This is a genomic window from Micromonospora rhizosphaerae (genome assembly GCF_900091465.1).
GTDB classification, from domain to species: domain Bacteria; phylum Actinomycetota; class Actinomycetes; order Mycobacteriales; family Micromonosporaceae; genus Micromonospora; species Micromonospora rhizosphaerae.
The window spans coordinates 673,798-728,482 of record NZ_FMHV01000002.1 but is presented as its reverse complement, the minus strand read 5'-3'; the positions used below and the strand labels follow the sequence as shown (position 1 = coordinate 728,482).

Below are 54,685 nucleotides of genomic sequence, written 5' to 3'. Positions count from 1 at the left end.
CCCGTCGATGCGTACGCTGCCGGTCTCGGCCAGCCCCCAGGGCTTGCCGAGCGCCTTCGACTTGGTGATCATCGGCCCGAAGACCTGCGCCGGATCGGTGTAGCGGTTGTACTTGCCGCCGCTGTTGTAGCAGTCCCAGCCGAGCACGTCGACCACGTCGGCGCCGGGGTAGTAGTCGTTGAAGTTCCGCCGTGAGTTCGGGTTCAACGTCCAGCACATCAGGATCAGGGTGGCCCGCAACTGCGGGTTGCGGGCGCGGTCGGCGAGGCCGGCGACCCGGCGCCAGGCCGCGCGGAACTGGGCGGTGGTGTAGTTGCCGGACTCGACGTCGTTCTCCGGCTCATGGAAGTACGACCAGTAGACGTCCTGGTCGCGCGGGATCGAGGCGAACCACTTCGCCAGCCGGTCGTCGTGCTTGCCCGCGGCCACTTCGGCCGGTGGTGCCTTGAAGGAGACCACCACCGTCCGGTTCACCACGTCGGCCCGACTGCCCGACCAGGCGGGCGGCAGCCCGGGGTAGAACACCCGGACCATCCGGAGCGGTCCGTACGTGCGATCGGAGCGGGCCAGTCCGTCGGCGAAGCTCTCACCGCTGAGCAGGTGGATGCTCGCCCCCGGCAGGGTGGTGCGCGGTGCTGGGAACGGCCGGAAGTCGGCGTCGGGTGCGGCGGACGGGGATCTGGTCGTACCGAGGCTCGGGTTCGTGCCAAAACCCGCCACGCCGTCCGGCCCGCCGATCGCGTCGGAGGTGGCCGGGCCGGGCGCCTGGGCGGGGGTCCCCGGGCCGGCGACCTCCGGCGCGGCGTTCCCGGCCGGGCTCTCGTTCCCGATGATCACGACAGCGGCCGTCGCGCCGAGCAGGACCAGGACCAGGGCGACGGCGAGGAGCCAGCGGCGCCGGCGTCGGCGGGCCGGCCCCGGGCCGGACGGCGGGGCGGGGGCCGGACGGGGGTCGAGAACGGGGGCGATTGACGGGCCGGGTCCCATGACCCTCCTCTGGATCGGCGTGTCAGTTGCTGCAGGGCGCAGTGCCGGCGTCACCTCGTCCTGCAACGAATGGGCGGCCGGTGCGGGCACGCGGGACGCCTCACCGGCACCCCTCGATGGCTTTCAGCAGCTGTTCGGCGTGCTCGGGACGGCAGACGAGCAGGTCGGGCAGGCGCGGGTTCGCGGCGTTGTACCGCAGTGGCGAGCCGTCGATGCGAGAGGCGTGCATCCCCGCTCCCAGCGCCACGGCCACCGGCGCGGCGGAGTCCCACTCGTACTGCCCGCCGGCGTGCACGTACCCGTCGGCCTGACCCGTCACCACCGCGCAGACCTTGACGCCGGCCGAGCCCATGGGCACCGCCTCCGCGCCCAACCGCTCGATCAGCTCGGGGACGAAAGCCGGCGGCCGACTGCGGCTGACCGCGATCCTCAGCGGACCGTCGGCCGCCGCGGCGGTGGGCTCGCTTGTGCCGAGCACCAGTGGCCCGTCGTCCGCACCGGTCCGGGCCGGCATCCCGACGGCACCGGCGGTCAGCCCGCCCTCCGGGCCGGCCGAGCGTTCCCAGAGGGCCACGTGGACGGCCCAGTCGGTGCGGCCCTCCTCCGAGAACTCCCGGGTGCCGTCCAGCGGGTCGATGATCCAGACCCGGTCGGCGTCGAGGCGGGCCGGCCGGTCTCCCGAGGAGAAGTCCCGCCGGGAGTCCGTCTGCTCCTCGGAGAGCACCGCGTCGGCCGGCCGGTATCGGGTCAGCGCCGCCAGCATCAGCTCGTGCGAGGCACGGTCGCCGGCGTCCTTGAGCGCCCTCGGCTCGGCGAAGCCCCGGCTGGCGCGCAACGCGGTCAGGGCTTCTCCGGCCCGGCCGGCCAACCACTGCGCGAAGGCCTGGTCGTCGAGCCGGTCGATGTCGTCGTCGGGCACCTGGCGGTCACCACCTTGTCTGCGTCGGCGCACGGTCGCCGGACCCGCCGCCCGGACCGCACCATATTGGCCGGTCCGACGAGCGGACAACAAGCGCGGCGGCCGGAAACCGGTACGCCCGGCCCACCCAGCTGTGCCCGCATGTTGAACTTCGCGTGTATGGCGGTCGGACCCGCCGGACCAGGCCCTAGGCTCGTGCGCATGACCGCCGAGCAGCTGATCTCCTTCGCCCGTGGCGCTCCCTCCCTGGACATCGTCGATGTAGAGGGGCTCAAGGCCGCCGCCGTCCGCGCCTTCGACGCCGACCCCGCCGGGATCACGGCGTACGGCACCTCCGTCGGTTACCCGCCCCTGCGGAAGTGGATCGCGGAGAAGCACGGCGTCGAGGCCGATCAGGTGCTGATCACCAACGGCTCGTTGCAGGCCGACGCCTTCCTCTTCGATCACCTCGTCCGTCGCGGCGACGCGGTGGTGGTCGAGCGCCCGACGTACGACCGGACGCTGCTCAACCTCCAGAACATGGGCGGGGAGATCCACGGTGTGTCGATCCAGCCGGACGGCCTGGACACCGCCGAGCTGCGCAAGCTGCTGGAGTCGGGGGTGCGGCCGCGGCTGGCGCACATCATCCCGAACTACCAGAACCCGGCCGGCGTGACCCTCTCCCTCGAGAAGCGCCGGGAGCTGCTCGACCTGGCCGCCGAGTACGGGTTCACGATCTTCGAGGACGACCCGTACGCGGACATCAGGTTCCGGGGCGAGCCGCTGCCGTCGATGCTCTCGATGGACACCCGCGGCGTGGTGGTGCACGCCTCCAGCTTCACCAAGACCGTCTGCCCGGGCGTCCGGGTCGGCTACCTGGTCGGCCCGGCCGAGCTGATCGCCGCCATCGCCAAGAAGGCCACCAACCTCTACATCTCGCCCGGCATGGTCTCCGAGGCGATCGTGCACCAGTTCTGCGTCTCCGGGGACATCCAGCGCTCGATCGAGACCGTGTCGACCGCCCTCGGCGAGCGGGCCCGGGTGCTCGCCGACTCGCTGCGCCGGCACATCCCCGAGGCCCGGTTCGTCGAGCCGAACGGCGGCTACTTCCTCTGGGTGGAGCTGCCGGAGGACGTCGAGGTGGACCGGCTCGCCCCGGCGGCGGCCGAGCGGGGGGTGGCGGTGGTCAAGGGGAGCGACTTCATGCTCGACGGCGGTCGGCACGCGCTGCGGCTGGCCTTCTCCGCGGTGACCGCGGACCGGATCGACGAGGGGGTCCGGCGGCTGGCCGAGGCGATGGAAGCCGTCCGGGGCTGATTTTCTGTCGGGTTTCTGACACTAGAGCGATCTCGGTCGGCCCGGGGCTCCCCCTGGGCCGGCCGGCGGCCCACAATGCTGCGAGCGCCGTTCACATCCGTGGTGACGGATCCGGCGGTCCGGGTGCGACACCTCCGCCCCCGGTCCGGGCCACCGGCGCTTGAAGCACAACCCCCGCCCCCAAGGTGCCGGGTGGGCCGTGTCGCCCCTCACCCCCCTGACGCGGCCGGCCCGCCCGGCTCCCATCACCGGCCGCCGGCTGGTGATCCGCGTCGCATTCCCGCGTCCCGCCTCCACCCGGCCGGGTGTCGTCGTGCTGCGGTTCGCCGCCACCGGCGTAACCTGCAAGCCGCAGCACCAGGGGGAGGAGGGGAGCCATGACGGATCGGGTGGAGCGGGACCGACCCGCCGCGCAGAGCGGCGGCCGGGTGGTCAGGCCACGCGCCTGGGCGGCCCCGGTACGCGCCATGACCCGGATCCTCAACGCCGACGGCTCCCCGCGTACGCCCACGCCGGCCGGCCCCGACCGCAGCGGGATCGTGGACTGTGGTCTGTACGTCGACGGCCAGCGCCAGCCCGGCGAGTGGAACTACGCCGAGGCGCTGGAGGCGGCCCGCCGGGAGCGGCACGGATTCGTCTGGCTCGGGCTGCACGAGCCGGAGCTGGCCGAGATGAGCGCTATCGCCGCCACCTACGGGCTGCACGAGCTGGCGGTCGAGGACGCGGTCAAGGCCCAGCAGCGGCCCAAGCTGGAGCGCTTCGGCGAGGTGAGCTTCCTGGTGCTGCGTACCGCCCGGTACTGCGAGCACACGGAGCTGACCGAGAACTCCGAGGTGGTGGAGACCGGTCAGGTGATGCTCTTCATCGGGCCGAACTTCCTGATCAGCGTCCGGCACGGCGACGCCTGCCGGCTCGCCCCGGTGCGGGCGGACCTGGAGGCGAAGCGGGAGCTGCTGCTCCACGGCCCGTGGGCGGTCGCGTACGCGATCACCGACCGGGTGGTGGACCTCTATCTGGAGGTCGCCGACCAGCTCGAGGACGACCTCGACGTGCTGGAGGCGGACGTCTTCGACCGGCAGGGCACCGGGCGGATCCAGCGCATCTACCAGATGAAGCGGGAGCTGGTGGAGTTCAAGCGGGCGGTGATGCCGTTGCAGCGTCCGCTGATGACCCTCACCTCTCAGGTCAACCGGGACGTGCCGGAGGAGGTGCGGCGCTACTTCCGGGACGTCCAGGACCACCTCACCCGCACGGTCGAGCAGGTCAACTCCTACGACGACCTGCTCAACTCGATCCTCCAGGCGCGGCTGGCCCAGGTGACCGTCGATCAGAACAACGACATGCGCAAGATCGCCGCGTGGGCCGCGATCGCCGCGGTCTGGACCGCGATCGCCGGGATCTACGGCATGAACTTCAAGTACATGCCCGAGTTGGAGTGGAAGTACGGCTATCCGGTCGTCTGGGCCCTGACGCTGGCGTCATCGTTCGCGCTGTACCGCTGGTTCCGCCGCAACGGCTGGCTGTAAGTCCACCGGCCCGCGGCGGAATCCGACCGGCGAGGACACACGGAAGCGCCGGCGGCGCGGGGCTGCCCCCGCGCGCCGGCGCTTTTCCGTGACCGCCCGGGTCAGCGGGGACCGCTGGCCTTCGCGGCGTTCTTCTCCTTGCTCATCGCCCTGGTCAGGTCGTCGGTCGGCCGACCGGAGACGTCCCGGGCGCCCTCGGCCACCGAGGGGACCTTGCCGGTCGGCTGGATCACCGGCTGCTTGCCGGGGGTGGTGCTGGAGGCGCGGTCGCCCCCGCCCACCGAGCTGCCGGTCGACACGTCGGTCACCTTCGCGCTCGGATCCGGGGTCTCCACCACGATGGTGTCCACGTCCTCCCGCAGCGGGTCCAGCTTGCCGGTCGGGTCGTACTCGGCCCACTCCTGCTGCTCGCGGCGCCGGCGCATGGCCATCGCCCCGGCCAGGCCCGCCACCGTGCCGGCGGCCAGCAGGCCGGCCATCATCCCGCCGCTGCGCGACTTCTTCTGCTTCTTCTTCGCGGCTTTCATGTTCTTCGCCTTCATCTTCTTGTTCACCGCGGCCTGCTTGGCGACGGCGGCCTTCCTGCCGGCCACGGCCTTACCCGCCGCCCCGGCCTGCGCGTTGCGGACGGCCAGGGCCAGCGGCGCGAGCGCCGCTACCGTCGACGCCAGGCCGCTCGACGCCCGGTCCCGCACCATGACGGCGGTCGGCGCGACGGCACCCCGGGCTGCCTGGACCCGCGGGCCGGCCGTGGCGCCCGCACCCTTCGCCGCGTGCGTCGCGGCCTGCCTGAGGTGACCGATGCCCTGGGTCAGCTCGGCCTTGGCCAGCTGCCCCTGGGTCTTACGCCGCCCGATTCCAAACACGGTCCCACCTCCTGGGAGTTGTTCCTTCGTCATCCTCCACCTTTGGATGCCTCCGCACTGGCAGATCGGGCACATGGGAGGATCCGCATGGAAGTGACCAACAAGTGAGGAGTACCCGTGGCCGAGACTGTCTACGCCACCTTGCACACCAACGCTGGCCCGATCCGGCTGGAGCTCTTCCCGAACCACGCGCCGAAGACCGTCCGCAACTTCGTCGACCTGGCCGAGGGGAACCGGGAGTACATCGACCCGCGCACCGGCCAGCCGGGCGGCGGGCCGTACTACGACGGCACCATCTCGCACCGCGTCATCAGCGGCTTCATGATCCAGATGGGTGACCCGACGGGTACCGGTCGCGGCGGGCCGGGTTACAAGTTTGCCGACGAGTTCCACCCGGAGTTGCGCTTCGACCGGCCGTACCTGCTGGCGATGGCGAATGCCGGGCCGGGCACCAACGGCTCGCAGTTCTTCATCACCGTCGCGCCGACGCCGCACCTGAACAACCGGCACACCATCTTCGGTCAGGTGGCCGACGAGCAGTCGGCGAAGGTCGTGGACTCGATCGCGAACACCCCGACCGGCCCGAGCGACCGGCCGCTGCAGGACGTGGTCATCGAGCGCGTCGAGATCGAGCGCAAGCCGGCCTGACCGTCCCGCGAGGTACTTTTGCTCGCATGACAGAGCGCTCCGGGCAGGCAGGTGACGGCACCGGTGGGTCGCCGCCGGCCACTCCGGTCTGCTACCGCCACCCCGGCCGGGAGACGTACGTCCGCTGCACCCGGTGCGACCGGCCGATCTGCCCGGAGTGCATGCGGGAGGCCTCGGTCGGACACCAGTGCCCGGAGTGCGTGAACGAGGGACGCCGTAGCGTGCGGCCGGCGCGTACCGCCTTCGGTGGCGGTGCCGTCGGCCGCCGAGGCCTCGTCACCCGGACGCTGATCGCGCTGAACGTGTTGATGATGCTGCTCTCCGTGCTGAGCGACCGTGGCGGCGACTCGATGGTCGGCGGCTCCGGCCTGGGCGGGCTGCTCGGCGGCGGCACCCCGCTGACCCACTGGGGTGCCGTGCTCGCGCAGTGGCCGCCGCAGTTCCCGGTCGAGGGTGTCGCGACCGGCGAGTGGTACCGGCTGGTCACCGCCATGTTCCTGCACTACGGCGTGGTGCACCTGCTGCTGAACATGTGGGCGTTGTGGGTGCTCGGCCGGGATCTGGAGGCCCTGCTCGGGCCGCTGCGATTCCTCGCGCTCTACCTGGTCGCTGGGCTCGGCGGCAACGTCGCGGCCTATCTCTTCAGCGACCCGAACGCGGCGTCCGCCGGCGCGTCCACGGCGATCTTCGGGCTCTTCGCGGCCGTCTTCGTGCTGATGCGCCGGCTGGGTCGGGACACCTCGGCGATCGTGCCGATCCTGGTGATCAACCTGATCTTCACCTTCACCGTGCCGAGTATCTCCATCCCGGGGCACCTCGGCGGACTGATCACCGGTGCCGCGATGGGCTGGGTGTTGGCGTACGCCCCGCGGATGCGGCGGTCCGTGTTCCAGACCGCCGGGACCGCGATCCTCCTGGTGGCGCTCCTCGGCCTGGTCCTGGTCCGGACTGCGATGCTCACGGGCTGACCCGCCGCTCAGCCGAGCCGACCCGGCCCGGCGCGACTCAGCGCGCCGCAGGGCGGGCGGCGCGCAGCGCGTCGGCGACCTCCTCCGGCGGCGCGCCCAGGTCGGACCGGCCGAAGAGGTGCAGCGACTCCCCCGCGTCGATCTCCAGCGTCTCGGCGGTGAGCCCGCGCCGGGTACGGCGGTCGACGGTGATCGCCTCGACGGCCGGCCAGGGCAGCCGCCGCCGACCGGCGAAGCCCCGGATCACCGTGATCCCGTCCGGGTCCACGGCCAGCCGGACCGGCGCCACCAGGTCGCGCAGCCCCCAGCCGGCCAGTACCGCGGCGGCCAGCCCGGCCAGCACCAGTTGGACCCGGTCGCCGTCGGCGAAGAGCAGTCCGAGCCCGACCAGGACAACCGCGCCGACCAGCTTGACCACCGGCAGGATGACCGGCACCCGCCACTGCCGGGCCGGGGAGGAAGATTGTGGAGGCACGGCTCCAGCTTGCCAGCCGGGCCGGCCGGCGACCGCCTCGTGGCCGGCGGTCGTCGGATCCCCCGACCCGGGGGCGGACGGCCGGGCCGGTGAGGACGTAGGATCGGGGCAGCGCAAGTTACCGGGGAGTAGACATGAGTGACGCAGTCATCGTCGGTGCGGTACGGACCCCGGTCGGGCGGCGCAAGGGCAGCCTGGCCGGCGTGCACCCGGTCGATCTCTCGGCGCACGTGCTTCGTGCCCTAGCCGAGCGGACCGGCATCGACCCGGGGCAGGTCGACGACGTGGTCTGGGGTTGCGTCTCCCAGATCGGCGAGCAGTCGTGGAACGTCGCCCGCAACGCCGTGCTCGCCGCCGGCTGGCCCGAGTCGGTCCCCGGCACCACCATCGACCGGCAGTGCGGGTCCAGCCAACAGGCGCTGCATTTCGCCGCCGCGACCGTCCTCTCCGGTCAGGCCGACCTGGTGGTCGCCGGTGGCGTCGAGTCGATGACCCGGGTGCCGATGGGTTCCAGCGTGGCCGGCGGCATGCCGTTCAGCGAGCAGATCCTGGAGCGCTACCGGGGCGTCGAGGGGGTTGCTCAGGACTCCCCCCTCCCGTTCAACCAGGGCGTCGGGGCCGAGCTGATCGCCGAGCGCTGGCGCTTCTCCCGGGCCCAGCTGGACGAGTTCGCGCTGGCCAGCCACGAGAAGGCGGCGGCCGCCCAGGACGCCGGGGCGTTCGACCCGGAGCTGGCCCCGGTGGCGCTCGCCGACGGCGGCAAGTTCGCCGCCGACGAGGGCATCCGCCGGGACACCTCGCTGGCCAAGCTCGGTGAGCTGGCCACCCCGTTCCGGGCCGACGGCGTGGTCACCGCCGGATCCGCGTCCCAGATCTCCGACGGCGCCGCCGCGCTCGCCGTCACCACCAGCGAGTGGGCCAGTCGGCACGGCCTGCGCCCGCTGGCCCGGGTGCATACCGCCGTCGTCGCCGCCGACGACCCCGTCACCATGCTCACCGCCCCCATCCCGGCCACCGCGAAGGCGCTGCGCCGCGCGGGGCTGGGCATCGAGGAGATCGGGGTGTACGAGGTGAACGAGGCGTTCGCCCCGGTCCCACTGGCCTGGCTGGCCGAGACCGAGGCGGACCCGGAGCGGCTCAACCCGCGCGGCGGCGCGATCGCCCTCGGCCACCCGCTCGGCGGGTCCGGCGCCCGGATCATGACCACGATGCTGCAGCACATGCGGGACAACGGGATCCGGTACGGCCTGCAGACCATGTGCGAGGGCGGCGGCATGGCCAACGCCACCATCGTCGAGCTGCTCTGACCTGCGCCGCCCGCGCCGACCCCGGGCTGACCCGCGGGTGGTGCCGGAAATGGCGTCGCACGGCCAGTCCCTCCGCTGGCTCTGACCCGTCATCCGTTCCGAGCCGGGGCGGAATGCCGGACACCCGGTGCGACGCGCGGCCTGCAAGTTCCGCGAATCGGGAGTGACCCATATCACTCGTGCTTCGTGCTCGTTGCATCTTGCATGGACGTGTTCTCGCGTACGTTCCTTCCGGCCGCCGCCGAGACCGGCCTGGCGACCCAGACGGTCAGCCGTCACCTGCCGATCTTCCGCCGGTGCGTGGGCTCCGGCGACGCCACCATCCTGGTCACCCGGTGCAGCCGCCCGGATCACCCGGTCGGTGGCGAGTACCTGATGCTCCTGACCCACCGGCGGCTCGTGGTCACCCAGGAGACCCGGGTGCTGCACCGGCTGCGCCTGCACCTCAACACCGAACTGCGCGAGCTGACCAACGTCACCTGGAGCCCGGACCCGCGCTCGCAGAGCGTCGAACTGGCCGCCACCGCGATCGACGGGGCGCGTGAGCGGTTCCTCATCCGTACCCACCACCCGAAGCAGGTCTGGCAGCTCGACACGCTGCTCAACCACGCCTTCCGGACCCGGCTGCGGACGCCCCGGGAGCGGCTGGTCGCCACCATCGGCGAGCCGCCCGCCGCCGCCCGCCCCGCCGCGTTCCGCCCGGCGGCGGTGCGCTGACCGGGTCCTTACCGAACCCGAACATTCCCCGGACCTCTCCGCCGCCCACCGGTCGGTAATCATGGGCCGGTGAACGCCGACGCCGCGCAGCGCGGGCTCGTCCTCGTGGTCGAGGACGAGCCGGCCATCGCCGACCTGGTCCGGCTCTACCTGACCCGGGACGGGTTCGGCGTACACCTGGAACGGGACGGCGCGGCCGGCCTGGCCGCCGCGCGGCGGCTGCGCCCGGTGGCCTGCGTGCTGGACATCGCGCTGCCCGGCCTGGCCGGGACGGAGATCTGCCGGCGGCTCCGCGAGGCCGGCGACTGGACGCCGGTCATCTTCCTCACCGCCCGGGACGACGAGGTCGACCGGATCGTCGGGCTGGAGCTGGGTGCGGACGACTACGTGACCAAGCCGTTCAGCCCGCGCGAGCTGGTGGCCCGGGTCCGGGCGGTGCTGCGCCGCACGGCCGGCGCGCCGGCCGGGGCCGAGCAGCCCCGGGTGGTCGGCCCGGTCACCCTCGACCCGGCCCGCCGGACCGTGACCGCCGCGGGCGCCCCGGTCCAGCTCACCTCCACCGAGTTCGACCTGCTCGCCCACCTGATGGCCCGGCCCGGCCGGGTCTTCACCCGGGAGGAGCTGCTGGCCGGCGTCTGGGGCTACGCCGCGCACGCCGGAACCCGCACGGTGGACGTGCACGTCGCGCAGGTCCGCGCCAAGCTCGGCCCGGCCAGCGTGATCCGCACCCATCGCGGCGTCGGGTACGCGGCCGATGCCTGAGTCCATCCATCAGCAGCCGCCCGCCGGCCCTTGGCCGCAGGCCCGTCCACAGTCGCCCGCCGACCCGTCCCGACCGCACCAGCCGACCGTCGCGCTGCCGGTGATCGGGCCGCGCCCGGCGCCGACGCCCCCGCGGCGTCGGTTCGCCGGCACGCTGACCGCCCGCGCGGTGCTGGTCACCTGCGCGGTGGCGCTGGTCTCGGTGCTGGTCACCGCGCTGGTCGCGGTGCCGCTGGCGGTACGTGGCGCCGAGCGGCGCGACCAGGAGGCGCTCGCCGCCCAGGCCCGGCTGGCCGCGGACGTGCTCCGGGTCCGCGCCGTCCGGCAGCGGGACAACGCCGGGGAGCGGCTGATCCGCCAGCTCCGCCAGCAGGACATCGACGTGTACGTCATCCGTGCCGGCACGGTGGACCGCCCGGGTCTGCCCCGGCAGGTGGTGACCCGGGTCGCCGGGGGGCGGGACGTCTCCGGCCGCCGTCTGGTCGACGGCGAGCGTGCCCTGGTCGAGGGGCGGGCGCTGCCCGGCGGGGACGGGGTGGTGCTGACCCGGGCCACCACCAGCGGGCCGTGGCGGCAGGTGCTCCGGGGCCTCTGGCTCCCGCTGCTGGCCGGGCTCACCGCCGGGGTGGCGGCCGGGCTGCTGCTCGCCCGCCGGCTGGCCCGGCCGATCCGCACCGCGGCCACCGCCGCCGCCCGGCTGCGCGCCGGGGACCGTGCGGTCCGGGTGCCGGTCGAGCCGCCCGACGAGGTCGCCGACCTGGCGTACGCGCTGAACGGGCTGGCCGCCGCGCTGGCCACCAGCGAGGGACGGCAGCGGGAGTTCCTGCTCTCGGTCTCCCACGAGCTGCGCACCCCGTTGACCGCGATCCGGGGGTACGCGGAGGCGCTCGCCGACGGGGTGATCGGTGCGGACGAGACGCCCGGCACCGGCCGGACCATGCTCGCCGAGGCGGAGCATCTGGACCGGCTGGTCAGCGACCTGCTCGCGCTGGCCCGGCTGGAGGCCGCCGACTTCCCGCTCGAACCGGTGCCGGTCGACCTGTCCCGGCTGGCCGCCGAGGCGGAACGGACCTGGTCCGACCGGTGCGCGGCGGTCGGCGTCCCGTTCCGGGTTGAGGCGCCGGACCGACCGGTCCCGACGTACACCGACCCGGGGAGGATCCGGCAGGTGGTCGACGGGCTGCTGGAGAACGCGCTGCGGGTCGTACCTCCGGGGGCGCCGGTGGTGCTCGCGGTCCGGCCGGCCGGGGTGGACCCGGCCGCCGGCGGCGTCGTGGAGGTCCGCGACGGCGGGCCCGGTTTCACCGACGACGACCTGGCGGTGGCCTTCGAGCGCGGCGCGCTGCACCAGCGCTACCGTGGCGTGCGCAAGGTGGGCAGCGGGCTCGGGCTGGCGCTCGCTGCCGGGCTGGTCCGCCGGCTCGGCGGTGACATCGCGGCCGGACACGCTCCGGAGGGCGGGGCGGCGTTCGCCGTCCGGCTGCCCGGAGATCCTTACCTGACCCGAACACAGGGCTGACGATCCGATCGCGCCCGCGCGGGACGCTGGTGCTCCACGGACGAGAGGAAGACTGATGGCACGTCAGGGAATCGCCACCGCCGTCACCGCGCTGCTCGCGGCGGCCGCGCTCGGCGTCAGCGGCTGCGGCCCCGCCCAGGTCGCGCAGGACACGGCCAGGGAGACGGCGGTCGAGGTCGCCGCGGCCATGGGCGCGGACGGCCAGGCGCTCGCCGCGATGGGCTTCGACGCCGCCGACCTGGACGTGGATCCGGTCGCCGCGCCCGCGCCGTCGGGCTCCGCCGAGCCGGGATCCACTGAGGCCGGTCCCAGGGACAGGCGCGGTGAGCGGGCCCAGGAGTGGCGCAACCGGCACCGGGCCCGCGTGCTGCTGCGCAGGAACATCCTGCACGGCGAGGTCGTGGTGCAGACCCGGGACGGCGGTACGAAGACCGTCGCGGTGCAGCGCGGCGAGGTGACCGCCATCGACGGCGACTCGATGACCGTCAAGTCCACCGACGGCTTCACCATGACCTGGACCTTCGGCGACAACCTGCGGGTGATCGAGCGCAGGAGCACCGTCCAGTCGAGCGACATCAAGGTCGGCACCACCGTTGGCGTGGCCGGTGCCAAGGACGGCGACGGCGGCGTGGCCCGGCTCATCGTCGTCCCGTTCAAGCAGCGCTGAAGGGAGGGGCCCCCGGTCAACGGATTCCGTTGTGAAGGGGGCCCCTGCTAGCAGGCGGGTCAGTAGACCCGGGAGCCGATGAAGTCGTCGTGGCCGCAGCCGAGCCGCGGCGACGAGCGGCCGTCGACGAGCGGCCGGCGGCTCCGCCGCCGCTCCCGACAAAGGTCATCGAGGTCCAAGTCGATCTCGGGCAGCCAAGCCGGGAGGTGGCGGGCTGCACGACGAGGAAGGGCCAGGCTACGCTAGGGCCGATTTGCTGTCGCCCCCGTGGAGATCCCCGTGAAGCTCTCGATCCTCATGCCGGTCTACAACGAGGAAGAACGCATCGCGGATGCCCTTAAGCAGGCATTGGCGGTCGATTACCCGTGCGAGATCGAGCTGGTCGTCGTCGACGACGGCAGCCGGGACGGCACCGGCGAGATCCTCGGCCGGACGGACGACGCGCGGCTGCGGGTGATCACCCACCAGCGCAACGCCGGCAAGGGCGCGGCCATCAAGACCGCCGTCGACAACGCCGAGGGTGAGTACATGGTCATCCTCGACGCCGACCTGGAGTACGACCCGCAGGACATCCCGCGGCTGCTCGAGCCGGTCCTCGACGGGCGGGCCACCGTCGTCTACGGCAACCGCACCTTCGGCAGCCACAGCGCCTACAGCTTCTGGTACGTGGTGGGCAACAAGGGCGTCACGATGGCGGCCAACGTGCTCTACAACTCGTACATCGGCGACCTGGAGACCTGCTTCAAGCTGATGCCGGTCGAGCTCTACCGCTCCCTCCAGATCCGCTCCCGGGGCTTCGGCATGGAGGCTGAGGTCACCGGCAAGCTGCTCCGCCAGCGGATCCGCCCCTACGAGGTGCCGATCAGCTACCGCGCCCGGGGCCGCGAAGAGGGCAAGAAGATCACCTGGAAGGACGGCGTGGAGGCGATCTGGATCCTCGCCCGGGAGCGCGCCCGCCGCCGTCCGCTCGGGACCGCCTCGCGCTGAGCCCGTCCCGGGCCCGTCGCCGACGAGACGACAGCACAGGACCCGCCGCCCGGCTCAGCCGTGGCGGCGGGTCCTGCCTCGTGTACGCCGGGGTTCCCGGTCTCTGCCCCGGTCAGGCCGCCACGGGGACCGGGGCCAGGAACGCGTCCACCGAGCGGCGCAGACCGGCGGCGTCCAACCCGTGCCAGCGCGTGTGGTCCTCGGGTGAGCCGTAGCGGCGTAGCTCCTCGCGTCCCACCCCGAGGGTGAGCAGCCGGTGCGGCCGGTCGGCCAGCGCCGCACCGACCACCCGGGCGGACGTGCCGGCCAGGTAGGGCTCGACCAGGATCACCTCGGTGCCGGCCAGCGCCCGCAGGCCGGCCGTGTCGAACGGCCGCGGCCGGTGGGTGTACGCCACGGTGACCGGCAGCCCGGCGACGGCCGCCAGCGCCTGGCCCAGCAGCGGCCCGACCGCCACCAGCAGCGGCGCGCCCGGCCCGGCGTCCCGGACCACCTGCAACGACCCGTCGTTGCCGCGGGCCCGGTCGTTGCTCTGCGTCGACAGCCGCAGGTACGCCGACCCGTCCCCGGCCACCGCGTCGTGGAGCAGCGCGGGCACCTCGTCGCGGTGCCCCGGCACGTGCACGGTCCAGTTCGTCAGGGTGTCGATCAGGGCGACGTCGGCCGGCCCGAGGTGGGTACGCCCGGCGGCCGCCCGGTCGTACGAGGCGCCCACGCTGACCAGCACCGCCCCCACGCCCTGGTGGTCCAGGTCCAGCTTGATCTGCTCGTACGCCCGCTCGACGAGGAACGGCGCGTAGCTGTGCGCCACCGGCCGCAGCCCGGCGAGCGCGAGCCCGCCGGCCACGCCCACCATCAACTGCTCGCGGATCCCGACGTTGAGCACCCGGTCCGGGTGCCGCAGGGCGGCCGGGGCGAACGAGGCGGCGGAGATGTCCGCCAGCACCACCGCGGTACGCGGGTCCTCGGCCAGCAGGTCGGTCATGGTGTCGATGAAAACTTCCCGCACGGTCACTCCCCGTCCGTGACGACCGCGACGACGACGTGCGGCCGGTGGTTGTCGTGCCCGGTGAGGGCGGTGTGCAGGGCCTCGTGGTCCCGGCCGCCGACGGTCGCGGCGGTCCAGCCGTTGACGGTGAACCGGCTGGCGGCGCCGCCCGGCCAGCCGTGGCTCGCCGAACGGTTGTCGATCACGATCGCGGTCAGGTTCCCCAGCCCGGTCGCCCCGGCGTACGCGATCGCCTCGTGGTTGGAGCCCTCGTCCAGTTCCGCGTCGCCGAGCAGGACGTACACCCGCGGGTCGAGCCGTCCCTGGGCCCGCAGCCCGAGCGCGGTGCCCACGCCCAGCCCCAGGCCGTGCCCGAGCGACCCGGAACCGATCTCCACGCCGGGCACCAGAAGCCGGTCGGGGTGGTCGCCCAGGCGGCTCTCCGGGCCGCCCTGCTCGTCCAGCCACTCGACCGGGACGAAGCCCTTCGCGGCGAGCCGCGCGTAGTAGCCGGCGACCGCGTGCCCCTTGGAGAGCAGGAAGCGGTCCCGGTCCGGGTCGTCGACCGTCTCCGGCGCGATCCGCAGGATCCGGTCATAGAGCACCTGAAGCACGTCGAGGGTCGAGTACACGTTCGCGCCGAACTCGCGGCCGGCGCGTACCCGGTCCAGCAGCATCCCGAAGGAGCCCGGAGCGGCCGGGTCGGTGGCGGTCGTCATGGTCATGCGGCTAGCCTGCAAGTTAAAGGGAACTTCAACTCAAGGCGACTGATGCACGAATCACTCACCATCGGACAGCTCTCCGCCCGCAGCGGAGTGGCCCCCTCAGCGCTGCGCTACTACGAGCGGCTCGGCCTGATCCGGGCCGAGCGGACCGGCGGCAACCAGCGCCGGTACGCCCGCTCCGAGCTGCGCCGGGTGGCGTTCGTCCGGATCTCCCAGCAGGTCGGCGTCTCGTTGGAGGAGATCCGGGAGGCGCTGGACTCGCTGCCGTCGTCGCGTACCCCGACACCGGCCGACTGGGCCGCCCTCTCCCAGGCCTGGCGGGACCGGCTGGACGAGAAGATCCGGCTGCTCGGCAAGCTCCGCGACGACCTGGACGGCTGCATCGGCTGCGGCTGCCTGTCGCTGCAGCGCTGCACCCTCTACAACCCGGGCGACTTGCTGGCCGCCGAGGGCCCGGGTGCCCGGCTGATGCTGCCCCGGCCCGCTCCGGAGGCGGCGGAGCCCTCAGCGGTGTGAGCCGTCACCGGACGAGCAGCACCTTCCCCAGGTGGTCGCTCGTCTCCACCAGACGGTGCGCGTCCTCGGCGTCGGCCATCCGCACAAGCCGGTCCACGATCGGGCGGATCGCGCCGGACTCGACCAGCGGCCACACCTGCTCGCGAACCCCCCGGACGATCTCCGCCTTCTCGGCCAGCGGGCGGGAGCGCAGCGAGGTCGCCGCCACCGACGCCCGCTTGGCCAGCAGCGCGCCCAGGTCCAGCTCGCCCTTGCGGCCACCCTGCAGGCCGATCACCACCAGCCGGCCGCCGGTGGCCAGCGCCGCCACGTTCCGGGGCAGGTAGGCGGCGCCCACGATGTCGAGGATCAGGTCCGCGCCCCGCCCGTCGGTCACCCGCCGGACCTCCTCGACGAAGTCCTGCTCGCGGTAGTCGATGGTGTGCGCGGCACCCAGCTCCCGCAGCCGGTCGTGCTTGGCCGCCCGCGCGGTCACCACCACGGTCGCCCCGAGCGCCACGCCGAGCTGGATGGCGAACGTGCCGATCCCGCTGCCGCCGCCGTGCAGCAGCAGCGTCTCGCCCTTTGCCAGCCGGCCCAGGGCGACCACGTTCGACCAGACCGTGCAGGCCACCTCGGGCAGGGCCGCCGCCTCGACCAGGTCGACGCCGGCCGGCACCGGCAGCAGTTGCCCGGCCGGCACGGCCACCCGCTCGGCGTACCCGCCGCCGGCCAGCAGCGCGCAGACCTCCTGTCCGACCTGCCAGCCGGTCACCTCCGGGCCGATCGCCCTGATCACCCCGGAGCACTCCAACCCCGGATACGCGGGCGCGCCCGGCGGCGGCGGGTAGTGCCCCTGCCGCTGCAGCAGGTCCGCCCGGTTGACCCCGCTGGCCCGCACCTCGACGATCACCTCGCCCGGGCCGGGCTCCGGGTCGGGCACCTCGGTCCAGACGAGTGCCTCCGGTCCACCGGGTTCTGAGATCGTGATCGCGCGCATGGCCCAGTCTTACCCGATCCGCCCGTCCGTCCACGCCCGGGCCAGGATCTCCGCCACCCTCTCCTCCGAGGGGTGCGCGGTCATGTCCTCCCGGCCGCTGACCACCATTCGGCGGAACAGGTCACCGCGCAGGTGCACCGAGCGGGGCAGCCGCCAGGCCAGCAGCTCGGCCACTGTGGACTTGCCAGCCGCCATGATCCCGGTGATCAGCACCACCGCGGGGGTGTCCCACATCCGGCGATCCTCGCAGTCAGGGTGGGACGCTCGCTGACCCGATCGGGTGCCCGTGGCAGACTAGGCACGGTTCGCGTGCCCTCGGGGCGCGGTCCGGGAGGGTTCGCCTAGTGGCCGATGGCGCTGGTCTTGAAAACCGGTAAGGGGAGCGATCCTCTTCGTGGGTTCGAATCCCACACCCTCCGCCGAAGCCCTCAGCGGGCTGATGCACTCGACATGCGGCACAACGGGCCTTCCGTCGGCCAGGAGGGCCCCACATGCCGCAACCGGGGTCGAACACCGGTCGGACACGACGCGCTTTCGGTTCGAATCAGGGGCACCGGCGAGGTATGAAGGGCGCAGGAAATCGCGCGCACCGGAAGGACCGTTTCGATGACCCTGGAACGACCGATCGCCCCGGACCCCTACGAGCTGCTGCCGACGGTGCCGTCGTTCACTCTGACCAGTGACGACGTGCAGAACGGTGAGCCGATGGACGCGCGGCACGCGCACGGCAGTGCCGGCGGCGAGAACATCTCCCCGCACCTGGCCTGGTCCCACTTCCCGGCCGAGACCAAGAGCTTCGTGGTGACCTGCTTCGACCCGGACGCCCCCACCGGCAGCGGCTTCTGGCACTGGGTGCTGGTCGACGTGTCCACGTCGGTGACCGAGCTGCCGCGTGGGGTGAAGGAGGGCGACCTGGGCGGGGCGTTCAGCATCCGCAACGACTACGGCGAGACCGGCTTCGGCGGCGCCGCCCCGCCGCCCGGGGACCGGCCGCACCGGTATGTCTTCGCGGTGCACGCGGTCGACGTCGAGCGCCTCGACGTCGGCCCGAACGCCAGCCCGGCCTTCGTCGGCTTCAACCTCGCCTTCCACACCCTCGCCCGGGCGGTCATCCGCCCGACGTACCAGATCAAGGAGTGACCGGAAGCGCGCCGTGACGGTAGTGGGGGCCGCCGCCGACGCGGAGGCCCTCACTACGTGGACACGCTGGTCAGGCGAGCGCGGCGCTCGCCCGGGCCAGAGCGGCACCTCTGCCACACGCTTTGCTCTACTGCAGTGGGGACAACACCGCGAGCCTTCGCGTGTCGCCTGGAGTGCAGCAGAGCAAAGCGTGCGGGAAGCCACCTGCCAGTCGCCGGTGGACGGCGGCCTGATCGGAGCGGTCCTCCCTGGCCGGCGGCCTGACCGAAGCGCTCGCTCCTCAGGCGGGGACGCGGGCGACGGCGAAGACGGACTGGCCGAACGGGGGGCGCAGGCGCTGCTCCGCCGCCTTGGTGGCGGGGAGGACCACGCTGTCGTAGATCTTGACCATCGGGCCCTCCTTCGGCATCAGCCGGAAGACCTTGGTCGCCATGAAGTAGCCGATCAGGCCCAGCGCGTTCGCGTAGTGGATCTTCTCCACCGTCAGGCCCGCCTCGGTCATCGCCGCCGCCAGGGTCTTCTTCGTGTAGCGCCGGACGTGGCCGGTGGCGATGTCGGCCGGGCTCATCGCGAACTGGAACGCCGGCACGATGATGACCACGGCGCCGCCCGGCCGGACCAGGTCGCGCATGCTGCGCAGCGCGCCCACGTGGTCCTCGATGTGCTCCAGCACGTTGTACGACACGGCGGCGCTGTAGTCGCCGCGCTCGGAGTGCGGCAGGAGCATCTGCCGGACCTCGATGGTCGGGTGCTCGGCGAGGCGCTCCTTGAGCGAGACCAAGCGGTCCGGGTCCGCCTCGGTGGCCGTGATCCGCGGGATGTGCTCGGACCACTCCAGCGCGTAGTCACCCAGGCCGCTGCCGATTTCGATCGGGTTGTCACCGAGGTGGGGCACCGCCAGCTCGACGAACCACCGGCGGTGGTTGACCGCCGTCGCCAGGCCTTCGAGCACCTCCGACTGAACGCGTTGATCCCCAGTGATTTCTGCCATGCGTCGATTCCTCACGATATGACTGACCCGCGCCTGGACCGACAGAGTCAACCATCCGGATGGCCGGCCTGGGAAACGGGGCACCGGGGGTGGCCGAATTGCGGTCGGGGGTGGGCACGTGATCGGCGGTTGGCGAACCCGGCACATAGTACGCCAGTACCCAGAAACATGTCACGGCCCTGCCATACTCTGACTACGCTCCGAATTGTTATGACTACTCCTGAAACGGACTCCTCCGTCGGCAGTTCCGCCCAGGACGGGCCGGACCGGGGCGTAGGACCACGCCAGGGCCGGTGGATCGACGTCGCCGCCGTGCTCAGTTTCGTGCTTCTCGCCCTCTGGGTGACCGTGCGGTTCTGGGTGAACCCGGGCGACGGGGTGCGGGACAACCGCTCCGATCAGGCGCAGTTCGAGTGGATGATGGCGCACGGCGCGCGGGTGGTGACCGATTTTGCCTATCCGTTCGTCTCGGACCGGATGAATGTGCCGGACGGCGTCAATCTCATGGCAAACACGTCCGTATTATCCGTTTCAGTCCCAATGACGCCGGTCACCGTCCTCTTCGGGCCGCATGCCGCTTTCCTCGTCTTTCTCACCGCGGGGATGACCGCCACCGGCGTGGCCTGGTATTTCGTCCTCTCCCGGGTGCTGATCGGATCCCGGGGGCCGGCCTGGCTCGGGGCCGGCTTCTGCGCCTTCGCCCCGGCGATGGTGTCGCACGCCAACGCCCACCCGAACATCGTGTCCCAGTTCGTGGTGCCGTTGATCGTCTGGCGGACGCTGCGGCTGCCCGAGCCGGGCCGCTGGCTGCGCAACGGCCTGCTGCTCGGGCTGTTGATCGTCTGGCAGGCGTTCCTCAACCTGGAGATCCTGCTGATGACGGCGATCGGGCTCGGCGTGGTGATCGGCGCGCTGGCCATCCTCCGGCCGGAGTTGCGCCGGCGGGCCGGGCCGTTCTGCGCCGGGCTGGGCGTCGCGGCCGCGGTCGCCGGGGTGCTGCTGGCCTACCCGCTGTACGTGCAGTTCTTCGGACCGGGCGCGTACCAGGGGCTGTCCCTGCTGATCCGCGGCTACCGCACGGACCTCGCCTCGTTCGCCGCCTGGTCCCGGGAGTCGGTGGCCGGCGACGCCCGGTCCAGCGCCCGGCTGGCGAAGAACGCCACCGAGGAGAACGGCTTCTTCGGCTGGCCGCTGGCCGTACTCGTGACCGCCCTGGTCTGGTGGTTGCGGCGCAGCGCGGTCGTGCTGGGCCTGGCCGCGGCCGGCCTGCTCTTCGGCCTCTTCTCCCTAGGCCGGGAGGTCCGCTTCGACGGCCGGGACACCGGTATCCCCGGGCCGTGGGCACTTCTGGAGAACCTGCCGATCCTGCATTCGGTGGTGCCGACCCGATGGTCGCTGGCGTTGACCCCGATCATCGGGGTGTTGCTGGCGCTGGGCGCGGACCGGGCCCGGACGCTGGCCCGGCGCCATCCCGGAGCGCGGCCGCAGATCCGGTTCGCCACCGGCACCGTGCTGGCGATGGCCCTGCTGCCGATCCTGCCGACCCCGCTCCCCTCGGTACGCCTCGATCCGACGCCCGAGTTCGTCACCTCCGGCGCCTGGCGGTCGTACGTGGCGGGCGGGCACAGCATCGTCACCCTGCCGCTGCCGGACACCACGTACGCCGATCCGCTGCGCTGGTCCGCCGAGACCCGGCTGGAGATGCCGCTCGCCCGCGGCTACTTCCTCGCCCCGGACACCCGGCCGGGTGGGGACCGGGTCGCCCTCTTCACCGCCCCGCCCCGACCCACCAGCACCTTCTTCACCACCATCCGACGCTCGGACGCGGTGCCACCGATCACTCCGCAGGACCGGGTCGCCGCCGTGGACGACCTGCGCTACTGGCGGGCCGGTGCGGTGCTCCTCGACCCCGGGCGGAAGCAGGCGGACGCGCTGCGCCGGGGGATGACGGAGCTGACCGGGATCCAGCCGGTCCTCACCAGCGGGGTGTGGCTCTGGGACGTCCGCCCGCTGGTCGACTGAGCGGGTCCGGGCGCCGGGGCCCGGACCGCGAGAAGGTCAGCTGGGCCGGACGCAGCAGCCCTGGCAGATCTTCGGCTGCGGGAGGGTGAAGGCGAGGCAGCAGGTCCGGCGCTGGACGGTCGGTTCGCCGGCGGGGCCGGGCACCAGCTCGACCAGATCGGCCAGGCCGAGCGCGTCGAGCAGCGTCTCGATGCTCCGCGTCGACGAGCCGGGCAGCGCGTCGGCGGCCCGCAGGATGCCGTGCGCGATGCCGGAGGCGACCGAGCCGAGCAGCGTACGGGTGCCGATCCGGACCTCGGCCTGGATCGCCGCGATCAGCGGTGAGAAGTGGGCGTCGAGCAGCGAGGCCCGCAGCGCGGCGAGCAGTTCGGCCTCGTCGGCGACCACCCGGACCTGCGGAGCGCCGGTCAGCGCCAGCGGGTCGTTCGGCAGCACCGCGACCGTGGTGGAGCGGCGCAGGCCCAGGGTGAGCAGCGGGCGGTGATCCTCGAAGTGGATCAGCACGTCGGCCGGGTCGAGCAGCGGCACCCGCCGGGCGGAGGCCCAGCCGAGCACCACCGGCAGCGCCGTCCAGTAGCTGTACGACTTCCAGGCCAGCGCGGCGCAGGCGTGCGGGGTGCCGCCCCAGCGCAGCGTCGCGGCGTGCAGGAACTCGGGCAGCAGCGTCCCGTCGACGAGTCGGCTCGCCGGGGTCCAGCGCGTTTCGTCGGTGGTGACCAGCAGACCGGGCGCCAGCCCGGGCAGGTCGTCGGTGCCGAACATGGCGCGCAGGGCCGCGGTCACCGGGGCGAGCTGTGCGGCGACCTCCCGCGTCGGCATCACCGCTGTCACCTGATCCGTCCCCTGTCCGGTCGCGCGTCCGTCGGCCTGAGCTAAGGCTAGCCTAACCACAGCTCGCCGATGGGGGGAAGCCGGGTCGAGAGGTTGATGGGGAGGTCCCGGTCACTCCGGCCAGGGGACGTGGCGCGTCGGCGTACTACCCCGGCGGCAGGGGGCGAAACGCCGGCCGGGCGAGCGGCGCCAGCATCGGCGTATGTGCCCGTATTGTCAAGGAGAGTGTCGGCAACGAGTCACTTTCCGTGCACGTGCGGCCACCCCTGGTGAGACTGGTACTCCCGGCCCCGAGGAACCCGATGACGACCTCACCCATCGAGCGGGCGGCCGACTCGTTCGCGGCCGAACTGGCCCGGCACCGCATCGGTCGGGGGCTGTCCAAGAAACAGCTCGCCGCCCTGATGGGCTTCGACCCGTCGTACGTCAGCCACGTCGAGGGCCGCCGGCACCGGCCCACCGAGGACTTCGCCCGCCGGGCCGAGGCCGTCCTGGCGGCCAGCGGCGCGATCTGGCAGCGCTTCCGGGAGTACGACAAACTGCGGCACGCCCGCACCGGAGCCAGGCACCGGGAGCCGCCGTTGCCCGGCCAGTGGCTGCCCCCCGGCACCGGCCTGGTGGTGGAGCGGGAGTTGGCCACGCTGACCTACGCCGACGACGGCTACCGGTGCGTGATCCGGCGCGAGCTCTACAACGCGGGGACCGAACCGGTCACCCGCTACCTGGTCCGGGTGGCCGTCGACCGCTACCCCAACGACCCGGGCCGCTCCAACCGGCACCACCGGGTGCACCCGCTCACCTTCGCCGAGCTGCAACTGCGGGCGTACCGGAACGAAGGGAGCGAGCGGGAGCCGATGCGCTGGCGGGCCAAGCACGACCGGGACGCGGTCAAGGAGATCTGGCTGCTCTTCGAGAACGCCGAGGGCCGCTTCCCGCTCTATCCGAGAGACCGGGCCACCATCGAGTACGCGTACCGCGTCGGGCGGGAGAAGTGGGGGCCCTGGTTCCAGCGGGCGGTCCGCCTGCCGACCCGGCACCTCGCCGTCCGGCTGGACCTCCCGGCAGAGCTGGACCCGCAGGTGTGGGGGGTGGAGACCTCCCTGTCGGCGGAAGAGGGGCCACTGCGTACCCAGATCCAGCGGCACGACGAGGACGGCCGGGCGCGCTTCGACTGGGCCACCGACGACCCGCCGCTGAACGCCCGCTACCGGATGCAGTGGCGGTTCCGCACCCGGCCGCGCGATGACGAGCCGGCGACTTCGTCGGGTGGCGGCCGGGCCAGCGACCGGATGCGCGGCATCGGCATCCTGCAGCGCGGCGACGACCTGCTCCGGCAGCCCGCCCGCCAGTTCGACCTGACCGGCGAGGGGCGGACCGCCCGGGAGGTCGTCGACCGGCTCTCGGTCTTCCTGGCCCGCCTCGACGAGTTGCATCCGTTCAGCAAGGGGGTCGGCCTCGCCGCCCCGCAGCTCGGGCTCGGCTGGGCCGCCGCCCTGGTACGCCCCGCCGACCGGGCGGCCGAGCCGATCGTCCTGCTCAACCCCCGGGTGGTCGACTCGGCCGCGGAGACCGACGAGCAGTACGAGGGGTGCCTCTCCTTCTTCGACCACCGGGGCCTGGTGCGCCGACCGTTGCGGATCGACGTGGAGCACGCCCAGTGGGACGGCAGCCGGGTCATCACGTCCTTCGAGTACGCGATGGCGCGGCTGGTCGCGCACGAGATCGACCACCTGGGCGGGCGGCTCTACGTCGACCGGATGGCGCCGGGCGTCCCGCTGGTCCCGGTGGAGGAATACCGGGAGACCGGGAACCCCTGGCGCTACTGAGGGCTCCGGCACCCGGCTCCGGCCCCGGGCCGTGCGGCAGAGGGCCGGGTCGCGTGCCCCGGCGGGGGAGGGGCACGCGACCCGGCTCGGGGAGGAACGTCTAGAGGTCGCCGAAGGTGTCGTACCGGATCCGGTGCGGCGGAACGTCGTCCTCCGCGAGCGCCCGCAGGGTGGCCCGGACCATCCGGGCGGAGCCGGAGACGAAGCAGTCGTGCTCCGTCCATGGGCCGTACCGGCCGACCACCTCGGAGATGTCCCCGTGCTCTCCGTCGAAGCCCACGTCCTCGCTGCAGGACGGGGTGACCGAGAGCCACGGGTGGACCGCTACCAGCTTCTCCAGCCAGGCAAGGCCGTACAGGTCGTCCCGGTGGCGGGCGCCGTAGAAGACGTGCACCCAGCGCGTCCGGTTGTACGTGGTCAGCTCCTCGACCAGGGCCTTGACCGGCGCGAATCCCACCCCGCCGGCCACGCACAGGACGTCCCGGGTCGACTCGCGATCGAGCGTCATCGACCCGGCCGGTGTGGCCAGCCGGATCAGTTCACCCGGTTTGGTCCGGCGCACCAGCGCGCCGGAGACCCAACCGGCGCCCGGCGTACGGACGTGGAACTCGAGCAGGTTGTCCTCGTTCGGAGCGTTCGCGATCGAGTAGTTCCGCCACTCCCCCGGGCGGTAGCGGGGCACCTCGACGCCGATGTACTGGCCGGCCTGCCAGGGCAGCGGATGCTGCAGCGCCCGGACGGTCAGCACGGCGACATCCGGGCCGTACCGTTCGTGCTTGAGCACCTCGGCGTGCCAGTACGGCGGGTTCTCGTCCGCCGCCGCCCCGGCCAGCATCTTCTCCGAGATGGTCGCGTACGCGTCCCGCCACGCCTGGTCGTACTCCTCGGTCCAGGCCTCGCCGGCGGTGCTACGTAGCGCGTCCAGCAGCGCGACGCCCATGTTCTCGTAGTGCCGCTCCTCGAGCTGATACTTCCGGTGCTCGCGGCCCAGGGAGCGGAGGTACTCGTCGAGCGTTTCCGGGTCGCCAAGGGTGTGGACGAAGGTGGTGACCGCCTCCAGCAGGCGGTCGCCCTGCCCGGTCATCTGCGTGGGGAAGTGTTGCCGTAGTTCGGGGCTCAGCAGGAAAAGCCGGGCGTAGAGGTGACGGCTCAGCCCTACCCGGTTCTCCTCGACCAGGGCCCAGCTCTCCTTCAGCAGCCGCGCGAAGTTGTCCATCGGCGCGCTCCTTGGGTGACGGCGGAACGGGCACCCCCAGGATGGCGACGGAGGGTGCCGGAAGGTCGCACAGAATGTGCGACCTGTTCACACTGTTAATCCGGCCCGTGGTCGCCGACGTGTTCGGTCCGGCAGAGTAGAGCGGTGACGGTTGAGGAGCTCACCCGCCCGGTGGTCCGCCGGACCCAGGGCACCGAGACGCTGCTGGTGCTCGGGCTGTCCCTCGGGCAGTCGGCGGTCTACGCCACCGTGTCGATCATCGCGAAGCTGACCGCCGAGGGCCCGCTCTCCAAGCAGACGGCCGCGCTGAACACCTCGGCGTCCGCCCGGCCGTACCTCGATCTGACGTACCAGCTGCTCGGCATCTTCTTCGCGCTGCTGCCCGTGCTGCTCGCCGTACACCTGCTGGCGCGGGACCCGGGCGACCCGGCGCGGACGCTCGGGGTTGATCTGCGCCGAGCCGGGTCGGACCTGGCCCGGGGCGCCGGCCTGGCGGCGCTGATCGGCCTTCCCGGCCTGGCGATGTTCTGGGTGGCGGCGCAGCTCGGCATCAACGCCACCCTGGTCCCGGCCGCCCTGCCGCACCTCTGGTGGGCGGTGCCGGTGCTGATCCTCGCCGCCGTGCAGAACGCCGTGCTGGAGGAGGTGATCGTGGTCGGCTACCTGGTGACCCGGCTGCGACAGCTCCAGTGGCGGCTCGGCGCGGTGATCGCGGCGAGCGCCGTGCTGCGCGGCTCCTACCACCTCTACCAGGGCTTCGGGGCGTTCCTCGGCAACGCTGTGATGGGCGTGATCTTCAGCCTCGTCTTCCTCCGCACCCGCCGGGTGGTGCCGCTGATCGTGGCGCACACCCTGCTCGACGTGGTCGCCTTCGTCGGCTACGCGCTGCTGCCCAGAGACTGGTTCGGCTGGCTCTGATCAACGCCGGTAGGTGATCGACTCCCGCTGCCCACGCCGGGTGAGTGATCGACTCCGGATGCGGCATCTCGCCCTTTCCCGGCACGCCGGGTGCCCGAGATTCCGCATCTCGCGCTCTTCGTGCGCGCTGAGTGCCCGACATGCCGCACGTCGAGTCGATCATGCCCGCGATTCCACAGCGCCGGTCGCGTCAGCCAGGGCGCGGGCGCCCGGCCGGTCAGCGCAGGCGGGCCGGCCGGTAGACGCTGATGGCGCGGGCCGCCAGCCGCTCGGCGGCGGCCGAGTCGCCCGCCGCCGCCGCGAGCACCGCCGCCCCCGGCAGCAGCCGGGACGCCAGCCGCAGCCCCAGCCAGCCGCTGGCCTGCGCGGCCAGCGGCGTCGCCAGCCGCCAGGCGGCCTCCGCGGCCCGCGGCCAGGGCTGCTCCCCGGGTCCGTCAGCTGCCCGGGCCGCCTCCAGCCCCGCGCGGGCGCTGTCGGCGTCCGGGTGGACCTGGGTCAGCACCAGCAACTCCGTCGCCCGGTCCGGATGGCCCGGGTCGCGGCCGTACGCCGCCGCCAGGTGCAGGACCAGGTCGGCCTGGGTCCAGACCACCACCGCCAACTCGGCGACCGGCGCGAAGAGCCCGGCCAGCGCGGCGGTCGCCCCGCCCGCGCCGGCCAGCCGGACGAACCGCCGGGTGGCCAGCCGGGCCAGCCCGTCCGCGTCGGCATCCGGGTACGCGTCGAGCACCCGCTCGGTCCAGTCCCGGGCGCGCGGTCCGAGCGCCTCGACCGCCGCCAGGGCGAGCAACTCCGGCGCGAAGCCGGGATGGTCGAGGACGCGCGAGCCGATCGCCCGCCACTCCGCCCACGCCGAACGCGCCGACGCCGGCACGGCCGGTGTCGGCTGGTCCCGATCGGTCAGCGGCCGGCGGGTGGAAACAACCGCTGGCACGTCGGTCTCCGCCCGACCTTTGCCGGCTGGCCCGTCGGTCTCCGCCCGACCTTTGCCGGCTGGCTCGTCGGCGCCCGTCATGGCCGTCACCCCGCTCGCCAGCACCGGCTCGACCGTGCCGCTCGCCATCGGGCTCGGGGCCGCCGGGTCCGCGACCATCGGGCTCCGGGCCGCGGTGTCGGCGACCGTGCCGCTCGCGATCGGGCTCGGGACCGCCGGGTCTGCGACCGCGCCGGTGCGGGTGGCTTCGGCCGCGATGTCTTCGACCGGGGCGGTGCGGGTGGCTTCGGCCGCGATGTCTTCGACCGGGGCGGTGCGGGTGGCTTCGGCCGCGATCTCTTCGACCGGGACGGTGTGAGTGTTTGCCGCCGGGCTCTCCTGGGCCGGAGCCGTGGCAGTCGAGGCGGCTGCCTTCGGTGCGGGGGTCGCCTTCTTCGGCGTGGTGCTCCGCGTGGTGCTCTTCCTCGGCGCGGGGGCCTTCTTCGCCCGGCTGGTCCGCCCGGTGGGGGCCGCCGGTCCGGCTTCCGGTCCGGCGGCCGGCGCGGCCGCGGCGGCGCTGACCGGCCCGGTCGGCTCCGCGATGCCCGGTTTGGCCGCGGCAACCGACCCGACAGTGTCGGTGTGTTGGGGGTCACCAGGCTTGTTCGAGGCCGCGGACGGGGGCAGCCCGGCGCGCTTCCGGGCGGCGGGGGCTGCCTTCTTCGCGGCGGTGGCCGCCTTCGTGGCCGGAGCCTTCCGCTTCGGCTTCGGGCTCTTCTGACCCGTCTCGAGCCCCTGCTCACGCGGCTCGGGCACCGGTCCGCCGCTCATGGTCTGGCCGGCCGCCGTGGTGCCGCCCTCGCCGTTCGAGGGAATTGTCTCGGCGGCCGGGAGAGTTGTGCTGGGGGTGTCCGCCGACGCTGGACGAGGTTTCGGCGGGGCGGGCTCGGCCGGGGTCGGTCGGGGGGACGCCTGTCCGGGGTCGGGCGGCTGGAAGAGCACGGCCGGCGCGGCTTTGGCCCGCCGTGGGCGGTTCTGCCCGGTTCCGTCCTCTCCCTCGGGCTGCCGGACCGGTGGCGCGGCGGGATCCGGCGCGGCCGGCGGGGTGAAGGTGGCCTTCGGGGAGCGGCTCCGCCGGGTGCTGGCGGCGGGCTCGCGGTGGGGCGGATCGCTCGGCGGCTGCTCCTGCATATCGATGGAGCCTAGCCTCGGGCGTGACCTCGCACACGGTGGAAACGCAGCGGCCCCGGACCTTCCCCGGTAGTCGCTTTGCCGGGGGCGGGTACGGACCTGTATCCTCGGGCCCGGTGGTCTCCGGGCCACCAGGGAGACTTCGCCTAGTCTGGTCTATGGCGCCGCACTGCTAATGCGGTTGGGGTTTTAAAGCCCCTCCCGGGTTCGAATCCCGGAGTCTCCGCGCGAAAGCCGGGTGTGTAGACTTGGCCAAGCACCTGCGCCCGTAGCTCAACGGATAGAGCATCTGACTACGGATCAGAAGGTTAGGGGTTCGAGTCCCTTCGGGCGCGCAGCAGGTCAAGGGCCGATTTCCCGTCACGGGAGACCGGCCCTTGATCGTGTTGACCCCCACGGTTGACCCCTACGCCTACGCGTCGAAGAGGAAGCCGAGCCGGTCCACGGCGTCCTGCTGCACCCGCCGGGTGGCCTCCACGTAGATCGACTTGGTGACGGTCGGCGAGCTGTGTCCGAGCACGTCCTGAATCCGTTCGAGCGGCACGCCCTGGTCGTAAAGGAGCGTCGCGCACGAGTGGCGCAGATCGTGGACACGAATGCGGCGAACTGCCGCCCGCTCGCACAACTGCTCGAAATGCCGGTTGATATTGCGTGGCTCGACCGGGGTGCCGATCTTCGTCGTGAACAGTAGCCCGTGATCCTGCCAGCGGTCACCGGCCGCCTCCCGGTCCGTCCGTTGCAGTGCTCGATGACTACGGAGCACGTCGACCAGGCCGGGCGGCAGTGCAACGGCCCGCTCCGAGCCGTCCGTCTTCACCGGCCCGAACCGCAGTTGGCCGCCGGTGCGTTGCAGCGTCTGCCGAATGGGAGCACGTTGTCGAGAGGTCCACGTCGACCCACCGCAGCGCCAACGCCTCACCGGGGAGCTGGTCGAACATGCGTACGAGTCGGCCGGCTGCCGGCGTGGTGGTTCCCCCGGAGCCTCTGCGACCCCTCGGACCGGCTATTGCCGGCGGCCAGGGGCCTGCCGGGGTTACCCGCGCCGCATCCCCACCACGGCCTCGTCGCGAAGCGCGAATCCCCGACCCGTTGCAGCTGCCAGCTGATCGCCAGCTCCCCCGCGGCCAGATCAACGTCGTCCTCGGTGAGCCCGGGCACCTCACCCTTGCGGAGGCCGAGCATCAGGATCGCCCGCCGTCACGACCGTGGCGGCGTGGAGTCTGGCTACGTCCGCTTTGAGGGCTGACGGGAACGGCATCGGGGTTTCTGCGGGCCCCTATTTCGTGCGCTCAGGGTGCATGTCGCCCGGGGTCACGGGACGACCAGGGACGTTGACGCACAACTGTCCCGGCTCAGCACCGCACACAGGGCAGGAGCGGTACGACTCGACGGGCCCCGGATCGAGGCCATGCGCCTGGGCCGCTCGGACGATATCGTCGGCCGCGTGGTGTAGCTCAAGGTCCCGATGTCTCACGGCAGCCTTGTGGATTCGCTGGAGCGCGCTTCGCGCCAGCTCCCCTGGGTCAGTCATCCAACCGACCTTCCCGCTGCGCTCGCCGTCACACGCCCCCCTGTTTGCAGTGAGCCAATCGCCCAGCGCGTTTGCGTTCGTCGGTACCGGGCCCGCCAGCGGTTGTGGAACTCGCCAGACGCGTAGTCGTGCGTCTCCTCCGACGAGGAGATCCGGCCACCCGGCCGCTGCCACTCCCGGCGCTCGGCGTCACTTCGACCAGATCAAGGCCTCGTTCTGGAGCGGTAGCCCGTACGGCCGTCAGCCGCCCTTGAGTCATGATGCAGTCCGGCCGCTACCTCTGCCGGGCGGGCGCACAGCACGGCGACGGACCGGTTGCTGTGCGCCGTGCTCAAGCCGTTCATGGCAGCGGGCCGTCGGCATCAGCAGTTGTGCTGAGGCTGTCCCGGATCAGCGCGATCACGGTGTCGGCGGTCCGGTCGAGGTGACTGCGGCCATCTGGTAGCCGGGGCCCCGGGCTGATGTAGCTGAGCGGACCGACGTGGGTGGCCGGGTCGAGCCGGTGCATCGTGATCTTCCCTGCGCGGTCGGCCCGGTTCCATCCGCTCCCGCGGAACAGCCGCCACCGTTGCGGGAACATCCAGGTGCCGACTCGCTCAATCCGGTCGCCGGCACTGGTGAGCCGGTAGAGGTGCCGGGCGTGGCTGATGTCGTTGGCGCCGTTGTGGAACCCGCCGAGAGTGATCAGCCAGAGCGGGCAGCGCAGCTGGGACCACAGTTCCTCCACCGCGCCGGTGGCGACCTGGGCGCCGCCGCTGTAACTGAGCAGTACCACCGAGATACCGCTGTCAGGCCGGTAACCGGCGAGCCGGAGCTGACAGGCGATCTGGGAGCCGACGGCGCGGTTGTACAGGGGACGGTACCGGCGATCGGCGGCGACGAAGATCTGCATCACGTTGTGCAGGAACAGCACCAGCCCGATGTGGCGGCGCAGCCATATCCACACCGGCCGATCGGCGAGCGGAACAGCCAGCGGAGAGTAGGGCTGCACCTGGCCCAGCACCCTGAGCTCCGGCGCTCCGTCGATCAGGGACTTGACCAGTCGGCCGCCGTCGCGGGTGTCGTGGAAGCGGCGTTTCCCGATGCCGTCCAGATAGACCAGGTAGGCGTCCGGAGGGCGGTCCGGGTCCGCGCCCCGGGCGTAGGGCATGCCCGTGGGGCGTGCGATGGTGGGAGTCCGCCAGCCTGCGGCATAGGCCAGCACCTCGTAGCGGGCGAGCAGAGCTTCGGCGAGCAGGACCGGTCCGAGCCCGCCGAGCAGCAGCAGGAGCGCAAACTCGATCACGTGAGTGGCTCCGGTGCTCTTGTCGTATTGAGCCTCACGACCAGGCGGCGGACGCCCTCGACGGCGATGCCAAGCCCGAATCCCGCGACGGCTACGCAGCCGGCGGCATCCCACCAGCCGAGCCCGGCCACCGTGGCGAGCGCAGCGGCGAGGCCGGCGCCCACTCCCACCATGAGCACCAGGTGCAGCAGCGGCCCGAGCAGCGGGAACGCGAGGACTGCGGCAAGCAGCAGCGGGGCGGCGAGGCCTGGTGTCCAGACCAGCGGGGCCCCGTCGGACGGTGAGGTGAGCAGCACCAGCTCGGCAAGGGTCCACGCGGACAGCGGCCAGAGCGCGAATACCGCGCCGTCGATCACGGCGCCGGCCAGCATCAACCCGACCACCCTGGTGTGCGACACGCCGGACAGGCGTGCCACCACGGGCAGGAGACGCCCGGCGGCCTCGGACAGCCCGGCGAACAGCAGCAGGATGGCGACTACGGGGGACATCGGTCAGCCCTGCGGTGGCAGATCGGCAGAGCCTGGCTGAGTGATCGGGCCGGCCTGCTGCGCATAGCGTTCGAGTTCGTCGGCGGCGCGCAGATAGCCGCCTGCCTCACGCTGGGCGACCCGCAGGGTGCTCGCGGCGGCCCGGAATCGGGGCTCGTCGAGCAGGCGCTGGGCCAGGGCGCGCACGGCCTCCACGTTGACGTCCTCGGTGCGGATCGAGAGGCCGGCACCGAGTTCGACGATGCGGGAAGCCACCAATGGCTGGTCAGCGCCCTGCGGGACCACCAGCATCGGGACGCCGGCGTACAGGGCCTCGTTGACGCTGTTCACCCCGCCGTGGGTGATGAACAGCGCTGCGCGGGCCAGCACCTCCGGCTGCGGTACGGAACGGTGGGCGATCACGTTGGCCGGCAGCGGACCGAGCGCGGCGGGATCGGTGTGTCCGGTGGAGACGATCACGGTGCCACCCAGCGGGGCGAGCGCGTCGGCGAAGCTGCGCAGCAGCCGCGGGCCGACGTCGAACAGCGTGCCCATGGAGGCGTACAGCACCGGGTCCCGCAGTCGATCGACGGGGAACGACGAGTCGGCTGGGCGGGCGCCGATGCTCGGTCCGACGAACCGGTAGGACTGGTCGAAACTGTCGGCCTCGGGGTGGAGCGCCCGAGAGGTGTAGACCAGGTTGAGCGGCTGACGAATGTTCGCCAGGTCGATCAGAGGCATCGCACTTGTGTCGTACCGTCGGCGCAGCTCCCAACGCGACCTCAGGTACCCCCCGGCGTGGCGGGGCCGGGCCGCCGCCGCGGCGAGCAGCTCCCAGGAGCCGTGGGTGGGGCTGGGCATGTGCCGGTTGAACGCGAACGTGGTGAACGACGACGCTGCTGGCAGGTCGAGTTCCCGGGCGGCCACCGGCCCCCACGGGCAGACGGAGTCGTGCACGATCAGATCGGGCCGGGCGCCGCGCAGATCGGTGAGGACGGAGGGCAGCACGCGTACGGCGGCGTGCGCAAGCTGATCCATCAGCGTGACCGGCGTGCCGGAGAGCGGTTGGTCATCCCCGGAGTAGAGGAGGACTCGCGCGCCGGTGGCCGCGATCTCCTCGGCGTAGGCGGGCGTCGTGTGGTAGGTGACGGAGTGGCCACGACGAACAAGCTCGGTCACGACCGGCAGCGTCGGGTTGATGTGCCCGTGCATTGCGATGTTGAGGAACGCGACTGCGCTCATTGGCCGACCCCGGACAGGAGAGGAGTCAGTGCCCGGCAACATGTAACGATCATGATCCGCCCTTCTCGATCACAGCGTAGACGCTGCCGGATGGCAGAGTGTCGTGGACCAGGTACTCGCCTTGGTCGCGGGCAGGTTCGGGCGGGTCGAGCCGCACCGCGTACTGGTCCCGGACGAGACCGGTGACCTGAAGCCGGTTCGGTCCGCAAACCCGAACCTCCGCGGCGAGCCTCGGATGGCCTGCACAAGCGTCGTAAGGCAGCGCAACAGTTCGCCCCGCTCAGCGTGCCGATCTGTCCGTTTGGACATGATCGGCGGCGCTCCAGAGGGGTTCAGGGTTCAAATCCCCTCAGCTCCATCCACGGCAAAGACCGTCTCCCGTGGGCGGGAGACGGCCTTTTCGACCTTGTACAGCAGCTGAGCAGCAGATCAGCGAACTGCTCGCCGAGGCGCTTGAGCGCCTTCTCCCTCGCGATGCCGTTCACTCTCAGCCCTGGCTTACTCCTTGAGTGATCCCCTTCAGGCCGGGTACGGGACCGAGTTGCGTGCCGCACGCAGGGCGGCGGCCCACCAAGCGAGCTGGTCCAGCAGGGTTTTGGCATATCCGGGCGCCTCGGGGTCCAGCGGCCGACCGTCTTCCCACGCCGTGCGGTAGTTCGGGAAGGCCAGACCATCGCGGATAGTCACGGCGTGCAGTTCGGTGAGCACGTTCTCCAGGTGGAGGACAGCGTGGCGGCCGCCAGCTGCGCCGCCATAGCTGACGAAAGCGACGGGCTTGGCCGTCCACTGGGTGAAATGCCAGTCGATGGCGGCCTTCAGGGACGCGGGGTAGCTGTGGTTGTACTCCGGCGTCACCATGATGAACGCGTCCGCGTCCTCCAGGTGGGACGTCAAGGACGCCATTCCGTCGGGGCGCGGGTAAGAGTCGCCGGAGAACTTCGGTGAGACTGCCGGCAACGACAGCGGGATCTCGGCGTCGGCGAGATCGACGACGTCGATGTCGAACCCGCCGTGCTCGCGCGCTTGGTCGGCGACCCAGGAGGCGACGACGGGCCCGAACCGGCCCTCCCGGACGCTCCCGACGATGATGACCAACTTGTGCTTCTCACTCATGCACTCAACGGTCCATCGTTCGGACGATGGCAACCAGACCGGGCGTAGGCTGGCCCCCGTGGGGCCACCCTGCGGGGTTCGAGGCGCTGGGGACATCGCCCTAGACTCCGAACATGAGCACGCCGCTGGGCGACTTCATCCGTGCCAAGCGCGACAGCATCCAGCCAGAGTCGTTCGGGCTGCCTGATCGTGGCCGCCGCCGGTCCCCTGGACTACGACGCTCAGACCTCGCCACGCGTGCTGGGATCAGCGTCGAATACCTAACCCGCATCGAGCAAGGACGAGACCGCAACCCGTCCCCTGCCGTGGTCAACGCACTTGCGGACGCCTTGAGCCTCGATGCCGTCGAGCGCAATCACCTGCGCCACCTCGCCAAAATCACCGGCGGAGCGTGCGCAGGGCGCGGACGACCGGTGCCACCCAACCGCCATGTCCGGCCCACCGTGTTGGAGACCCTCCAACTTCTTGAGCCCGGCATCGCATTCGTCACCAACCGCCTGGGAGACGTGCTCGCACACACGAGTGAGTTCGAGCTGCTGATGCGTGGGATCGGGCTGCTCGAGAGCGAGACGCCGAACCTGACGCGCTACGTGTTCACCGATCCGCGCGCCCGGACATTCTTCCCCGACTGGGACCAGGTGGCCGACGAACGAGCCTTCGACCTGTGGCTCGGGCCGTCTGCGGAGACCTCCGAATGGTTCAGGGCCGAGCTCGCCCCCCTGGCCGGAAAGGAGTTCACCCGCCGACTCGACCGCCACCTGCCCCCACCGCACGTCCCGCTTCGGCTTAACCACCCCATCGCGGACGAGCTTCGGTGGCAGCGAGAGAAGCTCGAGTTGCCGAGAACCGACGCGCAGGAGCTGGTCGTTCTCCTGCCCGCCGATGACGCGACGGCGCGGGCCATCGAGCGGCTGCGCCGCCAACCCGACGAGCGAGCCTCGGCCGATGCCAGCAGCACAGCAGAGAAGTACAGCAACGCCAACAACCGAGCCGGCCGTCACGAGACGCCATCACCCCGTCTGACCTCGTACCGAGCCGCACCAGACGGCGTCGCCATCAGTTCGGGACGAAGAGGTCAAGCTCTGTCAGCGAGATCGGGCAGCCAGCGGTAGACCCAGGGCCCGGCTCCAGCAACCGACTCGCGTACAGCTGGTTTGCGGCATACCAACCCGGGTTGCTGGAGGTCGACCAACGACGAGCCGTGGCGGCATCGGGACGCCGGGTGAGCAGCCGTCGAGCACGGTTCTCGCAGGTGGGCCAGTCGCGGCCCTGAGTGTCGCGTCAACATATGTGTCCCGGCCTGGCGGAAGTGGTCAATGCCCGCGTGTGGGCCAAGCGGCCCCGCCGCAGGGGCAGCATCGAGGGTTCTAAGCGGAGCCCTCCTGCGCCGCCTCGCGCACCATCCGGTTGGCCGTGTCCGGCTCGTACCCGCTCGCTCGGAGCAGGTCACTCGCGGCCGTCCGGAGCTGGGTCACCATAGCGTCGGCGTACGACTTCAGGCCCTTTGCGCGGGCCCGGCCGGCCAAGCGTGCGGCGTCCAGAACCACCTGGCGTGTCTGCTCCGGTGGCTGGCCCTGCCGGGTCTCCTGGCGTAGTAGCCGGAGCGCCTCGGCGAGCCGCTCCACGGCGGCAATGAGTTCCTCTGGCACCGGCTCGTCGTACTCCAGGCTGGTGGCGGCCCAGCGGGCCAGTTCCCGGGACTCAACCGCCACCCGATCAAAGTGCTGGCTGCCCCGCTCGTAACGCTTCACATCGTGTCGGCGACGCCAGTGCGACGGCGAGATGGTCACCACCTCCTCGGCGCCAGCCAGGGCCTCGTGCATCCGGGCCAGGTCGGGCTCCATGCCGCGGAGTTGGTCGAGTGCCCGCTTCGCGCGGTCCGGGTCGCGCTGTCTGAGTGCGTGTGCGATCTCCCGAAGCTGCGCGTAGAGGGTCTCGACTATCGGCGCGCCGGTGTGGTCGAGAACGCGCATCGGGTTGATCGGCAGCAGCAACGCGACCACCCCCAACCCCACGACGCTGCCCACCGCGGCGTCGAGGATCCGGGGCAGCTCGAGGTCTCGGGTGGTGGGTGACAGCGTGGCGATCAGCACGGCGGTACTGCCGGCCTGGGCGACGAGCGCGCCGCTTCGTCCGGTCAGCAGCAGTGCGACGGTGATGGCCAGCGCCACCACCAAGCCGATCTGCCAGGGTCCGAACCCGATGACGAGCACCAGAAGATCGCTGACTAACAGGCCCAGCCCGACGCCGAGCATCAGTTCGAACGTACGTTTGGCGCGCTGCCCGAGGGCGGCGACGATCGTGCCGACTGCCGCGCTGGGCGCGAAGACCGGCGCTGGCCTGTCCAGCACCTCGTGCGCGATCACCCAGGACAGCGCAGCGGCAAGCCCGCACTGGACGGCGACGACCAGGATGAGCTCCAACTGTCGCAGCCGTAGCCTGCCGGCCTCACCGCCGCGGCGCCGGGCCCGCGCCGTCATGTCCTTAGCCTGTTCAGTAACGGTGTCGGGGCCAGGCCGGCCGTCTCGATCAGCGGCCATGACCGGGGTTACCCCGCTTGTCCCTCGCGAACCTCGGGTGGCCCAGCGCCTTCGTCACCACCTCGGACCGATGTCCCGGGGTACCGAATCGACGCCCACGGCTGATCGTCTACCCGCCCCGTATGGGATCGAAAGCCACTAACGCTCCCAAATGTGCCCCGCGGCCTTGCGGGCCGGCGACGTGATCTGGTCGGCGCTGCGCAAGGTGTAGCGCGGGCTTCTGGCCCTGCGCCCGCGAGTCCCCGTCAGATCCCCAACATGACCCGTCGACCTGTCCCTGCGGCTTCTGACCGGGACGTCCGCCCGGTGACGGGTCAGGCCGCCTCCGGCCTCCCGGCCCGCGCGTGGGCGACGGTCCGCCCGCGTTCCGACTCCGGAAAGCGGTCGAGCATGGCACGCACCTCGTCGGCGCTCACGTTGGCGCCGAACAACTCGCTGCCCGGTTCGAGCCGTACGCCCTCGGCGAGGGGACCGGCGACGACCGGGTCGAAGCCGAGCCGGTCCACAAGGGACGCGACGGCGGCGAGATCAGCGGCGTCGTCGCCGGCGATCGCGATGGCCTTGCGGCCGGCTGCGCCGTTCGGTCGCGCCTCGTCCTCGAGATCGTGGTATCCCATGTGGTTGAACGCCTTGACGACGCGGGAGCCGGGCAGGAAAGCCTGGACGGTCTCGCTCGACGAGGTGCGCGGGTCGGTGAGGTCGTCGCGGATGCCGTCGACCTCCCACCAGTAGTTCATGGCGTCGATGACGAGCTTGCCGCGCAACGCCTCGGCGGGAATGCTGCGGTACTTGCCGAGCGGGAGGGCGAGGATGACGACGTCGGCGCCGGCCACGGCGCCGGCCGCGGTGGTGGCGACAGCTCCGGGCGTGAGCACCTCGACGGTGAGGGCGATCCTCGCCGGGTCACCCGAACCGGCGATGAGCACCCGGTAGCCGGCGGCGAGGGCGAGCCGAGCGAGCACGGTGCCCACCTTGCCGGCACCGAGGATGCCGAGGGTCTGTAGCCCGTTGCGGGCGCTGTCGTTCATGTCTTCCTTCCGGGTGCCGACGGGGGCGTCCGTGGGCACGGTCAACTGGCCAGAATGTCGCGAACCATGGGGATCACCCGGGTGCCGTACAGTTCCACGGCGCGCATCCGGGCGCTCACCGGCTGCGCGCCGGCGGTGTAGATGAGGTCGAACCGGCCGACGCCGAGGCTACGGATCGCGCGGCCCATGCGGCGGGCCACGGTCTCGGGAGAGCCGATGTAGAGGGAACCGTGCGCCACCTCGGCGTCGAACTCCTCGCGACGGATCGGCGGCCATCCCCGCAGCGCGCCGATCCGGTCCCGCATGACGCGGTAGTGCGGCCAGAACAGTTCCTTCGCCTCCTCGTCGGTGTCGGCGATGAATCCTGGCGAGTGCATCCCGACCGGGTGCGCGGTCGTGCCGAACTGCTCGGCCGCCCGCCGGTACAGGTCGATGTAGGGCGCGAAACGCTCGGGAGCGCCGCCGATGATGGCGAGCATGAGCGGGAAACCGTAGTGGGCGGTACGCACGACCGACTGCGGCGAGCCGCCGACGCCCACCCAGGTGGTGAGGCGCCCCGATTCCGTCTTCGGGAAGACGTCGGCGTGCTCGAGTGGGGCACGCACGCTGCCGCTCCAGGTGACCGGCTTCTCGTCCAGCAGCTTCGCGAACAGCTCGATCTTCTCCTCGAACAGCACGTCGTAGTCGCGTAGGTCGTAGCCGAACAGGGGGAAGGACTCGGTGAACGAGCCGCGACCGAGGATGACCTCGGCCCGGCCGTTCGACAGCGCGTCCACCGTCGCGAAGCGCTGGAACACCCGGACCGGGTCGTCCGAGCTCAGCACGGTCACGCCGGACGCGAGCCGGATGCGCGAGGTACGGGTGGCGATCCCCGCCAGCACGGTCTCGGGCGTCGACACCGAGTACTCCGGCCGGTGGTGCTCGCCGAGGGCGATGACGTCGACGCCGAGATCGTCCGCCAGCACCGCCTCATCGACGACCTGCCGGATCGCCGCGGCATAGGACACGGGCTTGCCGGAGTCGTCCTCCGGCACGTCGCCGAAGGTGTCGAGGCCGAACACGAGGTCAGACATGGGTGGGCTCCTTCGCCAACAGCTCCCGGACACGCGGGGCGACCTCGCTGCCCAGCAGCTCGATCGTGCGTGCGCGTGCCTCGCGGGGCAGGTGCATGATGTCGTACTTGAGGTCGAAGCGGCTCAGCCGCAGATCCCGGGCCACCGTGGCGATCTTTCGCGCGACCGTCTCGGGTGACCCGACGAACAGCGCCCCGTGGTCGATCTCGGCCTCGTAGCGTCGACGGTCGGGCTTGTAGAACCCGCGTTCCTCGGCGAGCTGCGCGACGACCGGCTGCCAGTACCGCCACCAGGTCTCCACCGCCTCCTCGTCGGTGTCCGCGACGAGGCCGAGCGAGTGCTGCCCGATCGGCTGTACGGGGTGCCCGACCTGTTCGAGCGCCCGGAGGTAGAGGTCGACGTGGCCGGCGAACCGCTGCGGGCGTCCGCCGATGATCGCGAGCATGAGCGGGAGTCCGTAGCGGGCGGCGCGGATCACCGAGTTCGGGCTCCCGCCGACGCCGATCCAGGTCGGGATGCCTCCCGCCCGCATCCGCGGGTGCAGCCGCTGCGCGACCAGAGGGCTGCGTACCGTGCCCGACCAGGTGACCGATTCGTCCCGCTGGAGCCGTACGAAGAGGTCGAGCTTCTCCTCGAACAACCGCTCGTAGTCCGCCAGGTCGTAACCGAACAGGGGGAACGACTCGGTCGCCGAGGCGCGGCCGAGGACGATCTGGGCGCGGCCGTTCGAGACCGCGTCGAGGGTCGCGAACTCGTGGTAGAGCCGTACCGGATCGTTCGTGCTGAGCACCGTGACCGAGGTGCCGAGGCGGATCCGGTCGGTCGCTGTCGCCATCGCCGCGAGCAGCACGGGCGTGGCCGAGTCGGTGTGGCCCTCCCGGTAGTGCTCGCCCACGCTGAACACGTCGAGCCCGACGGACTCCGCGAGCCGCGCCTCGTCGACGAGCAGCCGCACGGTCTCGGCGTCGCTCAGGATCCGGTCGCCGTCGGTGGCCACCTCGCCGAACGAGTTGAGCCCCAGTTCGAAGCCCTCCGCTGTCATCGTCTCCTCCTCACGTTCGCTCCCAGGCGGGCGATCCGCGCCGGCGGGAGCCCTCGGCGATTGACATGTCAAACATGCTAGCCTGCTAATTGACATGTCAATCGGGAGAGGAAGATGACGAAGGCCACACCCGACCGGCGGAGGAGGCGGCAGCTGCCCACGGCGGAGGAGCTACGGATCTGGCGAGACTTCATCGAGACGACGGAGGCGCTCAGATCCCGGATCGCATCACGCCTCCAGATCGAGTCCTCGCTCTCGCCGGGCGACTACGCCGTCCTGCTCGCCCTCACCGAGGCGCCGGACCAGCAGCTGCGCTCCTCCGAACTGGCCACGCACATCGGCTGGGAGCGCAGCAGGCTCTCCCACCACCTCGGCCGGATGGAGCGGCGCGGGCTCATCCGCCGCCAGGAGTGCGCAACCGAGCCCCGAGGGGCGGAGGTCCACCTCACGCCGGCCGGGGCCGAGGCGTTCCGCGGATCCACCGTCCCGCACCTGCGCGCCATCCGCGAACTCTTCGTCGACGCGCTCACGCCGGACCAGCTCCGCGCGGCGGGCGAGATCGCCGCGGCGCTCCGCGTACACCTCGACGCGCGGCACAAGGAATGATCACCAGGGGGAGCGATGGCTCCGACCAGGCGCCGAGCGGACGGAATGACCGGCAGCGGGGTCGGGCAGCTGCTCGGCGACACCACGAAGATCAAATGAGCACCGCTGGCGTGGGGGAGAGGCCGGCTGTGCCTGCCGGGCCGCCGGGGCGTGATCGTCTTCGAGGTGGCCACCGCGCGGCGGGTCGGCGCGCAGCAGTGCCACAGCGGCGACCGCGGTTCGACGAGATCCGGGGCGCGGCGCGGACCTGGCACCCTTCGACGCCCCTCCGGACCCCTCCCAGAGCCGCGCATAATTCTCCACCCGGCTGGTGGTTATTGCTTGGCCAGCCAGGTCGCCAGTTTCAGCCACGCGTTCAGCGTCGCGTAGCCGCGCCGGACATGCGCGGGCCCGGCCCGGATCGAATGATCCTGGGCCGGGCCGGGGGATTCGCCTGCCGATCAGCTCGACATGCTGGCGAACATGCCGGGTTCGTAGGAGCCCCCCTGCTGGTGCACGATCACGGCGAGCCGGTTGGCCGCGTTGATCAGGGCGACCAGGGAGACCAGCGCGGCGATCTGGTCGTCGTCGTAGTGCTTGCGTACCTGGGCCCAGGTCTCGTCGGACACGCCGTGGTGGGCGTCGGCGAGCCGGGTGCCCTCTTCGGCGAGTGTCAGCGCGGCCCGCTCGGCCTCGGTGAACACGGTGGCCTCGCGCCAGGCGGCGACCAGGTTGAGCCGGACCGCGGTTTCGCCGGCGGCTGCGGCCTCCTTGGTGTGCATGTCGATGCACCAACCGCAGCCGTTGATCTGGCTGGCGCGCAGCGACACCAGCTCCTGCGTGGACTTCGGCAGCGGCGACTGGTGGATCACCATGCCGGCGTTCGCGAACCGCTTGAAGAACTTCATGGCGATCTCGTTGTCGAACATGTTGAATCGGGGGTCCATGATTCCGTCCTCCCTCGTGGTGTTGCACTGGACGAACACGAGATGCCGGCGATCAGGTCCCTGTGACAGCGCGGTCAGGTGACGCCCGCCACAACCTCTCGGTGTCACATAACGGCGGGGTCCGGCATCAGGTGGGTGACACAGTTGAGAGGGAACAGGAGTCACCGATGGTGGACACGTCCGAGACCGCAGCTGATGATCGTGGCAGGGGCGGCAGCCGCGACGACCGTCCGGATCCGGCGACCGAGGCGTTCCTCGCCCACCGCAACCTGCTGTTCACCGTCGCCTACGAGATGCTCGGCTCGGCCGCCGATGCGGAGGACGTCCTGCAGGAAACCTGGTTGCGCTGGGCGGGCGTCGATCTCGGCACGGTGCGCGATCAGCGTGCCTACCTGGTCCGGATCACCACCCGCCAGGCACTTGCCCGGCTGCGTACGCTCGGCCGCCGCAAGGAGTCCTACGTCGGCTCCTGGCTGCCCGAGCCGCTGCTCACCGCGCCTGACGTGGCCGAGGACGTAGCGTTGGCCGACAGCGTCTCGATGGCGATGCTGCTGGTGCTGGAGACACTCACGCCGACCGAGCGGGCGGTGTTCGTGCTGCGCGAGGTGTTCGACGTCGACTACGACGAGATCGCGGAAGCCGTCGACAAGAGCCCGGCCGCGGTCCGCCAGATCGCGCACCGGGCACGGGCACACGTCGCGGCGCGCCGACCGCGCGGGGTCGTTTCTCCGGCCGAGGCCCGAGACGCGCTCGAGGCGTTCCAGCGGGCGGTCGAAACGGGCGATCTGCAGCGCCTGCTCGACATCCTCGCCCCGGATGTCGTCTTCCTGGGTGACGGTGGCGGTGTCAAGCAGGCCGTCCTGCGGCCCATCGTGGGGGCCGACAAGGTGGCCCGCCTGCTGGCTGCCGGGCTGGGCAGGGTCGCCGACAAGCTGTCGCTGCGGCCGGCACAGGTCAATGGTTACCCGGCGCTGGTTCTCCGGCTCGACGGCGAGCTCGACACGGTCGTGGCCGTGCGCATCGACGACGGCGTCATCACCGGGCTCTACGCCGTGCGCAATCCCGAAAAGCTGTCGCACATGGAGCGGGCAACCGTCCTGAGCCGCTGAGTCCGGGGCCCCTCGGAAACGAACAACACAACCGGCATCCACCTGCACGTCGCTGCTGGCGACGGCGTAGCAAAGGTCTGTCTCACGATGCCGCGCGTGCCCCTGCCGGCTCTAATCAGTCACGACACCGACGGGGCATTCACGGGCCACAATGCGATGCCGCGACTCATCAGGAGGCCGCGATCCGGTGGGTCATCGCGGCCGCCACGGGCTGCGGAGCTGGCCGAGCCGGATCATCGCCGGGCTGCGCCGGCACCGCGCCCTGCCCGGTGCCGGGACCGCCGGCCAGAGTGCCGCGGCCCGCGGAGGTCCGGCGGCGTCCGCCGGTGAGCAGTCGCATCATCGGCAGTTCCACGGCGTGGTGCAGGATCATCGCGGCGACGAGTGCCATGCAGAACGTGGCCAGGACCAGAACCCCGGCGGCCACCGTGGGACGATGGGGCTCGTCGTCGCCGAACGTGTGCCGCACGGCGTACAGGCAGATCTCGTGGACCATGTAAAAGGCGAAGGAGACCTCGCCCAGGTAGACCAGGCGCGGCGTCCGCCAGATCGATCGTGACTGCCGCACGTCGGCCAGGGCGCACGCCGGGAGCAGCAGCGAGTAGCCGAGCACGGTGCAGGCGGCGTCGCGGACCAGCCCGTACTGCTCCGGCAGGTACGCCGCGACGGTCATCCCGGCGAGAACCACCAGGATGCTGACCGTCATGCCGGGTCCGCGCCACCGGCCGCCCCGCACCAACAGCGCGAGGCACATGCCGAGCAGGAACTCGATCATCCGGACCGGCGGCAGGTGGTACACGATGAAGTGCTCGGACCAGCCGAACGGCTCGTGGAACACCTTGATGCCGAACGGAAGAACCACGATGAAGAGCGCCGACGTCCCCGCGATGACCCACCAGGCGACCGGCCGGACCCGCCGCAGCCCGGCGTAGAGCAGCGGAAAGCACAGGTAGAAGAACGCCTCGCAGCTCAGCGACCACGACGGAGCGTTGAACGAGTACCAGACGTCGCCCCGCCCGGGCACCCAGGAGTGCAGCAGCGTGAGGTTGTAGAACATCCGCTCGAAATCGACGACCTCCATGCCCCGCCACGACAGTAGGAGGCAGGCGACCAGAAACGTCACGAAGTGGTTCGGGTAGATCTTGGAGAACCGGCGCCACCAGAATCGGCTAGTGGTGTCCGTCGGCCGCACGGACCAGGCCAACACGAAGCCCGACAGGATGTAGAAGAACGACACCCCGGACCGCCCTGCGGCCATGATCGAGTTCAACGCCTGCTGGGCGCGGCTGTCGGCGACGAAGAAGTTGCTCTCGCTCTGGATGTGCAAGCAGAAGATCATCAGCGCTGCGATCCACCGCAGCCCGGTCAGCGAGTCCAGGCGAGCCGCCGCAGACGGGGTGCTGCGGATCGTGGTGGAGGCGCTCGTCATCATCGTCCTTCGCGGCGGCGGTCGACAGGCCCGGCATCACGACGCCGGCGCGGAGATGCGCATCATAGCCGCACGTGAACGGCGTTCAGCTGTCCCGCCTCACGCGGGTGAACAGTGGCCGGTCCGACAGTGTGGCGCAGGACCATGACGTGCGAGCTACCAGCTGGTTCCAGCGGTCCAGGTGCCGGCAGGGGGTGCCGCGAGTGTCGCGCGTGTACCAGGCGTGGGACAGTGACATTGAGATCAGGTGCCGCCGGCTGCCGCCGCCGAGCACCGACCGGCGGGCGGTTGCCAGGAAGGATCCGGTTGTGGGCACGACGAGCAAGGCCGACGCGGCGCGGCAGCGCGAGATCAACGATCGCGTCAGCACCCTGCTCCAGCACGCGGCGTCGATGATGGTCGCTCGGAAGGCGGAGGCCCTGGCGCCGTTCGACCTGACGGTGACCCAGTACACGGCCATGCTCATGCTCCGCTGCAACCCCGGGACCTCGAGCGCCCAGCTCGCCCGGCTGTGCCGGGTCACGCCCCAGTCGATGAGTGTGGTCACCGCTGCCCTGGAACAGCGCGGTCTCGCCGACCGGGCGCCGGTGGCGATCCACGCCCGGGTCCTGGCGCTGACGCTGACCCGGAAGGGCAACGCCCTGCTGAACAAGGCCGATCTCGCCGCCCGGAGCGTCGATGCGCGGTACGAGGCGGAGTTCACCGAGGATGAGTTGGCCAACCTGCGGACCCTGCTGGAACGCGCCCGCCTCGCCCTCGAGGACCCCGCAGGAGCGCCCGGGGCCGGCCGCGCCGACACCTGAACCGTGGCACTCTCGTGGGTGACGCACCGCTGTTATCCGCGTCACTTTCGGCGGGCTAATTCTCGCGGCAGATTCACCGCTCATTGTCTCGCGCGCCTCTCGATCGGCGGTGCCGACGGCGTACGTCACCGGAGTGGCACGCCACACGCAGGTAACAAGTTCGTTGAATTCACCGGCCGCCGGCGCGTGCCCCGGTCATCCGTCCGCGCGCCGCTCGGCCCCCGGTCCGGTCGTCCTGACCTGCGGCGCAGCGGCGATCGATGCGTTCACCCGGGCAGCGCGTAACCCACTGCTCGTCCGCGTCGCAAATTTTGACAACGCATTTATGTCGACCACGGTCCCGGGCTCGGCGACCGTGCGGAAAAGTGCCTATTGGCGTGTCGCCTAACCGGGGGTCAGCATCCCGTTCACGCATCGCCGCCGGGATGTCAGCGACCGGACATGGCGTTTGGCTGGAACTCGCACACCATTGATGTAGAGTGATCGACGATCAGATGCCTGAGACATGTCAGGTGACTGACACGGGGGAGGATCTGTGTCTGTGGACCAGGCGGCCACGGTGACGGACGACGAAGGTCGCGCGTGGCCCATCAGGGAGGCCGGCGCGTCGGCGCTCGTGCTGAGCGAAGAGGACAGCGAGTGTCTGCGCGCGGTGGCGCTGGGCGTAGCCGCACGGCATGCGAGCCGGCCTTCGGGCCTGCACCTGGACGACAGCGACCTGATGGTCGACTGCAAGTTGCGGATGCTGCGGGACGGACCCGAGTCGCTGGTGCAGGCCCTGACCGAGTTCCGCTACCGCAGCAACCCGGACGGCGCGCTCCTGCTGCGCAACCTGCCGATCGACGACGCCCTGCCGCCGACCCCGGAGCAGGGGAACTTCGACGGGGACTGGCAGCGGCTGAAGGTCGCCTCGATGACCCAGTTGGCGGTGATGAACATCCTCGGTGACGTCATTTCCTACGCCGATGAGAAGGCTGGGCGCATCATTCAGGACGTGGTGCCGGTGGCCGGTGCGGAGAAGCGGCAGGAAAACACTGGTAGCTGCTTTCTCGAATTGCACACGGAGGACGGCTTCCACCCGCAACGGCCCCGGTTCATCAGTCTGCTCGCCCTGCGGCCGGACCATGAACGGGTGGCGTTGACCCTGGCCAGCGGCATCCGGCGATCGCTCGCCTGCCTCGACGGCGGCACCAGGGAAGTGCTGGCTCGGCCCATCTACCGGATCCGGCTGTCCAGCTCATTCGTCGGTGATCGCGAAGATGTCTACGCCGGACCGGTGCCGGTGCTGACCGGATCGCTCTCCGACCCTGACCTCTGCGTCGACTTCCACGCCATGACCTCGGACGATCCCGAGGGCCGGCGCGCGATCGACAGCCTGCGCCGAGCGATTCTGACCAACCTGGTCGGCCACGTCCTGGCAGCCGGAGACCTGCTCATCGTGGACAACGACAAGGCGGTCCACGGGCGTACCGGTTTCACCGCCCGCTACGACGGCCAGGACCGCTGGCTCCGACGCTCCTTCGCGGTTCCCGACCTGCGCCGCTCGACCGCCGACCGGATGCCGCGCTCGCACGTGCACCGGCGGATCTTCACGCCCGGGACCGACCACGCGGTCCATCGGCGTCCCATGTTCAGCTACGAGTAGACAAGGAAATTCCAGAATGACGACGAGGTCGGAACGGCGCGATCTGTTGCTCGTGGTCGTCGGCGCCTGCTTCCTCATAGTGATGATGGACAACACCATCCTCAACGTGGCGTTGCAGGCGATTCAGCGGGACCTGCTGGCCAACAACTCCCAACTCCAGTGGGCGGTCGACTCCTACATCCTCGTGTACGCCTCCCTCATGTTCACCGCCGGCGTGATCGCCGACCGATGGGGGCGACGACGCACTCTCGCCGTCGGCCTCGCGGTGTTCGCCGTCGCCTCGGCGTTCTCCGCGTTCGCGGACAGTCCTGACTCCCTCATCCTGTGGCGTGCGGTGATGGGAGTCGGTGGCGCGGTCGTGCCGCCGACGACCCTGGCGATCATCAAGCACGCCGTTCCCGAGGAGGAGCAGGGCAGGGCCATGGGTGTCTGGGCGGCCCTCGGCGGGCTGTCCGTGGCCTTCGGCCCCATCCTCGGCGGCGCGCTGCTGGAGCGGTTCTGGTGGGGTTCGGTCTTCCTGATCAATGTGCCGGTGGCGATCGCCTGCCTGGTGCTGCTGTTCGTGGTCGCCCGGGAGTCCCGATCCGCCTCGCGATTCCACCTCGACCTACCGGGCCTGCTGCTGTCCACGGCCGCGATCGCCGCGGTCGTCTACGGGGTGATCCGGGCCGGCGAGGACAACGACTGGTTCGCGCCGGCCTCCGCCGGAATGATCGCACTCGGCATCGTCCTGGCGGTGGTGCTGGTGGTGGTCGAGCGGCGGACCGCTCACCCGGTGCTCGACGTGAGCCTGTTCCGTAGTGCCCCGTTCGCCGGGGGGACCACCGCGGTGGCACTGGCCTTCTTCGCCCTCACCGGCGGGACCTTCCTGCTGGTCTTCTACGTGCAGCTGGTTCTCGGTCACACCCCGCTGCAGCTGGGTCTGATCCTGCTGCCGGTCGCGGTCGGCAGCGTCCTGTCGGCCGTGACGAGCGCCGGGGTTGTCAAGAGGTACGGTTTCCGGCTCACCGTGAGTCTCGGGCTGGCGCTCCTGGCGGTCTCGTTCGGTGGCCTGCTGTTCGCCACGGCCACCTCGCCGCTGTGGCAGCTCGAAGTGAGCCTCTTCGTCGCCGGCCTGGGGATGGGCTTCGTGATGGGGGCCACGACGACCCTGGCGATGTCCGCGGTGCCCACGCAGAAGGCCGGCGTCGGCGGGGCGGTGAACAACACCGTACGGCAGGTCGGTGCGGCGCTGGGGGTGGCCGTGCTGGGCTCGGTGCTGTCGATGGCCTACCGCAGCCGCGCTGCCGACGTACTCGACGTCCTGCCCGACCCGCAGCGCGAGCGGGCCGGGGACTCCCTGGGAGCGACGTTGCTGGTCCTCAGCGAGGCTCGTCCGGCCGGCGGGTCCTCGGGTGCCGACAAGCTGGTTTTGGTCGACAAGGCCAAGGAGGCCTTCGTCGGGGCGATGCACGTCACGCTCGGGGTCGGCATCGGGGTGCTGCTGTTCGGCGCGCTGATCGCGCTCGTCTGGGTGCCCTCGCGGCTCGCCCCGAGTCCCGTACGCGACGACCTGCTTGCCGACACCGCTCTCTCCGGGGAGACGCGATGACTCGATCCGTGGTCGACCAGGACGTCACGTCGCCCCGGGCGGCGCGGGCGCTGCCCCCGGAGGAGTTCCACCAGATCTTCGTCGCCCGCAACCGCGGGGTCGTCAGCACCGAGGACCAGGCCCGGATCGCCGCGGCCAAGATCCTCGTCGCCGGCTGCGGGTCGATCGGTGGATCCGCGGTCGAACCCCTGGTACGACTGGGGTTCCGGCGGCTGGTGCTCGCCGATCCGGGCAGCTACGAACTCACCAACCTGAACCGGCAGAACGCCACGGTCGACGACCTCGGACGGAACAAGGCCGCCGTGGCGGCCGAGCGGGCCCGAGCGATCAACCCGCACGTCGAGGTCGAGCCGGTCGAGCAGGGGGTCACCGAGCAGACGGTGGACGGGCTGCTCGCCGGCGTCGACGTGGTGATCGACGGGGTCGACGTCACCACGCGGTCGGGGCTGGCGGCCAAGGGCCTGCTGCACGACCGGGTACGTGACCGACGGCTGCCGCTGATGACCGGCTGGGACCTGTCCGGCACCCAGCATGTGCGCGTCTACGACTACCGCCATGAACGGCAACTCTTCGGCGGCGCGGTGACCCGGCAGCAGCTGAACGAAATGCCGATGTGGACTCTGCTCGCCCGGCTGGTTCCCGCCCGCACGGTCCCGCGGGATCTGATCGGCCTCATCCGGCGCGGCCTGGAGCAGGACGGGTTCACCTTCCCGCAGCTGGTGCAGGCGGCCGACATGTTCGGAGTCATCGCCGCGACGCTCACGGCCCGCCTGGTGACCGGCCGGCCCGTGCCGCCATCGGCGACCGTCGACGTGCACGGTCTCACTGCGCCGCTGCACCAGCGGCTGCGGGACAGGGTCCGCCAACCGCTGGAGGTGGCCAGCCTGCTGCTCGACGTGACCCGCGCATCCCGCCGCGAACGCTGACCGTTCGCCGTCACCTGCTTTCCACGTACGTCCGTCAAACGATCATCGGGGAGGTCTGTCGTGCCCACGTACCCAGATTCGCGTACCGCCTATGCGGTGTTCGGCGAACTGTTCAAGATCCTCGCAGCCGACGAGCAGTTCACCGAGCGGCTGCGCAGCGCGGACCTGACCGTCCGCATGGTGCACACCAAGCCGGACTGCGTCATCCACGTCACGCCCGACCAGGTCCGTTTCGGCGACGACGCGCCGGAGGACGCGGCGGTCGTCATCAAGATGAGCTGTGACACCGCGCACCGGCTGTGGTCGGGCACGTTGCTCATGCCGGCAGCCGTCGCGCTGGGCAAGGTGCGGATCAAGGGCAAGGTCGCGAAGGTCCTCGAGCTGGTGCCGATCCTCCAGCCGGCCTTCGACCGGTACCCGCAGCTCGTCGCCGAGCAGGGCCTGGTGGATGGAGCGGCGAAATGACGGCGACCGGCATCGAGATGGACCTGTCCGCCGAGGCGGACCTCAACTTCGAGTGCATCCCCCGGTCGGTCCAGCGATTCCTCGACGAGGTACGCGAGTTCGCCAAGGACGTCCTCGCGCCCCGGGCGGTGCAGCTCGACCAGCAGGCGGCCGAGGACTTCGACTGGGAGGTCATCCAGGCGGGACACGAGCTCGGGTTGACCCGGGCTATGCTGCCCCGCGAGCTTGGCGGCCTGGGAGTCGGCGTGCTCGGGGTCGCGATGGCCATGGAGGAGTTGGCCGCGGCCGACCCGGGCATCGCCCTGGCGTTCGGGGCCACGATGCTCGGCCAGACCCCGGTCCTGCTCACCGGTGACCCCGACCTGCAGGAGCGCTACTTGGCGCAGTTCGCCGGTCCGCGCGCGGTCCTCGCCTGCAACGCGGTCGCCGAGGAGGACGCCGGTAGCGACCTCGTCATCCCGCAGCACTTTCCGGACGCTCGGATGCGCACCACCGTGCGTCGGGACGGGGACGGCTATCTGCTCAACGGGCACAAGCGGTTCATCACCAACGGCGCCGTGGCGGCCTTCGCCGCCGTCTACGCCAACCTGGAGCCGCATCCGGGCGCAACCGGCCTGACCTGTGTGATCGTTCCGCTGGACGCGCCCGGGGTACGGCGCGGCGACGTCCTGGACAAGATGGGCTACCGCAACTGCCTCGGCAGCGAGCTGTGGTTCGAGAACGTCCGGATCCCGGCACACGACCTGGTCGGTGGCGAATGTCAGGGCACCTCGATCAACGTTGCGCAGGGGAACATGGCCCGCTCCTCCGTCGCCGCGATCTCGACCGGCATCGCTCGGCACGCGCTGGGCATGGCCGTCCGGTGGGCCGGTGAACGGACACAGGGCGGCAAGGTGCTGCGCGACCACCAGATGACCGCCCGCCGGCTGGCCGACATGGCCGTGAACGTGGACGCCGCGCGCCTGCTGTACCAGCGTGCCGCCGTCAAGGTCGACACTCAGCTGCCCGCGCCGGAGCGGGAGCCGGCGATGGCGAAGCTGTTCGCCGACCGGGTGGCCATCGACGCCGCGAGCACGGCGGTGGCGCTGATGGGGTCCAGGGGATACCTGCGGTCGTATGGCCTGGAGAAGGTCCTCCGGGACTCGTTCGGCACCCGGATCTTCGAGGGCACTCCCGAGGCGCTGGCACTGGCGATCACCGATTGCCTCTACCGGAACGACGATGACGATGACGACCTCTGAGCTGATCGCCCCGCCCGACGACCAGCACCGGGCCGCGACACTGGACACCGCGTACGCTCGCGCGCTGGTCGCCCTGCACCGTTCGCTGCGCTACCCGGAGCTGCCGTCCACGGTCGGGGCTGGCGCGGTGAGCCGCGTCGAGCAGTTGGGCGACGGGCTGACGACCATCGCGTTCAGTCCGGACGCCGTGGGACAACGTCACCTGCAAGCCGTCTTCGGGTTCCGGCTGGCCGAGTTCGTCGACCTGGCGATGATGAGTTCGCGGCTGGCCCGGGAGACGGCCCTGCTGGCCGAGCCGCCGGACGCCACGGTCGTGCACACCGTCTGTCTCGACGCCGAGGGCCGGATCCTCGGCTACGTCGGTCTGCTCGGCTCGCGTGACGTGATCCCGCGGCGGCTGGACGACCCCGCGCGCAGCCGGTATCCGGTCGAGTCCGCACACGGAGTGGACCTCCTCACCCCGTTCGCCGACCAGGCGCCGACCACGCACCAGGTGTTCGAGATCAAGCGCTTCGTGCGTGCCGGCGACGTGCCCGCCGGACAGACCAGGGACCGGGTCCCCTGGCACCTGATCCTCGCGCTGGGCCGGTCGGTGCTGACGATGGGCCGGCCCCTGCTGATCGGCGACAGCCGGGAGAACGGCGCACTGCGCCATCTGCGACTGGTCGGCTTCGATCCGTTGGTCATCCCCGACACCAAGCCGGCGCTGCCGCGCACCTCGCTGATGTGGTCGAGTTACCTCGTTCCCGATCCGGCGGTGCCGTTCGCCAGCCTGGTGCCCGACGACCTGGCCAGCTATCTGGACGCCATCGAGGAAGGGCTCGCCGGTGACCACGACCCGACCTGGCAGCGGCGCCTGCTCGCCCGGCTGTCCGCAGTCCGCCGGGAACGTCCCCGGGTTGGTCCGGGGCCGGGAGAGGAGGCCTCATGACCGCCCTGCACCAGCTGTCGGCGCTGGAGTGTGCCGGGCTGATCCGCGTCGGATCGGTGACCTCCGTCGAGGTGACCGAGCACTACCTGCACCGGATCCGCCGGCTGGACCGTCGACTGGGCGCGTTCGTCGTGGTGACCGAGGAGCTCGCCCTCCGTCAGGCCCGGCAGGCCGACGAGATCCTGCGCGCGGTGGGTCCGGACGGGGTCGGTGCCCTGCATGGTGTGCCGATCGCGCTCAAGGACAACCTCGACGTCGAGGACGTGGTGACCGGTTGGGGCTGCGCCGACCGGACCGACGAGGCCATCGGGGACGACAACGTCGTGGTCCGGCTGCGTCAGGCGCACCTGCCAATCATCGGCAAGACCCAGCTGCCGGAGTTCGCGCTGCCCTGCTACACGGAGAACCTCCTGGGCGGGGACACCGCCAACCCGTGGCGGTCCGAATTCTCGCCTGGGGGCTCCAGCGGCGGGTCGGCGGCGGCGGTCAGCGCGGGTCTCGCGCCACTGGCCCTGGGCACCGACGCGGGCGGCTCCGTACGGATCCCCGCCTCCTGCTGCGGTGTCGTGGGCCTGCGTCCCAGCAACGGCGCGGTGAGCAACGGTCCGTCGGACCCGTCTCCCAACGGCCTGTCGGTGCCGGGCGTGCTGACCCGTGACGCCCTCGACGCGGGCGCACTGCTGGACGTGATCTCCGATCCCATGCCGGGGGACCCGACCGCCGCACGCGCGTACCGGGAACCGCGCGGGCGGTTACGGATCGGGCTGGCGGTGGACCCTATGGTGCCGGACCTGGCGGTGGCGGACGAGTGCCGGGCGGCGGCGGAGAAGCTGGCCGCGGGCCTCCAGGAGTCGGGCCACGAGCTGGTCCCGGTGGACCTCGGCAAGGACGTCGCGGTGGCCGACGCGTTCCGCGACGCCTGGTCGGTCGTCGCCGCCTCCTTCGAGGTCGACGACGAGGAGGCCCTGGCCCCGTTCACCCGGTGGCTGCGTGACCAGGGGCGGGCGGTGAGCGGGGTACGCCTGCACGAGTGCCTGACCATGTTCCGAGGGGTCGCTCGCATGCTGGAGGAGATGGTCTTCGGCATGGTCGACATGCTGGTCACCCCGACGCTCGGCATGCTGCCGCAACGGCGCGGGATGTTCCGCCTCCATCGCGACGAGGAGGAGAACTTCGCCGCCATGACGCGCTTCATGCCGTTCACTCCGATGTACAACATCGCCGGCATGCCGGCCGCCAGCGTCCCCGTCGAGGTGGTCGACGGCCTGCCGGTGGGTGCGATGCTGGGCGGACCGTACGGCAGCGAGCGGCGGATCCTGCACGAGGTCGCCATGATCCAGTCCCGGGCGGGCGGCGCCGTCGGGCTGGCCCCGGGGTGGGCGTGATGAGCGCCGTGGCCTCCGCGGCGGTGCTGCTGCACGGGTTCGCAGGATCCCGTCGAGCATGGCCCCGTTCGCCCGGGCTCTCGAACCCCACCTGCACCGGGTGGCGGTACCGGTGCTACGCGGTCACGGCACCCGCTGGTCGGATCTGCGGGGCGTGACCTGGCGGGACTGGTTCGACGACGCGTGGGCGGCCGTCGACGAGGTCGCGGTGTCCGGGCCGGTGGCCGTCATCGGCCTCTCCATGGGGGGAGCACTGGCTCTCCGGCTGGCGGCGACGCACCGCGCCGTCAGCCACGTCGTCCTCGTCAACCCGTCGCTGACGATGAAGAACCCGCTGCTGCCGGTGCTGCCGGTGCTCAGGTACCTGCGGCCGAGCATCGCGAACGACCAGCCGCAGGTGAAGGATCCGTCTGTCCGTTACCAGGGCTACCGGCGCATCCCGCTCGTCGCGGTCCAGGAGATGACCCGGCTGTGGGCGGACGTCCGGTGGCGGCTGCCCGCCGTCACCCAGCCGATCATGGTGTTCCGGTCCCTCGCCGACGGCGAGGCCGGCCTGCGGTCGGTGGAAGTGGTCAGGCGGGGCGTCCGGTCGGCCGACCTCGTGGAGGTCCCGCTCGCCCGCATCGGCCATGTGGCGACGCTGGACTGGGACGCGGGTCTGATCTTCGAAGGACGACGGCGTTCCTGACCGGCCGCACCGCCCCGCCGGTCACCCGGGTCGGCTGACCCCGCTGGCCGGTCCGGGTGCCCGGGCCGGCCAGCGGTCGGCTGGCCCGGCGCGGACCTAGCCAGAGGTTGATGTCTGCCAATGGTAGGTCCAGGGTGGCCCGGCACCGATGATCGGCTGGCGTACGTACAGACCGTCGCCCACGACGTCGATCTCGCCGGGGTGCAACTCCGCCGGCGGGTCCCCGCGTTCGTCGAGTTCGACGGTGGCGGTGCGTCCGTCGGCCGGTCCGCCCACGATCGGGACATCAACTACGTCTCGCATAGGTGAAGCATCACGGTCGGGCATCGACATGCACCCGGAATTCCGAAGTTCGTACGTCAAGGCCGGCGGCTTCTTGTTGTGCGCCGGCAGCGTCTGCCATGCGGCCCCACGAAGGGACCGGGTCCCCTGGCACCGCCGGCGCGGCCAGCTTCGGCATGACGTCCACGCCCGGCGCGGCCCACTCAGCGCCGTAGCGCCTCTACCGGCTCGACCTTGGCGGCACGGATCGCCGGGTACAGTCCGGCCGCCACGCCGACAAGCGTGCCAGCCGCAGGCGCGGGGAGCACAGTCCACGGCTGCAGTACCGCCGTCCACTCCTGGGCCAGCGCGACGAACACCACCACGGCGACCCCCAGGCTCGTCCCCACGAGCCCGCCGAGTGTGCCGAGGGCGGCCGACTCGGCGAGAAAATGGGCGGCGATGTGCCGCGGCCGGGCACCCAGCGAGCGGCGCAGCCCGATCTCGCTGGTCCGTTCGAGGACGGCCACGAAGGTGGTGTTTGCGATGCTCACGCCGCCGATGACCAGGGTGATCGCGGCGAGCAGCATGAACAGGGCGTTCAAGTCCGCAGTCACGCTGCCGCGCAGCGCCTGCGGGTCGGGAGGCGCGATGGCCCGGAATCGGTTCGGTGCGTCCGGGCGCAGTGCGAGCGGCAGCTGTTGGGCGACGACCTTCGCCGCGCCGAGCCGTGTCTCCACGATCATCTTCGCCGGCTGGTCGACCGGCGGCCCGTACGCGGCGAGCGCCGTCGATGACGGCAGGATGACGCTGAGCAACAGCTCAGGCTGGCGTTGAAGGTCGGCGATGATTCCGATCACCGTGTACGGCGAACCGTTGATGAACACCGCAGGATAGGCGTCGAGGCGGGTGATCCCGAGGCGACCAGCGGCCCCCGATCCCAGTACCGCCACCCGCTCCCTTCGGGCAACGTGGAACGCGTCGAAGATGCGCCCGCTCTGGATGACCGGATGCAACGTGGCGATCGCGTCCGGTTCGGCCGCGTAGAGGGCCAGCCCCCCGCTATCACCGCCCAGCTCAGGTACGCCGCTGACGGTGGCCTTGCGCAGCGGCAGTGGCCAGAGCAGACCGCCCCTGACGACGCCGTTGATCTTTCTTATCCGGCTGTCCGCATCCGCGGGAAAGCTCATCTCATGATTGACCTCGTTGGCTCCGACGTCCTCCACCGTCACCTCGGTGGCCGCCAGGGCCGTGAACCGCCGGTCGATCTGGCCACCTGCGGTGGTGGTGAGGCCAAGAATCGCCACCATGGCTCCGATGCCGAGCACCGTGCCGAGCATCGTCAGGACCGAGCGCCCGGGACGTTGCAGGATGCCCGAGGTGGCCTCGCCGACCAGGTCCCTGATGGAGAGCCGCGACCGCCTATCCATCCAGCACTCCGTCGCGGATGGTGATCCG

General features: G+C 71.4%; 54 protein-coding genes and 3 tRNA genes (2 of these 57 running past the window's edge). 31 read left to right on the top strand and 26 right to left on the bottom strand.

Going from position 1 to position 54,685, the window contains the following annotated elements:
• Together GA0070624_RS03545 and GA0070624_RS03540 are read right to left on the bottom strand one after the other, a co-directional pair.
• Positions 1–987, bottom strand: the 5' portion of a protein-coding gene (locus GA0070624_RS03545) for a glycoside hydrolase family 26 protein (protein WP_091336623.1). 174 nt of this gene lie to the left of the window's left edge; the window shows 987 of its 1,161 coding nt (coding positions 1–987); its start codon is at positions 985–987; its stop codon lies beyond the left edge, outside the window.
• Positions 988–1,087: 100 nt separating this feature from the next.
• On the bottom strand, positions 1,088–1,906 hold the full coding sequence (locus GA0070624_RS03540) for a 3'(2'),5'-bisphosphate nucleotidase CysQ (protein ID WP_091336621.1): 819 nt from the start codon (positions 1,904–1,906) through the stop codon (positions 1,088–1,090).
• Positions 1,907–2,107: 201 nt separating this feature from the next.
• On the opposite strand from GA0070624_RS03540, the gene GA0070624_RS03535 reads away from it, so the two are divergent.
• Both GA0070624_RS03535 and corA read left to right on the top strand, forming a co-directional pair.
• The gene (locus GA0070624_RS03535; RefSeq protein WP_091336619.1) at positions 2,108–3,202 is read left to right on the top strand and encodes an aminotransferase-like domain-containing protein; all 1,095 of its coding nucleotides are present in this window, start codon (positions 2,108–2,110) and stop codon (positions 3,200–3,202) included.
• Between the two features lie 377 nt (positions 3,203–3,579).
• Positions 3,580–4,728, top strand: a complete 1,149-nt coding sequence (corA, locus tag GA0070624_RS03530; RefSeq protein WP_091336617.1) for a magnesium/cobalt transporter CorA — start codon at positions 3,580–3,582, stop codon at positions 4,726–4,728.
• 101 nt (positions 4,729–4,829) lie between these two features.
• Here corA and GA0070624_RS03525 read toward each other — a convergent pair whose 3' ends face one another.
• On the bottom strand, positions 4,830–5,627 hold the full coding sequence (locus tag GA0070624_RS03525) for a hypothetical protein (protein WP_091336615.1): 798 nt from the start codon (positions 5,625–5,627) through the stop codon (positions 4,830–4,832).
• A gap of 84 nt (positions 5,628–5,711) precedes the next feature.
• Between GA0070624_RS03525 and GA0070624_RS03520 the strand changes: the two genes are divergently transcribed.
• Positions 5,712–6,242, top strand: coding sequence for a peptidylprolyl isomerase (locus GA0070624_RS03520; protein ID WP_091336613.1), 531 nt, complete (start codon positions 5,712–5,714; stop codon positions 6,240–6,242).
• A gap of 26 nt (positions 6,243–6,268) precedes the next feature.
• Positions 6,269–7,210, top strand: a complete 942-nt coding sequence (locus tag GA0070624_RS03515; protein ID WP_091336611.1) for a rhomboid family intramembrane serine protease — start codon at positions 6,269–6,271, stop codon at positions 7,208–7,210.
• Between the two features lie 37 nt (positions 7,211–7,247).
• On the opposite strand, the gene GA0070624_RS03510 is transcribed toward GA0070624_RS03515, so the two are convergent.
• Complete coding sequence (locus tag GA0070624_RS03510) at positions 7,248–7,685, bottom strand: PH domain-containing protein (RefSeq protein WP_245718644.1); 438 nt, start codon at positions 7,683–7,685, stop codon at positions 7,248–7,250.
• Positions 7,686–7,819: 134 nt separating this feature from the next.
• Between GA0070624_RS03510 and GA0070624_RS03505 the strand changes: the two genes are divergently transcribed.
• The 6 genes from GA0070624_RS03505 (at position 7,820) to GA0070624_RS03480 (ending at position 13,644) form a co-directional block, all read left to right on the top strand.
• Positions 7,820–8,992, top strand: a complete 1,173-nt coding sequence (locus GA0070624_RS03505; protein ID WP_091336607.1) for a thiolase family protein — start codon at positions 7,820–7,822, stop codon at positions 8,990–8,992.
• A gap of 204 nt (positions 8,993–9,196) precedes the next feature.
• On the top strand, positions 9,197–9,709 hold the full coding sequence (locus GA0070624_RS03500) for a hypothetical protein (RefSeq protein ID WP_091336605.1): 513 nt from the start codon (positions 9,197–9,199) through the stop codon (positions 9,707–9,709).
• Positions 9,710–9,778: 69 nt separating this feature from the next.
• Positions 9,779–10,471 (top strand): response regulator transcription factor, encoded by a 693-nt coding sequence (locus GA0070624_RS03495; RefSeq protein WP_091336602.1) that lies wholly within the window; start codon positions 9,779–9,781, stop codon positions 10,469–10,471.
• A complete protein-coding gene (locus tag GA0070624_RS03490) occupies positions 10,464–11,990 on the top strand; it encodes a sensor histidine kinase (protein ID WP_091336600.1) in 1,527 nt (508 codons plus the stop codon). Before GA0070624_RS03495 ends, GA0070624_RS03490 begins: the two co-directional genes overlap by 8 nt.
• Before the next feature lie 55 nt (positions 11,991–12,045).
• Positions 12,046–12,657: a hypothetical protein gene (locus tag GA0070624_RS03485; protein ID WP_091336598.1), complete on the top strand. Its 612-nt coding sequence runs from the start codon at positions 12,046–12,048 to the stop codon at positions 12,655–12,657.
• Between the two features lie 279 nt (positions 12,658–12,936).
• On the top strand, positions 12,937–13,644 hold the full coding sequence (locus tag GA0070624_RS03480) for a glycosyltransferase family 2 protein (protein WP_091348064.1): 708 nt from the start codon (positions 12,937–12,939) through the stop codon (positions 13,642–13,644).
• A gap of 112 nt (positions 13,645–13,756) precedes the next feature.
• On the opposite strand, the gene GA0070624_RS03475 is transcribed toward GA0070624_RS03480, so the two are convergent.
• Together GA0070624_RS03475 and GA0070624_RS03470 are read right to left on the bottom strand one after the other, a co-directional pair.
• Complete coding sequence (locus GA0070624_RS03475) at positions 13,757–14,653, bottom strand: transketolase family protein (RefSeq protein ID WP_091348061.1); 897 nt, start codon at positions 14,651–14,653, stop codon at positions 13,757–13,759.
• Between the two features lie 2 nt (positions 14,654–14,655).
• Positions 14,656–15,357: a transketolase gene (locus GA0070624_RS03470; protein WP_091336596.1), complete on the bottom strand. Its 702-nt coding sequence runs from the start codon at positions 15,355–15,357 to the stop codon at positions 14,656–14,658.
• Between the two features lie 45 nt (positions 15,358–15,402).
• Here GA0070624_RS03470 and soxR point away from each other — a divergent pair, with 45 nt between their 5' ends.
• Positions 15,403–15,873, top strand: coding sequence for a redox-sensitive transcriptional activator SoxR (gene soxR / locus GA0070624_RS03465; RefSeq protein ID WP_091336594.1), 471 nt, complete (start codon positions 15,403–15,405; stop codon positions 15,871–15,873).
• A 4-nt stretch (positions 15,874–15,877) separates the two neighbouring features.
• On the opposite strand, the gene GA0070624_RS03460 is transcribed toward soxR, so the two are convergent.
• Positions 15,878–16,852 (bottom strand): NAD(P)H-quinone oxidoreductase, encoded by a 975-nt coding sequence (locus GA0070624_RS03460; protein WP_091336592.1) that lies wholly within the window; start codon positions 16,850–16,852, stop codon positions 15,878–15,880.
• 9 nt (positions 16,853–16,861) lie between these two features.
• Positions 16,862–17,086 carry a zeta toxin family protein gene (locus GA0070624_RS03455; protein ID WP_141714925.1) on the bottom strand — a complete coding sequence of 75 codons (225 nt, stop codon included), beginning with the start codon at positions 17,084–17,086 and terminating at the stop codon, positions 16,862–16,864.
• A 96-nt stretch (positions 17,087–17,182) separates the two neighbouring features.
• On the opposite strand from GA0070624_RS03455, the gene GA0070624_RS03450 reads away from it, so the two are divergent.
• Positions 17,183–17,271 (top strand) — tRNA-Ser (locus tag GA0070624_RS03450).
• Between the two features lie 187 nt (positions 17,272–17,458).
• Positions 17,459–17,992 carry a YbhB/YbcL family Raf kinase inhibitor-like protein gene (locus GA0070624_RS03445; protein ID WP_091336590.1) on the top strand — a complete coding sequence of 178 codons (534 nt, stop codon included), beginning with the start codon at positions 17,459–17,461 and terminating at the stop codon, positions 17,990–17,992.
• Positions 17,993–18,272: 280 nt separating this feature from the next.
• Here the strand turns inward: GA0070624_RS03445 and GA0070624_RS03440 are convergent, their stop codons facing one another.
• A complete protein-coding gene (locus GA0070624_RS03440) occupies positions 18,273–18,983 on the bottom strand; it encodes a class I SAM-dependent methyltransferase (RefSeq protein WP_091336588.1) in 711 nt (236 codons plus the stop codon).
• A gap of 210 nt (positions 18,984–19,193) precedes the next feature.
• On the opposite strand from GA0070624_RS03440, the gene GA0070624_RS03435 reads away from it, so the two are divergent.
• Positions 19,194–21,005 carry a hypothetical protein gene (locus GA0070624_RS03435; RefSeq protein WP_245718643.1) on the top strand — a complete coding sequence of 604 codons (1,812 nt, stop codon included), beginning with the start codon at positions 19,194–19,196 and terminating at the stop codon, positions 21,003–21,005.
• A gap of 36 nt (positions 21,006–21,041) precedes the next feature.
• Here the strand turns inward: GA0070624_RS03435 and GA0070624_RS03430 are convergent, their stop codons facing one another.
• Positions 21,042–21,824, bottom strand: a complete 783-nt coding sequence (locus GA0070624_RS03430) for an IucA/IucC family C-terminal-domain containing protein (protein ID WP_091336586.1) — start codon at positions 21,822–21,824, stop codon at positions 21,042–21,044.
• 314 nt (positions 21,825–22,138) lie between these two features.
• Here GA0070624_RS03430 and GA0070624_RS03425 point away from each other — a divergent pair, with 314 nt between their 5' ends.
• On the top strand, positions 22,139–23,662 hold the full coding sequence (locus GA0070624_RS03425; RefSeq protein ID WP_091336584.1) for a peptide deformylase: 1,524 nt from the start codon (positions 22,139–22,141) through the stop codon (positions 23,660–23,662).
• 100 nt (positions 23,663–23,762) lie between these two features.
• Here GA0070624_RS03425 and GA0070624_RS03420 read toward each other — a convergent pair whose 3' ends face one another.
• The gene (locus GA0070624_RS03420; RefSeq protein WP_091336582.1) at positions 23,763–24,878 is read right to left on the bottom strand and encodes a globin domain-containing protein; all 1,116 of its coding nucleotides are present in this window, start codon (positions 24,876–24,878) and stop codon (positions 23,763–23,765) included.
• Between the two features lie 144 nt (positions 24,879–25,022).
• On the opposite strand from GA0070624_RS03420, the gene GA0070624_RS03415 reads away from it, so the two are divergent.
• On the top strand, positions 25,023–25,796 hold the full coding sequence (locus tag GA0070624_RS03415; RefSeq protein ID WP_091336581.1) for a CPBP family intramembrane glutamic endopeptidase: 774 nt from the start codon (positions 25,023–25,025) through the stop codon (positions 25,794–25,796).
• Positions 25,797–26,013: 217 nt separating this feature from the next.
• On the opposite strand, the gene GA0070624_RS35510 is transcribed toward GA0070624_RS03415, so the two are convergent.
• A complete protein-coding gene (locus GA0070624_RS35510; RefSeq protein ID WP_245718642.1) occupies positions 26,014–27,900 on the bottom strand; it encodes a hypothetical protein in 1,887 nt (628 codons plus the stop codon).
• 135 nt (positions 27,901–28,035) lie between these two features.
• Here GA0070624_RS35510 and GA0070624_RS03405 point away from each other — a divergent pair.
• Positions 28,036–28,126 (top strand) — tRNA-Ser (locus tag GA0070624_RS03405).
• A gap of 36 nt (positions 28,127–28,162) precedes the next feature.
• A tRNA-Arg gene (locus tag GA0070624_RS03400) sits at positions 28,163–28,235 on the top strand.
• A gap of 77 nt (positions 28,236–28,312) precedes the next feature.
• On the opposite strand, the gene GA0070624_RS03395 is transcribed toward GA0070624_RS03400, so the two are convergent.
• The 6 genes from GA0070624_RS03395 to GA0070624_RS03375 all read right to left on the bottom strand — a co-directional run bounded on the left by GA0070624_RS03395 (position 28,313) and on the right by GA0070624_RS03375 (position 33,520).
• Complete coding sequence (locus GA0070624_RS03395) at positions 28,313–28,717, bottom strand: tyrosine-type recombinase/integrase (RefSeq protein WP_176731580.1); 405 nt, start codon at positions 28,715–28,717, stop codon at positions 28,313–28,315.
• Between the two features lie 459 nt (positions 28,718–29,176).
• On the bottom strand, positions 29,177–29,431 hold the full coding sequence (locus GA0070624_RS36735) for a zinc finger domain-containing protein (RefSeq protein WP_425413485.1): 255 nt from the start codon (positions 29,429–29,431) through the stop codon (positions 29,177–29,179).
• Positions 29,432–29,771: 340 nt separating this feature from the next.
• Positions 29,772–30,716: a hypothetical protein gene (locus tag GA0070624_RS03390; RefSeq protein WP_176731579.1), complete on the bottom strand. Its 945-nt coding sequence runs from the start codon at positions 30,714–30,716 to the stop codon at positions 29,772–29,774.
• Complete coding sequence (locus tag GA0070624_RS03385; protein WP_091336579.1) at positions 30,713–31,204, bottom strand: hypothetical protein; 492 nt, start codon at positions 31,202–31,204, stop codon at positions 30,713–30,715. The genes GA0070624_RS03390 and GA0070624_RS03385 overlap by 4 nt, the downstream gene beginning before the upstream one ends.
• A 3-nt stretch (positions 31,205–31,207) precedes the next feature.
• Positions 31,208–32,425, bottom strand: a complete 1,218-nt coding sequence (locus tag GA0070624_RS03380; RefSeq protein ID WP_091336577.1) for a macrolide family glycosyltransferase — start codon at positions 32,423–32,425, stop codon at positions 31,208–31,210.
• A gap of 519 nt (positions 32,426–32,944) precedes the next feature.
• A complete protein-coding gene (locus tag GA0070624_RS03375) occupies positions 32,945–33,520 on the bottom strand; it encodes an NADPH-dependent FMN reductase (RefSeq protein WP_342672741.1) in 576 nt (191 codons plus the stop codon).
• A 131-nt stretch (positions 33,521–33,651) separates the two neighbouring features.
• On the opposite strand from GA0070624_RS03375, the gene GA0070624_RS03370 reads away from it, so the two are divergent.
• Positions 33,652–34,650: a helix-turn-helix domain-containing protein gene (locus GA0070624_RS03370; protein WP_091336574.1), complete on the top strand. Its 999-nt coding sequence runs from the start codon at positions 33,652–33,654 to the stop codon at positions 34,648–34,650.
• A 255-nt stretch (positions 34,651–34,905) separates the two neighbouring features.
• On the opposite strand, the gene GA0070624_RS03365 is transcribed toward GA0070624_RS03370, so the two are convergent.
• The 4 genes from GA0070624_RS03365 to GA0070624_RS03350 all read right to left on the bottom strand — a co-directional run bounded on the left by GA0070624_RS03365 (position 34,906) and on the right by GA0070624_RS03350 (position 39,221).
• Positions 34,906–36,018 (bottom strand): FUSC family protein, encoded by a 1,113-nt coding sequence (locus GA0070624_RS03365; protein ID WP_091336572.1) that lies wholly within the window; start codon positions 36,016–36,018, stop codon positions 34,906–34,908.
• Positions 36,019–36,392: 374 nt separating this feature from the next.
• Positions 36,393–37,145, bottom strand: coding sequence for an NADPH-dependent F420 reductase (locus tag GA0070624_RS03360; RefSeq protein WP_245719116.1), 753 nt, complete (start codon positions 37,143–37,145; stop codon positions 36,393–36,395).
• A gap of 2 nt (positions 37,146–37,147) precedes the next feature.
• The gene (locus GA0070624_RS03355; RefSeq protein WP_091336570.1) at positions 37,148–38,179 is read right to left on the bottom strand and encodes an LLM class flavin-dependent oxidoreductase; all 1,032 of its coding nucleotides are present in this window, start codon (positions 38,177–38,179) and stop codon (positions 37,148–37,150) included.
• Complete coding sequence (locus GA0070624_RS03350; protein WP_091336568.1) at positions 38,172–39,221, bottom strand: LLM class flavin-dependent oxidoreductase; 1,050 nt, start codon at positions 39,219–39,221, stop codon at positions 38,172–38,174. The genes GA0070624_RS03355 and GA0070624_RS03350 overlap by 8 nt, the downstream gene beginning before the upstream one ends.
• Positions 39,222–39,335: 114 nt before the next feature.
• On the opposite strand from GA0070624_RS03350, the gene GA0070624_RS03345 reads away from it, so the two are divergent.
• Positions 39,336–39,827 (top strand): MarR family winged helix-turn-helix transcriptional regulator, encoded by a 492-nt coding sequence (locus tag GA0070624_RS03345; protein WP_091336567.1) that lies wholly within the window; start codon positions 39,336–39,338, stop codon positions 39,825–39,827.
• A gap of 440 nt (positions 39,828–40,267) precedes the next feature.
• Here GA0070624_RS03345 and GA0070624_RS03340 read toward each other — a convergent pair whose 3' ends face one another.
• The gene (locus GA0070624_RS03340; protein ID WP_091336565.1) at positions 40,268–40,753 is read right to left on the bottom strand and encodes a carboxymuconolactone decarboxylase family protein; all 486 of its coding nucleotides are present in this window, start codon (positions 40,751–40,753) and stop codon (positions 40,268–40,270) included.
• A 62-nt stretch (positions 40,754–40,815) separates the two neighbouring features.
• On the opposite strand from GA0070624_RS03340, the gene GA0070624_RS03335 reads away from it, so the two are divergent.
• Positions 40,816–41,862, top strand: a complete 1,047-nt coding sequence (locus GA0070624_RS03335) for an RNA polymerase sigma-70 factor (RefSeq protein WP_281180944.1) — start codon at positions 40,816–40,818, stop codon at positions 41,860–41,862.
• A gap of 169 nt (positions 41,863–42,031) precedes the next feature.
• Here the strand turns inward: GA0070624_RS03335 and GA0070624_RS03330 are convergent, their stop codons facing one another.
• Positions 42,032–43,291, bottom strand: a complete 1,260-nt coding sequence (locus GA0070624_RS03330) for an acyltransferase family protein (RefSeq protein ID WP_176731578.1) — start codon at positions 43,289–43,291, stop codon at positions 42,032–42,034.
• Positions 43,292–43,599: 308 nt separating this feature from the next.
• Between GA0070624_RS03330 and GA0070624_RS03325 the strand changes: the two genes are divergently transcribed.
• The 10 genes from GA0070624_RS03325 to GA0070624_RS03280 all read left to right on the top strand — a co-directional run bounded on the left by GA0070624_RS03325 (position 43,600) and on the right by GA0070624_RS03280 (position 53,275).
• Complete coding sequence (locus tag GA0070624_RS03325) at positions 43,600–44,094, top strand: MarR family winged helix-turn-helix transcriptional regulator (protein WP_091336558.1); 495 nt, start codon at positions 43,600–43,602, stop codon at positions 44,092–44,094.
• Between the two features lie 535 nt (positions 44,095–44,629).
• A complete protein-coding gene (locus tag GA0070624_RS03320) occupies positions 44,630–45,739 on the top strand; it encodes a TauD/TfdA family dioxygenase (protein WP_141714924.1) in 1,110 nt (369 codons plus the stop codon).
• A 16-nt stretch (positions 45,740–45,755) separates the two neighbouring features.
• The gene (locus GA0070624_RS03315) at positions 45,756–47,330 is read left to right on the top strand and encodes an MFS transporter (protein ID WP_091336555.1); all 1,575 of its coding nucleotides are present in this window, start codon (positions 45,756–45,758) and stop codon (positions 47,328–47,330) included.
• Entirely contained in the window at positions 47,327–48,256 is a 930-nt protein-coding gene (locus GA0070624_RS03310; RefSeq protein WP_091336552.1) for a ThiF family adenylyltransferase, read from the top strand. The genes GA0070624_RS03315 and GA0070624_RS03310 overlap by 4 nt, the downstream gene beginning before the upstream one ends.
• A 60-nt stretch (positions 48,257–48,316) precedes the next feature.
• Positions 48,317–48,721 carry an SCP2 sterol-binding domain-containing protein gene (locus tag GA0070624_RS03305; protein ID WP_141714923.1) on the top strand — a complete coding sequence of 135 codons (405 nt, stop codon included), beginning with the start codon at positions 48,317–48,319 and terminating at the stop codon, positions 48,719–48,721.
• Positions 48,718–49,962 carry an acyl-CoA dehydrogenase family protein gene (locus GA0070624_RS03300; RefSeq protein ID WP_218105105.1) on the top strand — a complete coding sequence of 415 codons (1,245 nt, stop codon included), beginning with the start codon at positions 48,718–48,720 and terminating at the stop codon, positions 49,960–49,962. The genes GA0070624_RS03305 and GA0070624_RS03300 overlap by 4 nt, the downstream gene beginning before the upstream one ends.
• Positions 49,949–50,893 carry a hypothetical protein gene (locus GA0070624_RS03295; protein WP_091336547.1) on the top strand — a complete coding sequence of 315 codons (945 nt, stop codon included), beginning with the start codon at positions 49,949–49,951 and terminating at the stop codon, positions 50,891–50,893. The genes GA0070624_RS03300 and GA0070624_RS03295 overlap by 14 nt, the downstream gene beginning before the upstream one ends.
• Positions 50,890–52,278 (top strand): amidase, encoded by a 1,389-nt coding sequence (locus tag GA0070624_RS03290; protein WP_091336544.1) that lies wholly within the window; start codon positions 50,890–50,892, stop codon positions 52,276–52,278. Before GA0070624_RS03295 ends, GA0070624_RS03290 begins: the two co-directional genes overlap by 4 nt.
• Before the next feature lie 58 nt (positions 52,279–52,336).
• The gene (locus GA0070624_RS03285) at positions 52,337–52,966 is read left to right on the top strand and encodes an alpha/beta hydrolase (RefSeq protein ID WP_091336542.1); all 630 of its coding nucleotides are present in this window, start codon (positions 52,337–52,339) and stop codon (positions 52,964–52,966) included.
• Positions 52,967–53,086: 120 nt separating this feature from the next.
• Positions 53,087–53,275: a hypothetical protein gene (locus tag GA0070624_RS03280; protein WP_091336538.1), complete on the top strand. Its 189-nt coding sequence runs from the start codon at positions 53,087–53,089 to the stop codon at positions 53,273–53,275.
• Between the two features lie 176 nt (positions 53,276–53,451).
• On the opposite strand, the gene GA0070624_RS03275 is transcribed toward GA0070624_RS03280, so the two are convergent.
• Both GA0070624_RS03275 and GA0070624_RS03270 read right to left on the bottom strand, forming a co-directional pair.
• Complete coding sequence (locus GA0070624_RS03275) at positions 53,452–54,657, bottom strand: ABC transporter permease (RefSeq protein ID WP_218105104.1); 1,206 nt, start codon at positions 54,655–54,657, stop codon at positions 53,452–53,454.
• A protein-coding gene (locus GA0070624_RS03270) for an ABC transporter ATP-binding protein (RefSeq protein ID WP_091336533.1) crosses the window boundary here: on the bottom strand, positions 54,650–54,685 show its 3' portion. Its footprint extends 636 nt past the window's final position; the window shows 36 of its 672 coding nt (coding positions 637–672); the start codon falls outside the window, past its right edge; its stop codon occupies positions 54,650–54,652. The genes GA0070624_RS03275 and GA0070624_RS03270 overlap by 8 nt, the downstream gene beginning before the upstream one ends.

Excerpts from the sequence above, each read along its gene's own strand:
- GA0070624_RS03535 (WP_091336619.1), top strand. The coding sequence starts at position 2,108 with ATGACCGCCGAGCAGCTGATCTCCTTCGCCCGTGGCGCTCCCTCCCTG.
- corA (WP_091336617.1), top strand. The coding sequence starts at position 3,580 with ATGACGGATCGGGTGGAGCGGGACCGACCCGCCGCGCAGAGCGGCGGC.
- GA0070624_RS03525 (WP_091336615.1), bottom strand. The coding sequence starts at position 5,627 with ATGACGAAGGAACAACTCCCAGGAGGTGGGACCGTGTTTGGAATCGGG.
- GA0070624_RS03515 (WP_091336611.1), top strand. The coding sequence starts at position 6,269 with ATGACAGAGCGCTCCGGGCAGGCAGGTGACGGCACCGGTGGGTCGCCG.
- GA0070624_RS03505 (WP_091336607.1), top strand. The coding sequence starts at position 7,820 with ATGAGTGACGCAGTCATCGTCGGTGCGGTACGGACCCCGGTCGGGCGG.
- GA0070624_RS03500 (WP_091336605.1), top strand. The coding sequence starts at position 9,197 with ATGGACGTGTTCTCGCGTACGTTCCTTCCGGCCGCCGCCGAGACCGGC.
- GA0070624_RS03490 (WP_091336600.1), top strand. The coding sequence starts at position 10,464 with ATGCCTGAGTCCATCCATCAGCAGCCGCCCGCCGGCCCTTGGCCGCAG.
- GA0070624_RS03485 (WP_091336598.1), top strand. The coding sequence starts at position 12,046 with ATGGCACGTCAGGGAATCGCCACCGCCGTCACCGCGCTGCTCGCGGCG.
- GA0070624_RS03470 (WP_091336596.1), bottom strand. The coding sequence starts at position 15,357 with ATGACCATGACGACCGCCACCGACCCGGCCGCTCCGGGCTCCTTCGGG.
- soxR (WP_091336594.1), top strand. The coding sequence starts at position 15,403 with ATGCACGAATCACTCACCATCGGACAGCTCTCCGCCCGCAGCGGAGTG.
- GA0070624_RS03460 (WP_091336592.1), bottom strand. The coding sequence starts at position 16,852 with ATGCGCGCGATCACGATCTCAGAACCCGGTGGACCGGAGGCACTCGTC.
- GA0070624_RS03455 (WP_141714925.1), bottom strand. The coding sequence starts at position 17,086 with ATGTGGGACACCCCCGCGGTGGTGCTGATCACCGGGATCATGGCGGCT.
- GA0070624_RS03445 (WP_091336590.1), top strand. The coding sequence starts at position 17,459 with ATGACCCTGGAACGACCGATCGCCCCGGACCCCTACGAGCTGCTGCCG.
- GA0070624_RS03440 (WP_091336588.1), bottom strand. The coding sequence starts at position 18,983 with ATGGCAGAAATCACTGGGGATCAACGCGTTCAGTCGGAGGTGCTCGAA.
- GA0070624_RS03435 (WP_245718643.1), top strand. The coding sequence starts at position 19,194 with ATGACTACTCCTGAAACGGACTCCTCCGTCGGCAGTTCCGCCCAGGAC.
- GA0070624_RS03430 (WP_091336586.1), bottom strand. The coding sequence starts at position 21,824 with ATGCCGACGCGGGAGGTCGCCGCACAGCTCGCCCCGGTGACCGCGGCC.
- GA0070624_RS03425 (WP_091336584.1), top strand. The coding sequence starts at position 22,139 with ATGACGACCTCACCCATCGAGCGGGCGGCCGACTCGTTCGCGGCCGAA.
- GA0070624_RS03420 (WP_091336582.1), bottom strand. The coding sequence starts at position 24,878 with ATGGACAACTTCGCGCGGCTGCTGAAGGAGAGCTGGGCCCTGGTCGAG.
- GA0070624_RS35510 (WP_245718642.1), bottom strand. The coding sequence starts at position 27,900 with ATGCAGGAGCAGCCGCCGAGCGATCCGCCCCACCGCGAGCCCGCCGCC.
- GA0070624_RS36735 (WP_425413485.1), bottom strand. The coding sequence starts at position 29,431 with ATGACTGACCCAGGGGAGCTGGCGCGAAGCGCGCTCCAGCGAATCCAC.
- GA0070624_RS03385 (WP_091336579.1), bottom strand. The coding sequence starts at position 31,204 with ATGTCCCCCGTAGTCGCCATCCTGCTGCTGTTCGCCGGGCTGTCCGAG.
- GA0070624_RS03380 (WP_091336577.1), bottom strand. The coding sequence starts at position 32,425 with ATGAGCGCAGTCGCGTTCCTCAACATCGCAATGCACGGGCACATCAAC.
- GA0070624_RS03370 (WP_091336574.1), top strand. The coding sequence starts at position 33,652 with ATGAGCACGCCGCTGGGCGACTTCATCCGTGCCAAGCGCGACAGCATC.
- GA0070624_RS03365 (WP_091336572.1), bottom strand. The coding sequence starts at position 36,018 with ATGACGGCGCGGGCCCGGCGCCGCGGCGGTGAGGCCGGCAGGCTACGG.
- GA0070624_RS03355 (WP_091336570.1), bottom strand. The coding sequence starts at position 38,179 with ATGTCTGACCTCGTGTTCGGCCTCGACACCTTCGGCGACGTGCCGGAG.
- GA0070624_RS03350 (WP_091336568.1), bottom strand. The coding sequence starts at position 39,221 with ATGACAGCGGAGGGCTTCGAACTGGGGCTCAACTCGTTCGGCGAGGTG.
- GA0070624_RS03345 (WP_091336567.1), top strand. The coding sequence starts at position 39,336 with ATGACGAAGGCCACACCCGACCGGCGGAGGAGGCGGCAGCTGCCCACG.
- GA0070624_RS03340 (WP_091336565.1), bottom strand. The coding sequence starts at position 40,753 with ATGGACCCCCGATTCAACATGTTCGACAACGAGATCGCCATGAAGTTC.
- GA0070624_RS03330 (WP_176731578.1), bottom strand. The coding sequence starts at position 43,291 with ATGACGAGCGCCTCCACCACGATCCGCAGCACCCCGTCTGCGGCGGCT.
- GA0070624_RS03315 (WP_091336555.1), top strand. The coding sequence starts at position 45,756 with ATGACGACGAGGTCGGAACGGCGCGATCTGTTGCTCGTGGTCGTCGGC.
- GA0070624_RS03310 (WP_091336552.1), top strand. The coding sequence starts at position 47,327 with ATGACTCGATCCGTGGTCGACCAGGACGTCACGTCGCCCCGGGCGGCG.
- GA0070624_RS03300 (WP_218105105.1), top strand. The coding sequence starts at position 48,718 with ATGACGGCGACCGGCATCGAGATGGACCTGTCCGCCGAGGCGGACCTC.
- GA0070624_RS03295 (WP_091336547.1), top strand. The coding sequence starts at position 49,949 with ATGACGACCTCTGAGCTGATCGCCCCGCCCGACGACCAGCACCGGGCC.
- GA0070624_RS03290 (WP_091336544.1), top strand. The coding sequence starts at position 50,890 with ATGACCGCCCTGCACCAGCTGTCGGCGCTGGAGTGTGCCGGGCTGATC.
- GA0070624_RS03285 (WP_091336542.1), top strand. The coding sequence starts at position 52,337 with ATGGCCCCGTTCGCCCGGGCTCTCGAACCCCACCTGCACCGGGTGGCG.
- GA0070624_RS03280 (WP_091336538.1), top strand. The coding sequence starts at position 53,087 with ATGGTAGGTCCAGGGTGGCCCGGCACCGATGATCGGCTGGCGTACGTA.
- GA0070624_RS03275 (WP_218105104.1), bottom strand. The coding sequence starts at position 54,657 with ATGGATAGGCGGTCGCGGCTCTCCATCAGGGACCTGGTCGGCGAGGCC.